The sequence below is a fragment of the Nonomuraea monospora genome, from assembly GCF_039531895.1.
GTDB classification, from domain to species: domain Bacteria; phylum Actinomycetota; class Actinomycetes; order Streptosporangiales; family Streptosporangiaceae; genus Nonomuraea; species Nonomuraea monospora.
In genome coordinates, this window is the sequence record NZ_BAAAQX010000057.1 from 1 (window position 1) to 57287 (window position 57287).

Genomic DNA, 57287 nt, shown 5'->3' on the forward strand with positions numbered 1-57287 from the left:
GCGCAGGGCCGGCCCGAACCCCGCAAATGGTTGGGCCACCCAAGCTCGATCGCAGGCCCGGCTCAGCAGACCGCGATCGAGACGCAACCGGCCAGGATCGACCTCTTAACACCAGCTACCTAGACGGTGGCGCCGGTCGTGTGTGCCGACCATTCCGGTGACCGCGGCGCCTTCAGCGTCGGGCCGAGAAACGCAGCGAGACCGCGAGCAGGTCAGTCCTTCGCGTCGCGGACGTCCTTCCCCTGCTCGGCGAACGCCTTGAAATCCCGCATGTGCTGGAGCGACTGCTTGCGGAAGGAGCCGGGCATCACAAGCCCCACCATCCGCATCAGCAAGCCGCTGAACCGGTATTCGCTCTCGCTCTCCCAGAGCGTCCTCTCCGGACCGGCTTCGGTCAGCCGGTCGCGCACGGCGTTCCACATGCCCTCGCCGACGATCTCGCGGTCGAAGTGAACGACGCCGCCTTCCGGGATCGCGTGCAGGTCCGCCGGTTCCCGGCGGGTGATGAGTTCGGTGCCTTCGAACTTCTGCTGCCCTATCTGCATCACGACCCGCGACTTGGTGCCGAGCTGCCCGTGCAGCCCGCTCAGCGGCTCGTGCAGCACCAGGCCTCGCAGCCATTTCGGCATGTGGGCGGGGTCGGCGAGCAGTTGGGCCGCCTTTTCCCGCGGCAGGGCGATCTCGATGGAGACGGTGTACTTCATGGCGGAGCACTCCGGGTTCCTGGGTGAACGGGCGCAAAGGCCCGACCTCGCTCTACACAACCATGGCGCAGGTGCACGCGATCCTCGCGCCTGCCTTCTGCCTCCTGAATTTCGGTCCTCGTCTCGCAGGTAGAGGATTGTCCGCGACAGGGTGCGACCTTACCTCCACGGGTAGAGATCGCCTCCCAGGAGTGTCAAAGAGTTGCACCGCGATGGGGCGCGTTCCTGGAAGCCTCCTGGGAGGCTGGTACTACTTGCCGCCGACGATCAGCAAGGCGACGACCAGGCAGATCAGCAGCGGTACGGCGATGCTCGCCCCGAAGGAGGCGAGGATCGAGCACAAGCGGGCGGTCCGGGTTCGGCTTGCTAGGGCGTCTCGGACCGTTCGCCCGATCTCTCCGGCTATGTCGCCTGGAGGTGGATCGGGATCGCTATGGGAGGATGACTTGTCCTCCTCGTCGGCATTTGTCATGAGCAGACGGTCCCATACGCATGGCGTGACCTGCCGTAACGCGATGTGCTGAGGCGTAGGTTTTCACTACTGCGGCGGAAAACCGGCACCCCCGGAGGGACCATCCCATGCCTGGAAGGCGGCGACAAGGACTGGGGTTTCAGCCGCTCCGCCCGCGGCGTGGATCCCGCCAGGAACGGCCCGGCGAGATCCCACCAGCAGGCCTGTCAGTCGGGAAGGTCGGGTGAGCCGGGTGTGGGCGGGGTGCTGATGCCCTCCGCCGTCTCCCACTCGTCAAGGTTCATGAGCAGCAACTCGAAGTAGTCCCGCAGCTTCCCCCGATACTCCTGGTTGGCGGTACGCAACCGGGCAGCCTCCCGCTCCCAGTTCTCCGCCCCCGGAGAACCGGGAGAACCGGGAGCGGCCTGCTCCTTGCTGAGCAGCTCCGCCCTGCGGTAGCGCGCGTCGTCCACGAGCTCTCGCGCGTACCGCTGCGCGTCCTGGATGTACTGGTCGGCGGTCTGCTGGGCCTGGGAGAGGAGTTGGGCGGCGTAGACGTGCGCCTCCTGCATCCGGCTGGCCACCGTCTGCGACTCCACGTGCCCCGGCTGCTCCACCCGCGCCAGCCCGGTTTCCCGCCGCGTGGGCGTGGGGGACGAGGGAGGGGCGGCGGAGGCGGCGGGGGTGTCGGGCTGGGGTGCGGGGATGGCCGAGGAGTCGGAGACGTAGCCGCGCAGCAGTTCGACCTCGGCCGAAAGCGCCTTCTTCTCCTGGGCCAGCCGGCTCAGCTCCTCCTCGACCCGGTCGAGGAGGTTGTTGACCTGGTCCTCGTCGAGGCCGCGGCGGCCGAGCGGGGCGCGGCGGAAGACGACGGCCCGTAGCTGGGCGGGGGTGAGCCGTTCGGCGGGGTGGTGGTGGCCGTTGGAGGAGGCCGCGCGGGGCTCGTCCCACTGCGGCTCCTCCCACGGGGCGCCGGTCGTCTCGCCGGGCTCCGACCATCCCGTGTTGCCGTCCTGCTCCTGCGAATATGTGGCGTGAAACTGTTCCACCGGGTCATTCATGAACGAACCTCTGTGACGGGGTGATCTGGCTGGCGAACCTTTCCAGGCGGATCCGGTTGTCGCTGAACCCGTTTCCGCGCAGGATCTCGACCGTGCTGTCGACCATGGCGGGCGGGCCGCAGACATAAGCGTCGTACGCGTCCCACCGGCCGTATCCGGCGATCACTTCGCTGACCGTGCCCGAGGCCGCCAGCTCCGGCTTGTGAATGTCGGAGAGGGCGGCCCTGACGCTGAGCCAGGAGTACTTCTCGGACCAGGTGCGCAGGATGTCGAAATCGTAGAGCCCGTCCGGTTCGCGGGCTCCGACGAACACCGAGACCCAGGGCGGCACCGGCAGCCGGGTCACGTGTTCGAGGATGGCCTTGATGGGGGCGAAGCCGGTGCCGCCGGCGACCAGGAGGAGGTTGCGGCCGGTGGTGGGGTTGAGGGTCAGGGTGCCGACCGGCGCGCCGAGGCGGACGAGGTCGCCCTCCTGGATCTCGCGCACCAGGGTGGCGCTGACCGCGCCGTCGGCCTTGACGTGGATCTCGATGGTGTTGTCCTGCCGGGGCACGTTGGCCATCGAGTAGTAGCGCCACAGGTTCGGCCACCGCGGGACCTCGATCGGCGCCGACTGTCCGGGCACGTAGGGGAAGGGCGTGTCGACGAGCAGGCGCAGCACGGCGGTGTCGACGGCCCTGCGTTCGTGGCTGATGACCTCGGCCGTCCATCGCGCGGGCCGTTTCATGGCGTCCTGCCTGGCGCCGTCCACCAGCACCGCGGTGAGCGCGGTGAGGAACTCGCGCCATTCGCGTTCGAGGTCGTCGTCCCAGAGGTTGCCCGAGAAGCGGTGCATCGTGTTGACGACGCTGGCGCACCAGTTCGCGTAGTGCTCGGCCTGCACGCCCATCTTGCGGTGGCTGCGGGCGAGCTGGTGCAGGTAGGGCGTGATCTCGTGCAGGGCGCCTGCGTGTTCGACCGCGAACGCCAGTGCCTCCATCAGCCGTTCCCGCTGGTTGCGCATGTTGACGGGGAACAGCTCGCGGTAGCCGGGGACGTTCAGGAAGAGGTCGGAGAACAAGTACAGCGGCACGCTGTCGCCGTACTTGGCGACCAGTTCGAAACTGTCTCTGAGTCGGGTGACGTTCAAGCGAATCCCCCAGTTGACGTTGGTCGGTACGCGCGAGTCATTGGGCCGCCAGCGCCACGGTCGGAGGGACCCGGGCGGCGCGGAGCGCGGGGTAGATTCCGGCCAGCGCGCCGATGACGACGGTCATGCCGAGGCCGCCGCCGAACGCCCACATCGGCACCACCGTCGGCAGCGTGTTGAGCTGCGCGTAGCCGAAGGTCGCCAGCGAGCCGAGCAGCACCCCGGCCCCGCCGCCGAACAACGACAGCAGCAGCGCCTCCACCAGGAACTGGTCGCGGATCTGTCCCCGGGTGGCGCCGAACGACCTGCGCAGGCCGATCTCCCTGCGCCGCTCCAGCACGGCGACCACCATCGTGTTGGCCACGCCGACCCCGCCGACGAGCAGGGCGACCGCGCCGAGCCCGAGCATCAGCCCGGTGAACGCGCCCGCGGCGGCGGCCTTGGCCTTCAGCGCGTCCGACGGCCGGCTGACCTTGGCCTCGTTCGGGCTCTCGGGGCTGACGGTGCGGGCCAGCATGGCGCGGACGCCCTCCACCGCCGCGTCGGTCGAGCGTTCGTACACGGTGGTGGGGTGGCCGTCGTGGTCGAGGTACTCCTTGGCGGCGGGGAACCCCATCAGCGCCGACCGCTCGATCTCCTCGGCCAGCGGCATCTTCTCCAGCACCCCGATGACGGTGAACCACCGGTTGCCGATCCACACCTGGCCGCGCGGGATGACCAGGCCGAGCCGTTCGGCGGCCACCGCGCCGAGCACCACCACGGGCTGGCGTTCGGTGGCGGCGTTCAGCCAGGTGCCGTGGCGCACCTTGCCGTCGAGGGTGGCCAGCAGGTCGAGGTCGGCGGCCTGCACGGTGATGCCCAGGGAGATGCCGTCGGGGATCAGGTCGTTGCGGCGCACGGTCGTGCCGGTGTCGGCGGTCTGGCCGGCGTTGGTGACGCCGTCGAGGCGTTTGACCATGGCGGCGGCGTTCTCCGGCAGCTTGACCGAGTCGCCGAAGAGGCTGTCGCCGGGCGAGACCCTGAGCAGGTTGGTGCCGAGCTCGTCGAGCTGGCGCAGGAGTTTCTCCTGGCTGGAGGCGGAGATGCCGACGACCGTGACCATGGTGGCGATGCCGATCGCGATGCCGAGCGCGGCCAGGATCGCCCTGGCGGGCCTGGCGCGCAGACCGGCCGTGCCGATCCTGGCCAGGTCGGTCGGTCGCAGCCGGGCGGGTCGCAGCGTCGTCATGAGACCTCGGATCTGACCAGCCCGTCGCGGACGCGCACGCGACGCGGGCAGGCGAGCGCCACCTCGGAGTCGTGCGTGATGATCGCGATGCTGATCCCCCGTGCGTTCAACGTCCTGAACAGCGACAACACCTCTGCCCCCGCCTCGGAGTCGAGGTTTCCCGTCGGCTCGTCGGCCAGCAGCAGCGGCGGCCGGCCCGCCACCGCGCGGGCGACCGCCACCCGCTGCATCTGCCCGCCGGACAACTGGTACGGCCGGTGCCCCAGCCGGTGGGACAGCCCCACCAGGTCGAGCGCCGCCGCCGCGCGTTCCCTGCGCTGCCGCCTGGACAGGCCGCTGTAGAGCAGCCCGTCGGCGACGTTGTCGAGCGCGCTCAGCCCCGGCGAGAGGTGGAACTGCTGGAAGACGAAGCCGATGTAGCGGGCGCGCAGCGCGGAGAGCTGGCTGTCGGACAGCCGGCTGACGTCGTGCCCCGCCACCCGTACGGTGCCCGCGGACGGTCGGTCGAGGGTGCCGGCGATCTGCAGGAGCGTGGACTTGCCCGAGCCGGACGGGCCGACGATGGACAACATCTCGCCCCTGCGGATGGTCAGGTCCACGTTGCGCAGGGCGTGCACCCGGCCGTAGCTCTTGCTGACCCCGCGGATCTCCAGGATGTTCATCGGCCCGACACCGTGACCTTCATGCCCTCAGCCAGCCCTTCGGCCTCCACCTCGACCCGGCCGTTGCCGAACGCCCCCGTCTTCACGTGCACCCGCCTGGCCGCCCCGTTCGCGTCCACGACCTCGATGCCGTAGCCGCCCTCGGGGACGGCCAGCAGGGCCTCCACCGGCACGGTGAGCACGTCCTCCGCGCGCTGCCTGGTGAGCTCGACGGTCACCGGCGCCTCGTCGAGCGAGCCCGCCGCCTTCGCCGAGACGGAGATCTCCACCTCGACCGTGGCGCCCTTCTCCTGGTTGTCGGAGCGGTCGGCCACCGTGGCCACCTTCGCCACCTTGCGGATCTTGCCGCTGACGTCCTTGCCGCTGGCCATCTTGACGGTGACCTTCTTGCCCTTCTTGGCGATGTCCTGCTTGTCGGCGTCCAGGTTGATCCGGACCAGCCGGTCGGTGGAGGTGACGTCCAGGATGGGCCGTACGGAGCCGACCTGGTCGCCCACCTCCACGGCGATCTTGCCGACGCGGACCGACTCGGGCAGGAACACGACGTCCGCGGGCGTCACCTCGCCGTCGCGTTCCATCCCGTTCTTCTTCTGCCACCGCTTCACGGCGCGTTCCGTCGCGTCGGTGAAGCGGTTGTCCACGGTCACGCCGCGGGCGTGACCGAGCGCCCGCAGGTTCTGTTCGAGCTGCTTGACGTCAGGGCCGCGCTTCACGCCGTCCTTGAGCGTGCGGTACGCGGGGATCTTGCCGTACATGAGGACGCGGGGCCTGCGGTCCACGCCGTAGAGGCTCTTGCCGCGCTTGATCTCCTTGCCCTCGGCGGGCAGGTTGGTGATCGTCCCGGCCGCGGCGGACTTGATCGTACGGCTGTCGGCGTAGGTGAGCTTGCCGTCCACGCTCTCCTGGTCCACCAGGTCGCCCCGGGTGATCGTCTCGGTGGCGGCGGAGACCGGCCGCGCGGTCGGCGTGGGCTCCGGCTTGGCCCGCGGTCCGGTGCCGAACAGCGCCGCCGAGGCGAACACGCCGCCCGCGGTGACCGCGCTGCCGACGACCGCGGTGCCCAGCGCGGCGACGACGCCCTTGAGCCGCCCGTTCATCCGGTGCCTCCCTGGCCGGGCAGCAGCTTGACGCAGATCTGCGCCGCCTTCTGCAGCTTGGGGTCGTTCGGGTCGAGGCTCTGGTTGACCGCCGGCGGGTCGGGCATGTCGATGCCCTGCTCACGCATGCAGCGGGCGTACTTGATGATCGCGTCCCTGGCCTTCGGGTCGTCGAAGGGGTTGGGGATCTGCGAGGTGTACTCCTCGCAGGCCTTCATCGCCCGCTGCAGGGTGGCCTGGTCCCCCTTGTACTGGTACGTCTTGTCCTCGGGCGAGCCGGGGTCGGGCACGTCGATGCCCTGCTCGCGCAGGCACTGGGCGAGCTTCAGCAGCGCGTCGTCGGGATCGACCGAGGCGGCGGGCCGCGCCTGCTTGGCCGGCCCGGCCTGAGTCTGCTTGGCCGCCTGCGCGGGCGGGGTGCCGGCGATGGCGATCGCGATGGGGTGCTGCTCGTCCCGCGCGGCGCATCCGCCGGCCAGCAGAACGAGCGCGACCACGGCCAGGGTGACCGCTCTCATTTCGTACCTTCCCAGTTGAAGACGCGCCTGGTCACCAGGTTGACCACGAGGGCGGTGGCGACCAGCGCGGCGGCGGCCGGCCAGGTCTCCGACAGCCGCCCCACGTACGCGCCGAAGACGAAGTCGTTGAGCTGGGCCAGCGGGTTGACCGTGGTGACCTGGTAGAACCATGGCGCCACGCCCTCCCAGCCCTCGCGCGGCACGCCCAGCCCGCTGCCGGCGAACAGCAGCACGAAGCAGAGCGGCGCGGCGATCCTGGCGCCGGCGCGGGGCATCCGCAGGCCGCCCAGCAGCAGCCCGGCGCTGACCGAGCAGTAGGTGACCGCCAGCAGCGCAGCCACCAGGCTCAGCGGCTGCCAGGTGCGCGGCGGCCCGTAGAAGGCGAACGTGACGGCCATGAACAGCGCCGTGGACGCCGCCACCAGCACGACGGTCACGACCGCCTGCGCCACGATGTACGCCCCGTCCCGCATGGGGCTGCGCCGCAACCGGCCGAGCAGCCCCGTGTCCCGCATCTCCGCCAGGTGCAGGGTCAGCACCAGGATCCCGGCCGAGGCGGCGACCGTGCCGGCCATCTCGGGCAGCAACCGGTCGATGACCCTGACGCCCGGCATCGCGCCGAACTCCAGCGTCGGGAACGAGAAGCCGATGAACAACATCAGCGCGAGCAGCATCGCGAACGGCAGCGCGAGCACGGCCAGCAACGCGAGCGGCGTGCGCGCCAGCAGCGCCAGTTGCGCGCGGACGAGGGTCCAGACTGTGGCTGCCATGCTCAGGCCTCCAAGGCGGCGGGTTCGGGCACGGCCGACAACGTGAGGTAGGCGTCCCTGAGCGTGGGCCGCCGGATCGACCAGACCCGGTCGCCGCTCATCGGCGCCAGCTCCTGGATGGCCGCCTCCAGCGCGGGGCGGGGGCCGTACAGGTAGGTCGCCGCGGCGCAGGGCAGCACGCGCACCTCGGAGAGGCGGTCCACCCGCAGGTGCGGCGGCACGCTCAGCACGTGGACCGAGCCGAGCAGCCCGACCAGCCGCGAAGGGCTGCCCTCGGCCAGTACGCGGCCGTCGCGCAGCAGGACCACCCGGTCGGCCAGCCGCTCGGCCTGGGCCAGGTCGTCGAGCAGCACGCACACCCCGCCGTAGCCGGACCGCAGCTCGTCGATCACGTGCTCGACCCGGTTCTTGCCGCCCTCCTTGAGCCCGCCGGTCGGGTCGTCGAGCAGCACCAGCTCGGGGTTGCCGACCAAGGCCAGGCCGATCATGACCAGCCTGCGCTGGCCGTCGCTGAGCACGCCGAAGCGCCTGGCCATCAGCGGCTCCAGGTCCAGCAGGTCGATCAGGCGGCCGGACAGGCCGCGGGTGCCGTACAGGCGGGAGAAGAGCCGTACGGCGTCGCCGACCCGCATCCGGTCGGGGAGCCGTTCGCCGCGCAGGGCCGCGCCCATGCCGGCGGGCCGCCGGTCTCCCGTGCCGACCGTCGCGCCGAGCATCTCGATCTGGCCCGCGTCCGGCTCGGCCTCGCCTGCCAGGCACGCCATCAGCGCGCCCGCGCCGTCGCCAGGCGGGCCGACCACGCAGACGACCTCGCCGCGCCCGACGGTGAAGGACACCTCCTCCAGCACAGGCGACAGGGACAGGTCGGTGACGTTGAGCAGGGCCGTCATGACGCCGCCCCGGCGTTGAAGCGGTCGGCGATGGTGGCGGCCACCTCCAGGTACATGTCCCTGGTGGACGTGCGCAGCAGGTCGAGGTCCACCTCGGAGCCCTGCTCCAGGTGCGGGTCGAACGGCACGCCGAGCACCGCGCGGCAGCGCTGGGTGAAGTGCTCCTTCAGCTCGGTGACGTTGACGGCGTTCCTGCGCGGGTTCTTCACCGCCGACAGCACCACGACGGCGCTGACGGCCAGGTCGCCGTGCCCATGGGCCTGCAGCCAGTCGAGGGTGGCGGAGGCCGACCTGGCGCCGTCCACGGTGACCGGGCTGACCAGGACGATCTGGTCGGCCATGTCCAGGATCGCGCTCATCGCCGAGTGCAGCATGCCGGTGCCGCAGTCGGTGATGGCGATGGAGTAGAACTGCTCCAGGATCTGCGCGACCGCGCGGTAGTCGTCGGCGTTGAACGCCTCCGAGATGGCCGGGTCCCGGTCCGAGGCCAGCACCTCCAGCCGGGAGGGGGCCTGGGAGGTGTACGAGCGCACGTCGGCGTAGCGCCAGAGGCCGCCCCGGTCGTTGAGCAGGTGCCGTACGGTGGCCGGCGACTCCATCCTGAGCTTCTCCGACAGCGTGCCGCGGTCGGGGTTGGCGTCGACGGCGATCACCCGGTCGCCCCGGTTGTGGGCGAGTGTCGAGCCCAGGCCGATGGTGGTCGTGGTCTTGCCGACCCCGCCCTTGAGGCTCATCACCGCGACCCGGAAATGGCCGGCGGTGACCGGCTGCCTGATGCGTTCGATGAGTTCCTGGCGGCGGCGTTCCGCCTTGGAGTCGCCGAGGTGGATGAGGCCGCCGCTGATCGTGTGGATGGCCTTGCGCCAGCCTCCGGTGGGCGGGCGGCGTCTGGTGCGCAGCAGCCGTTCCGGGCGCAGGCTCTCCGCGGTCGTCCCCGCCACCGGCGTTCCGAGGTCCGCGCCGCTGCGGGGTGGCGGAAGAAGCGGCGCTTCCCGGCTCGGGGGCGGCGCTTCCTGGCTGCTCGGGGGCGGCGCGTCCTGACCGTTCCAGGACGGTGCTTCCTGGCCGCCCTGGTACGGCGTCTCCTGGCCGCCCTGGTACGGCGTCTCCTGGCCGCTCGGGGGCGGCGGGAAGACGGGGGTCCCTGCGCCGTTCTGCAGCGGCGGGAAGACCGGCGTTTCCGGGCTGGAGGGGGGCGGCGGGAAGACCGGCGCCCCGGGGCCGCGCGGCGGCGGGAAAACCGGCACGTCACGCGCGGCAGGCTCCCAGACCGGTTGCCCGAGCGGGTTGGGCGGCGATTGGAAGGCGTTCAGCCCTGGCGGCGGCTGGATCGGCCCCGGCGGCGGGCCCACGCTGGGCCTGCCCGACCGTTCCGGCGGATCGCCCGCCGCGAGCCGCCCCGCCTGCCGATCGTCGCCCGCGTCAGGCTCCCACCACTGGGGCGGTTCGGGGGGCGGGCGATCCACTCCCCTGGCCATCCCCTGAGGGGGCTTCGGCGGCGGGAAGCGGATGGTGCGCGTGGCGTCCGGATCCACGTTGAGTTCTTCCCCGTTGACTTCCACCGTGACCTCGTCGTCCTCGCCGTGCATGATCCACCCGTTCGCGATCGCTACGTTCGGTCGTCGGAATGCGGCACCACCGGCCCCGGCCGTCACCCGGCCGGGGCGGCTTCCCCCGTCCCGTAAGCCTTGAACTTGACCAGCGCGCTCGCGACTGACCAGCGCGCGGTCGCCCCCAGCGCACGGAACTCGGCCGTCCGCACCGGGCCGGCGCCTCCGGGCGGGCGCGGGAAGCCGCGCTCGCCCCCGGGGCCGGAGTCCCGCGAGGCGGCGGGAAGCCGTGAGAGCGGGTCGTCCCCGGTGGCCATGGAGGCGACGGACAGTTCCGTGTCCAGGTACCGGCCGCCTGCGGCGACCTTGCGGATCGCCGCGGCCAGCTCCTCGGCCGGCGCCTCCTTGCCGAGGAAGCCCCGCACGCCCACGGCCATCGCCCTGCGCAGGTAGTCCGGCCGGCCGATGCTGGTCAGGACCACGATCGCGCAGTGGGCGCCGATCCGCGGCGCGGCGGTCAGGCCGTCCACCCCGGTCAGCTCGGCGTCGAGCACCGCGACGTCCGGCCGGTGCCGGCCGACCGCCTCGGCGATCTCGTTTCCATGGCCGGCCTCCGCGACGACGTCGATGCCCTCCTCCATGGCGAGCAGGGTGACGAGCACTCGCCGGATCTGTTCGTCGGCGGCGAGTAAAACGCTGATCGGCGACGCGGTAGGCATACGACGAGTCTGACTCTGCGACATTTGCCCCGGTAGGAGCCTAAGTCATCGAGAGGATGTGACATCTATCATGCGGCTAATGCCGCAAATAGGGATATTTCACGCATTAGGGGATAAGTAACCGGACACCCCTTGCAAAGGCCCCTCAATTTATGGCAAGCCGAAAGTATGTTGCAAGTCGGATAGGTCACACTCGCGATGGCCACGATCAAGACGCCCACTCAAACCATGACGAGCTGTCTGTACGACTGATCGGAAGCGGCAAGGAGGCAGGTGCAGTTGATGCACTTCGGAATCCTGGGGCAACCGGCCATCTGGCGGCATGACAACGAGATCAGGCTGACCACCCGCAGGTCACGGGCGGTGCTGGCGCACCTGCTGCTGAGCCCCGGCCACTCGGCCTCGGCCGAGAACCTCATGCACGCCATCTACGGCGACAACCCCGCCAAGAGCGCGCGGAACCAGGTCCATCGCGGGGTCGGCGAGCTGCGGCGCTGCGGCGTCACCATCGACGTGCAGGACAACGTCTACCGCCTCGACGCCACCCCTGAGACCATCGACGCCTTCGTGTTCATGCGGATGTACGACCAGGCCGGCAGGCAGACGAGTGAGGGCGAGCACGCCAAGGCCGCCGAGACCCTGGGCGCCGCGCTGGAGCTGTGGCGCGGCCCGGCCCTGTCCGGCCTGGACAGTGAGGCGTTCCTGACGGAGGCGGCGCTCTGGAACGAGCGCCGCCTGGCCGCCGTCGAGGCCCGCGTGGACGCCCTCCTCGTGCTGGGACGCCACCGCGAGCTGATCGCCGAACTCCAGCACCTGACGGACCAGCACCCCTTGAAGGAGCGCTTCCACGCGCAGCTCATGATCGCCCTCTACCGCTCGCACCGGGCCAGCGAGGCGCTGCAGGTCTTCACCGACCTGAAGGAACGGCTGCTCGGCGAGCTGGGCACCGACCCCAGCCCCGCGCTGAGCGACCTGCGGCTGCGCATCCTGCGCCAGGACGTGGTGCTGGACTCCGAAGACCTCGACGCCGACGTGCCGCGCCAGCTTCCCGCCCGGCCTGGCGTGCTGCCCGGCCGCGAGGGCGAGGTGCGGGGGCTCGTCGAGGCGCTGACCGAGCAGCCGGCCAGCCCGCTCGTGGTGATCACCGGCGCGCCCGGCGTCGGCAAGACGGCGCTCGCGCTGGAGGCGGCGCACCGGGTGTCCGGCGGCTTCCCCGACGGGCAGTTATACGCCGACGACCTCGGCGACCCCGCGCAGGTGCTGGCCGGCTTCCTGGTCGCGCTGGGCGTGGCGGCCGAGGAGGTGCCGGACGGCGCGGGGGCGCGTGCCGCGCTGCTGCGCAGCGTCCTGGCCGTGCGCCGGGTGCTCATCGTGCTGGACGGCGTGACGGAGGCCGGGCAGGTGCTGCCGTTCCTGCCCGGCCGCTCCGGCTCTGCCGTGCTCGTGACCAGCGGCTTCCCGCTGGCGCTGCCCCGCGACACCGTCACGGTCGACGTCGCCGCGCTGGACGACCGGGCGGCCAGGGCCTTGCTGGCGACGGGGGCCGGACCGCGCAGGATGCGGGCCGAGCCCGCGGCGGCCGACCAGATCGTACGGCTGTGCGCGGGGCTGCCCGCGGCCCTGAACATCCTGGCGGCCAAACTGGCCGCCAGGCCGCAGCTCAGCCTGCAGCGCCTGGCCGACCGCCTCGCCGAGCCGTCGCGGATCATGGGCGAGCTGCGGCACGGCGGCGAGGGCATCATGTCCACGCTGATGCGCGGCTACCACGAGCTGCCCCCGAAGCCGCGCTCGCTGGTGCGCAGGATCGGCTACCACGGCATCTCGGAGATCACCACCACGACGGCCGCCGCCCTCGCCGACGTCTCTCTCGACACCGCCGAGGTCATGCTGGAAGAGCTGTCCGAAACCCATTTCGTCAAGCCACTTGCAAGCGGCTTCCGCTACCGCTGCCACGAGCTGATCCTCGGCTTCGGCCACGCCCGCGCCAGGGCCGAGGACGACCAGCGCGAGCTGGACGCGGCCGTCGAGCGGGCGTTCGGCGCCTGGCTCGCCCTGACCGACGCCGCCCACGAGTCGATGCGCGGCAAGGACGGCTCCATCCCGCGCGGCACGACGCCCCGCTTCCGCCCCACCGGCGCGCCCGCCTGGACGGGGCAGGGCTCGGCCTGGTTCGAAGCGCACATCGACGCCCACGTGGCCCTGGTGCGACGGGCCGTGTCCAGGCCGGAGACCTGCTGGGAGCTGGCCGTGGCGCCGCTGGCGCTCTTCGAGGGCGGCGCCCGGTTCGACACGTGGCTGGAGTCGCACCAGATCGCGCTGGCCGCCGTCGCCAAGGGGGCGAACGTGCGCGGGCAGGCGGTGCTGACGTACTCGCTGGGTTATCGCGCACTGCTGGTCGGCGACCACATCGGCGCGGCGCGGCAGTTGCGGGAGGCGCTCACGCTCTTCCAGCGGCTGGGCGACGAGCAGGGCAGCGGGCTGACCCTCAACCTGATCGGCGACCTCGACCGGATGCACCGCACGCCGGCCACCGCGCGGGAGACCTACCAGGAGGCGGCCGCGGCGCTGCACCGCAGCGGCGACGCGATCGCCGAGGCCGAGTCGCTGGTCGGGCTGGCGACGGTGTTGCAGAGCACCGGTGACGAGGCGGGTTCGCAGAGCTGCCTGGAGCGGGCGCTCAGCCTGTGCAGGGAGGCGGGCAGCCTGCGCAGCGAGGCCAGGATCCGGCGGGCGGTGGCGATGCACGCGACCAAGGCAGGCACGCCGGAGAAGGCCTGCCCTGAGCTGATCGAGGCGCTGGAGATCGCCATCCACATCGGCGACCGGGTGGTGCAGTCGGACATCCTCCTCGACCTGGGGACGACCCGGATCCTGCTGGGCGACCCCTTGGCCGCCTTCGACGACCTGGCGACCGCCGAGGAGATCGCCAGGGCGGCGGGGATGGAGCGTACGGCCCGCCGCGCGAAGCTGGCCCGCGCCTTCATCAACGGCGGCGGCCTGGGCCTCCACCCCGCCCCTCGGACCTGACCGGGGGTCAGTCCTGCTCGGTGTCGGCCGGGAGGTTCGTGGCGGTGGTGGAGACCATGGGCGGGCCGCCCTCCTCGGTGAGGGCGAACAGCGCGATGCCGGCGTCGCGGGCGACCCTGTCGAGCTGGGCCGGGGCCAGGCCGCTGATCAGCAGCCGCTGCCCGTTGATCTCCAGGACCTGGCCGCCTGCGCCGTTCACGGCGGTGGCGAGCTCCTGAGGCTGGTCGGACAGGACGCTGAGGGTGTGGGGCTGGTACCGGTCGACGAAGGCCGCGGCGGAGCCGCTGCCCACGATCTCGCCCTGCGCGATCACGACCAGGTCGTCCACCAGGTCCTCCAGCTCGGCCAGCAGATGGCTGGCGATGAAGACGGTGCGGCCCTGCCTGCGCAGGTCGCGCAGGACGTCCTTGATCCAGGTGACGCCTTCGGGGTCGAGGCCGTTCATGGGCTCGTCCAGGATGACGATCTCCGGCTCGCCCGCCAGGGCGATGGCCAGCGCGAGGCGCCGCAGCATGCCGGGGGACAGTGAGCCGGAGCGGCGGCCGGCCACGTCGGCGAGGCCGACTTTGGCGAGCAGTTCCGCTGCGTCGGCGGTCGTGCCGGCCAGCCGGGCGGCCCAGCGGACGCTGTCGGCGGCCGACCTGGAGGGGTGGGCGCACTCGCCGTCCAGCACCGCGCCGACCTTGCGGGCGGGGACGGGCCATTCGTGCAGGGGTTTGCCGTCGATGAGCGCGGCGCCGGAGGTGGGGCGGACGAGTTCGAGGAAAAGGCGGAGCGTGGTTGTTTTGCCCGCGCCGCTGGGCCCGAGAAAACCGGTGACGGCGCCGGCCCGCACCGAGAAGCTGACATTCTTCACGGCCTCGATCGAGCCGAATCGTTTCGTGAGGTTCTCCGCCTGCAGAATCGCCCTCATGCGCGACGGAACCCCACTTCCTCTGCGACGGAGGCCGGGACGTCAAGACGCCCGTCAAGCGCCGCAATTCCCCGTAACAGTGCGATTACCAAGACAAAGTTGGTTTTGGGCACATATAAACACCAAGGTCAACATGGTGTCAACACCGGGGAACGGCGAAGGGCCGCGCGACCTCGGGTGAGATCGCGCGGCCCCGTCACGATCAGCCGAGGTCACGGCGCTCGTGAAGGTACAGCGCCAGGCCCGCCGCGATCGCCACGTACAGGGTGAACATGCCGAGCCCGGGCAGCGCGCCCAGGCTGAGGTTGGCCGCGGCGGCGCCGACCGTCTTGAACGGCAGGAACGCCACCACCTCCGCCGGGATCGTGTAGACCAGCACCGCCTCGGCGGCCAGCGCCCAGATCAGCAGCGCGGAGATGGCTCCGGCGGTGTTCCTGAGCAGCAGGCCGACCGCCGCGCCGAGCACGGTCGCCAGCGGCACGGCCACCAGGTGGGTGAGGATGAGCATGAGGCCGTCACCGGCCAGCGGGTCGAACCGGCCGCCCGCGGTGATCAGCCCGCCCACCCAGGCCGCGGCCAGCGCGACGATCGTGACGACCAGCGCGATGGCCGCCGCCGCCGTGAACTTGGCGGCCACGACCCGGTTGCGCCAGGGCGCCATGACCGAGGTGATGCGGAAGGTGCCGCTGCGCATGTCGCCGGTCGCGATCAGCACGCCCAGCACCAGCATCGCGTAGATCACCACCTCCATCGGCAGCGTGATGACCTGCACCGAGGTGCCGAGCCCTGGCACGTTGCCCTGCGCGTCGACCGAGCCGCCCACGATGGCGCCGCCGAGCCCGGCCACCAGGATGGCCGCGACCGCGGTGATCAGGTAGCCGCGCAGGGTACGGAACTTGATGATCTCAGCGGACAACAGATCAGCGAAACCCATGGTTCAGCCCACCTCTCCCTTGATCTCGGCCTTCTCGGCCGTGGCCATGCTGAACGCCTTCTGCAGGCTCCGCTCCTCGCGCAGCTCGTAGATCGCGACGCCGGTGGTCTGGGCGAGCCGGCCCACCGCGTCCGGCTCCAGCCCGGTGATCTGCAGCCGCTGCGCGTCGGCCAGGCTGACGAGCCTGCCGCCCGCGCTGGTGATGGCGGCGCCGAGCGCCTGCGGGTTGTCGCACTGCACGCTGACGGTCTGCGTCTGGTAGCGCTGGATGAACGCCTGCGCCGCGCCGGCGCCGACGATCTTGCTCTGCGCGATGACGACCAGGTCGTCGACCAGGTCCTCCATCTCGGCCAGCAGGTGGCTGGAGACGAACACCGTCCTGCCCTGGTCCCTGAACTGCCGCAGCAGCCCCTTCATCCAGGCGATGCCCTCGGGGTCGAGGCCGTTCATCGGCTCGTCCAGCATGACCACCTCGGGGTTGCCCACCAGGGCGATGGCCAGCGCCAGCCGCTGGCGCATGCCCAGCGAGAAGCGCCCGGCCCGCTTGCCGGCCACCGCCGACAGGCCCACCCGATCCAGCAGCACCTCGGCCTGGTCGTCCTTCACCCCGGCGAGCCTGGCCGCCCAGCGCACGCTGTCGATGGCCCGGCGGCTGGGGTGCGCGCACTGCGTGTCGAGCACCGCGCCGATCTTGCGGGCGGGCACCGGCCACTCGTGGATCGGCTTGCCGTCGATGTGGGCCGAGCCGCCGCTCGCCCGGTCAAGGCCGAGGAAGAGCCGCATCGTGGTCGACTTGCCCGCGCCGTTGGGCCCCAGGAAGCCGGTGATCGCGCCGGAGCGCACGGCGAAGCTGACGTTGCTGACCGCGAGCACGGGTCCATACCGCTTGGTGAGGCCCTCTGCCCTCAGCATCGGTTTCATCTGATCTCCTGTTGTGTCGTTGTGCAGGTGTCGTGGCGGGTGGCCGCGGGTTCCAGGAACGGGAGACCGGTGCCGCCGCCCAGGGCGGTGTGCAGGCCGAGGAGCACGCCGGCCGAGCCGGTGGCCAGGTCGGCCGACAGCCGCAGCGCCTGCTCCCCGATGAAGGCGACGCGGCCGTCGCGCGGCACCGCGTGCCAGGCGAGATGCTTCAGGTGGCGGGCGAGCCTGGGCGAGTCCGGCCGCTCGCCCAGCCGGGCCAGCGCCAGCATGACCCCGGCCCGGCCCGCGAACAGCCCGGCGCCGGTGACCACGTGGTCGCCGAGCGCGCGGCGCAGGTCGTCGAGCACCTCCAGCAACTCCGGGTCGGGATAGTGCTCGATCAGCAGCCGCAGCACCATGGCCACGCCCGCGCCGCCCAGCTCCAGGACCGGCTCGCGCCACGGGGCGCCGATCGGCGCGGGAACGCCCGTGCCCGCGCCCATCACCGCCAGGTCCCGGCGCAGCGCCGCCTCGGCGTGCCGCAGCAGCGCGGGATCCCTGCTGTCGGCGTAGAGCCGCAGCAGCAGCAGCGCGGCGCCGCTTGCTCCGTGCATCAGCCCCGGCGGCGGCCCCTCCGACTTCAGCGGCAGGCGCTCGATGAGCAGCTCGGTGACCGCGCCGCAGTCCCGCCCGAAGTGCCGCAGCGTCAGCCCCGCCCCGGCCAGCCCCGAGTACAGCCCGATGCCCGGCACCCGGTCCAGCGGGATCGAGGCCGCGCGTTCGAGGGTCTCCAGCGCCTCCGCGGTGCGGCCGAGCCGGTCCAGGGCGTAGGCGACGCCGCTCAGCCCGTCGTAGAAGCCGGGCCGGGTCACGCTTCCCTCGCGTGAGCGGCGCGCCAGCCAGTCCACCTGCTCCTCCGGCACGTCCACGCCGGCCTCGGCGAGCGACCACAGCACCCCGGCCGCGCCGTGGGCGAAGGCGGCCCCGCCACCCGGCAGGTGGAACTGCGCGATGTCGCCCGGGAAGAGCCGGTCCGTACGCTCCGGCGTGGCGGTGACCGCGATGCCGTCCGCGATCGCCGCCCGCAGCTCCGGCCAGGCCGCGGGCCCTGGCTCCGGCCAGTCCAGCGGCGGCCGGTCGGCGGGCTGGGCGACCAGGTCGTTCCAGTGCGGGGCGGGGCCGAGGTCGTGGCGTACCTGATCGGCGAAGTCCGCCGGGACGGGGAAGTACGTGGTGACGAGGTCCAGCAGTTGCGCCATCTTGTCGGCGCCCCAGGGCAGCAGCGCCGTCATCGGGCAGAACAGGGCGAGCCTGATGCAGCCCAGCCCGAAGCGGTCCACCTGGGCGCCGGTGTAGCCGGGCGGCGCCACGAAGCCGGGCGCGGCCATGACCTGGACCTGGTTCTGGTCGGCCTCGGTCGCGCCCTCCAGGTCGATGAAGGCGATGCTGTCGTCGGCGCGGACCAGGATGTTGGCCGGGTGCAGATCGCCGAAGACGACGCCCCGCTCGTGCATCGCGGTCACGGCCTCCTCGGCCTGCCGCAGGATGTTCAGCGCCCACTCCGTGTAGACGGCGAAGTCCGCGGCGGAGCGGTCGGGCCGCAGCAGCGGGTTGCGGCGGGCGATCTCCCGGCCCAGCGGCTCGCCCTCGACGTGCTCGCGGGCCAGGAAGTAGTGCTCGTGGCCGATCCGGTAGTCGATCACGCGGGGGATCCAGGGCAGGCCGGCGAGCCGGTCCATGGCCCAGTGCTCGCGCTCCAGGCGGGCGACGGCGTCGCGTCCGTCCTGGTCGAGCCCGGCCAGCGGCCTGGCCTCCTTCAGCACCACCACCTCGCCGGAACGGGTGTCGGTGGCGTAGTAGACGCCGCCGCCGTTGGAGAAGTGGAAGGCCTTGGTCGCGCGGAACGGGAAGTCGCGCAGCGTGCCCCGGTTGCGCGCGGCCAGCGCCTCGGTCAGGCAGCCGGGCAGCTCGGCCCACGGGGGCGGGCGGAAGGACGGGCCGCGGACGTCGGGCACCAGATTCCCGTCCGGGTCCTCGACGCAGTAGACGGTCTCGCCGTACTCGTTCTGGATCGTGCGCTCGACGAAGGCGCCGTAGCGGACGTACAGCGGGCCGGAGCGCCAGCGCAGGTCGCTCAGGATGTGCGGGCCCCGCTCCCCGTCCAGCAGGTCGCCGAGCTCGTTGAGGATCTTCTCCAGTTGCTCGTCGTCACCCGGGTACAGCGTGGCGAACTTGCCCGCGCTGCCGCGGTCGGCGTACTTGCCGTTGCGCCGCCGCAGCACCGTCTCCGAGCGGAGGTACTTGAAGCTCACGCGGTGCGCGACGCAGTAGTCCCAGACCGTGGCCAGGACGCGCGCCGCGTTCTCCGTGGTCGCCGAGACGTGGATCTTCCAGCCCTGCCGTTGCACGCGCTCGACGGGCGCGTTGAAGATGATCCAGTCGGCGTTGTCGTCACGTCTCCAGTCGGCGGGCATCGGTGTGGCCGCGCCGTGGGAGAACTCGGCGTCCGCCGTCGGCTCGACGACGTCGTAGAAGGGCTCCCCCGGCGGGCAGTGTCGCAGATACTCGATGAACTCCATCGCTCTTCTCTCTCCCCGTCACCAGCTGAGCGGCAGGTACGTCGCGGCGAGCCACTCGCCGAGTGGCCTGGACCCGGCGTCGACCCGCGCCGCGCCGCTGCGCTCCCCCGGTGTCTCCCGCACGGTCAGCGGGTAGGCGGACACGGTCATCGGCAGGGTGCCTTCCGCGCGGATCGGCAGCAGCGCCGAGACCGGGGCGGTCGTGCTCGACGCCGTGGCGGAGGCGACCACGGCCGACCCCACCTGCTCGCGCAGGACCACGCCGTTGCGCAGCAGCCGGACCTGCGCCCCCCGCGTGATCGCCGCGTCGCCGCCCGGCACCACGAGTTCGAGCTGCCCCTGCCGGTAGTGGTAGCCGCCCGAGATCACGTACGGCACCTGCACCGTCATCAGCACGGCGGTGAGCCCGCAGGCCAGCGCCGCGATCACGCCCCCGATCCGCCACACCGGCGCGCCCGCCGTCCTGGCCTCCTGCACGGTCAGCAGGAAGCCGACGAGCAGCCGGCCGAGCAGCAGCAGCACGACGACCCCGAGGACCACCGTGCCGAGCAGGCCGAGGCCGCGCAGCAGCTCGCCCCAGAGGGACAGCGCCAGCACCCCGACGAGGTAGACGGGAAAGACCAGGCAGGCCAGCCCGTACGGCACCGCCCACCGCAGCCCGGGCAGCTCGGCCGGGTAGGTGCCGCCGAACAGCAGCCTCGTGACCACCCGGCGGGCGTCGGTCATCGCCCGTTTGCGCAGGTCCGAGATGTCGAGGTGGCTCATCAGCGCCAGGTAGCCGTCGAGCTTGACGAACGGCAGCAGGTTGAGCAGCCCGCTGGTGTAGGTGACGACGGAGAAGATCAGCAACGCCGCCTCACCCGTCGGCAGCGCCGCGACGGCCGCCGCGCCCGCCACCACGAACTGGGTGGCCACCCCGGCCAGCGCCACCCGCACCCGCCGCTCCTTGTGCCCCAGCCGCCAGCCGTCGGAGACGTCGCAGAAGAACGCGGGCAGCAGGTAGAGCAGCATGACGCCCATCCGGCTCGGCCGCCCGCCGTAGTGGCTGAGCACCGCGCCGTGGCTCAGCTCGTGCAACACCATGACCAGGTACGAGCCGGCCGCCACCCACGCGTACACGCTCAGCGGCAGCGGCGAGCCGAGCGCCCGCGCCAGCGCGCCGCCGTTCAGCGCCAGGCTCACCGGCCCGGCCAGCGCGATCACCATCGCGGCGACCGCCCAGGAGCGGCCGGCCAGCGCGGCCAGCAGCGGCCGGCACCAGGCCAGCAGCCTGGCCGGGCGCAGCAGGGTGATCTGCAGGGTCAGCGGGGGCACGTACTTCACCCAGGGGGCGGCGGCGCTGCGGCCGCGGCTGCCGTCGTCCAGCAGCTTCATCCGCTGCAGCTCGCCCAGCGCGTAGCCGAGCGCCTGCGGCGTCCACTTCGGCCCCAGGTCGGCCAGCAGCTCGGCGTGATCCCGGTCGCCGTCGAGCGCGCGGCCCAGCCTGGCCATGTCCGCGCCCACCCGGATGTAGCGGCCGGGGCCGCGCTGGATGATCCACGGGGCGTCCTCGTGCTCCGGCGCGTGCACCTGTACGTCGTCGGCCAGCCGGGGACGCGCGGGAATCGCCGGCTCCAGCTCCTCCCGCTCCCTCCTGCCGAGCTTCACCGTCACCGCCCGGCCGCCTTCATGACCAGCAGCGCGAAGAAGACCAGCGCCGCCACACCGAGCACGGTCAGCACGACGAGCTGCGCGATTCCCGCCAGGCTGCTGTTCACGACCAGGGCGAACGCGATGACACAGATGCCGGCCGCGATGATCAACCACACCGTGGACACGTTGCTCATTCCTTTCCTTCACCGAGCGGGAATTTCCTGCGGTGGCGGGCGGTGGCGGCGGGCGACCGCCGCCACCGCCTTCCTCGTGCTATGCCGCTACGTCCGCCTCGGGCTCCTGCATCTCAAGCTCGAGACCGCGTGCCGCATCCGGTGATCAGCGTGCTCAGGTGATGACGCTGATGCTGCTCATCACGGCGGTCACGCCGTACGAGACCGCCGTGCCCACGGCGCTCACCACAGAGACACCGGTGACGACTCCCCAGAAGGTCCCCCAGCCGGGGGCCTCCATGGCTTCGAGTTCCTGCATGCCCAGCTCGAGCGGGGCGTTGGCCAACTCGTTCATGTGCATTCCTCCTCTCGGGAAAACGGGTGTCAGGTCGCCGCCGCAGCGCTGGCGACCGCGCTGGCGAAGGCAAGGGTGCCGAGGGTGATGACGAGCCCCTGCTTGAAGCCGGACCAGAATCCGGGGGCGTCCATCGCCTCGAGCTCCTGCATGCCCAGCTCAAGCGGGGCAATCGCCAGTTCGTTCATGTGCCTCTCCTCTCGATGTCAGGTCGCCGCAGCGCTGGCGATCGCGCTGGCGAAGACGAGTGTCCCGACAGTGAAGACGACCCCTCGCTTGAAGCCGGACCAGAATCCGGGGGCGTCCATCGCCTCGAGCTCCTGCATGCCCAGCTCCAATGCGGGAGTCAGGCTTGAGGTCGCCGCCATGTCCATCGCCACACCTCCTCTCCTAGCTGTCAGCCCGCGGTCCGTCCGCGGGAGTCCTCGCCGGGCAGGGCGGCCACGGCATCCGGTGTGCGGATCACCTCGGCCAGCAGCCGCCGTACCTCGTCCTTGGTCAGGCCGCCGAGCATCGGCAGCCCCGCGCCCCAGGCGCGCACGATGCGCGCGGCGATGGCGTCGAGCGCGTCCTCGCCGGCGCTCAGCCGCCGCTCCACCAGCCACGAGTCGATGAGCGCGGCGATCCCGTCCGCCGGGTCGCCAGGCAGCCCCGCGGGATCGACCTCCCGCAGCACCGACCAGAGCCTGGCCAGCCGCCCGGCGGAGCCGAGCCGCCGCTCCCCGCCGGCGATGGCCCGCCACAGCGGCGGCAGCACGGCGGCGACGGCGCGCATCTTGCGCACACTGAGCGCGCCCGACACCTCGTTGGCGATCAGCCAGCCCTTGTTGGCGAACGCGGCGCGGCCCAGGTGGATCCACTCCTGGTGGGTGAGCCCGCTCAGCTTGGCGATCTCCAGCCGCAGCGCCCCGTCCACCGGCCGCCCGACGCTGCGCGCCCGCCGCACCTGGTGCCCGGCCGTGACCAGCCGGACGGCGACCGCCTCGGCCAGCGCGTCCTCGGTGGGCAGGTCGGCGTGGTCGCCCACGTACAGGCTGACCAGGCGGAACAGCGCCTCCAGCACACCTTCGGAGATCAGCTCGGCCGGCAGGGTGTCGGTGGCGACCGGGTCGAGCACCGCGATGTCGGGACGCAGGCACTCGCCGGAGACCAGCCGCTTGCCCTGCGGGTACTCCAGGCAGGCCACCGTGCTGAGCTCGGCGCCGGTGCCCAGCGTGGTGGGGACCGCGACGAGCCGCACGGCGCGCTCGGTGCCCTGCGGCAGCACGGTCATGCCGCTGCGTTGCGGCACCGAGAGCCTGGCTCGCGCGGCGGGGCGCTCGTACAGCAGGGTGAGCAGCTTGGCCTGGTCGAGCAGGGAGCCGCCGCCGACGCCGACGACCAGCTCGATCCCCCGCAGCCGATCGGCCAGGTCCAGGACGCCGGCCAGGGTGCCGGGGCCGGGCAGGACGGTCAGCTCCGCCTCGCGGCCGGCCTTGGCGATCTGGCGGCGGACGCGGGAGACGATCTCGCCGTCCAGCACGCCGGGATCGACGAGCAGGCTGACCCGCCTGCCGGAGCCCGCGGCCAGCCACGGGGCCAGGCCGTCCGCCCCGAAGAGGGTACGGGTCAGGCACTGCGTGCCCTGCTGCGTCATGCCGGGACCTCCCGGCCGCTGTAGGCCGACAGGCCGGCGCGCAGGCAGCCGAACAGCTCGCTCACGTCGGCGGCCGTGTAGGTGAGCGCGGGCACGAGCTGCACGCCGTTGACGCCCGGGTGCACGACGGCCCCTGCGCGACGGACCGCCGCGACCACGGCGGGCACCTCGGCCTGCGGCAGCTCCGCGCCGTCCGGGGTGCGCAGCCTGATCGCGCGGAAGCAGCCCACACCGGACGTCCCGGCGACCATCGGGTGCCGCAGCGCCGCCAGTTCCTCGTCGAGCCGGACCGAGACCCGCCTGCCCAGCGCCACCGCGTCCAGGCGGCGCATCTCGCCGATCGTGGCCAGGATCGCCGCGCAGGTCACCGGCGTGCCCGCCTGCGTCTCCGCGTGCGCGAGCACCGCGCCGGCCTCGCTGAACGCCGCCGCCACCGGCCGGGACGCCACCACCACGGCGGCGGCGCTCACCCCGTTGGTCAGGCCCTTCGAGGCCAGCAGCAGGTCCGGCTGCTCGGGCCAGCCCTGGGAGGCGAAGAAGCTCCCGGTACGGCCGAAGCCCGTCGCCACCTCGTCGGCCACCAGCAGGAACCCGTGCTCGCGGCGCAGCCGCAGCAGCTCGGCCAGGTACTCGCCGGTCAGCGGGACCGCCCCGCTGCCCAGCACCGGCTCGACGACGACCGCCGCCACCTGGCCGCCCTGGCGCTCCAGCAGCCGGGCCAGCTCGCCGGCGTCGTTCGGCCTGACGTGCCGGACCAGCCGCTGGTCCACGCCGTAGAGCCGCTGCCCGAAGTCCTCGCCGCTCAGCGCGAAGGCGCCGAACGTCATGCCGTGGTAGCCGCCGCTGAGCCCCACCACCAGCTTGCGCCGGTCGTCGCCGCGCAGCGCGTGGTAGTGGCGGGCGAGCTTCATCGCCAGGTCGTTGGCCGCGCCGCCGGAGGTCGAGAACACCACCCTGGCGTAGTGGTCGGCGCCGCACAGCTCGATCAGCGCCGCCGCGGCGCGGCGCGCGTGGTCGTTCTCGTAGCGGAAGACGTTCAGGTAGGACGCCTCCGACAGGGCCTTGGAGACGGCCGCCGCGATCGCGGGGTTGCCGTAGCCGAGGTTGGTGTTCCACAGGCCGCTGGTGCCGCAGAGCAGCTCGCGGCCGTCGGCGAAGCGGATCCGCACGCCCTTGGCGGAGACCGCGCAGAGCTCGTCGCGTCCCTGCTGGTCCGGTGTCAGCAGCGCGGGCCACAGCGGCGCGGTGCCCGGCTCCGTCTGGCGGTCCCCGCTTGTTACGTGGCGGTTTGCGCTCGATCGGGGTGGGTCCGCCGCCTTCGCTTCCATCAGGATGTCGCGGTGCCGGGCGCCGGCGTCGCCCAGCGCGTGCCGGGAGAGCACGGTCAGGCCCGCCTCGGCCAGCTCGGCCTCCAGCCGGTCGGCGGGGACCACGGCGACGGTGCTGGTGGCCACGGTGACCGGGCCGTCCTGCGGCTCGGCCGGGCAGATGGCCACCACGCGCCGGCCCGCCTCCGGGTTCCAGCGCTCGAAGAACCGGTACGACGTGCCGCTGACGCCGACGAAGGGCACCTCGACCTCGTGGCCGTCCACGGCGTCGAGCTCGACCGTGGATAGGACGAACCGGCCGCCGGGCGCCAGGTGCTCGCGGACCGTCTCGTACAGCGCGGCCCGGCCCTCGGCGTCGAGCAGGGAGATCGACGAGGTGCCGAGCACGATCACGGCGAAGCGGTGCGGCGAGGTGAACGTCCGCATGTCGGCCTTGACCAGCGTGCAGCGCTCGCGCAGGCGCGCCGGTGACTCCTCCAGGCGGGCGGCCAGCAGGGCCAGCATGCCTTCCGACAGGTCCACCGCGGTCACCTGCCTGCCCAGCGCGAGCAGCGGCAGCGTCAACCGGCCCGAGCCGGCCGCGAGGTCGAGCACCGGGCCCGGCACGCGGCGGACCAGGCTGATCAGCTCGCGGACCTCGTGGGTGTCGGTGCCGGCGACGTCGTGGTAGACGGCCGAGCCGGTCAGGTCGTACATGTCGCAGACGACCGCGCGCTCGCCCAGCTCCGACACCAGCTCCCTGGCCTGGCGCGGCAGGTCCGTTCTCGGCGTCATGTCAGCCGCACCCCCGCCCCTGCGAAGTAGCCGGTCACGGTACGCAGGCCCGCCGGGTCCGCGTGCTCGGCGGCGGCCTCGATCGAGCCGCACACCAGCAGCGCCTCGGCCAGCTCGCCCGCGCGGTGCTCCACCTCGAACGTCCTGGCGGGCCACGGCTGGTGCACGTAGGCGGCGTCGTCCGTCCACAACAGCAGCGGCACGTCCGGCCTCGTCAGGTCCGCCGCGGCGAGCGGCTCCAGAGCGGTGGCCAGCCTTCCCCCGAACCCGGACACCCGCACGCCCGCGGCGCCGCGCAGGGTCAGGTCGCGGACGGCGGCCAGGGCGGCGAGGTAGCGGCCCAGCCAGGGGCGGGCGGCCAGTTCCGCGGCGCGCCGCTCCTCGGGGACTGCCGCGCCCAGGCAGACGGCGCACGGGTGGTCGGTTTTCGCGTTGAGGCGGTGCCAGGCGGCGGTCAGGGTGGCCAGGTCGTCGCCTACCTTGCCGAGGGGCAGGCCCGTGGGGGAGGTGGACAGCTCGCCGTCGGGGCCCGCGTACAACCGCAGCCGCGGCCCGTCATGCCCAGCGCCCGCAGCCTGGCCCGGGTCAGCGGCCTGGTCGGGACGGGCGGCCTCGCCTCGCCCGCCAGCCCCGTCGCGACCAGCTCCGTCACGACCGCCAGCCTCGCCACGCCCGGCAGCACCGTCACGACCGCCAGCCTCGCCACGCCCGGCAGCACCGTCACGACCGGCAGCACCGTCACGCCCGGCAGGCCCTTCGCGCCTGGCAGCACCGTCGCGTCCGGCGAGCGGGCCCGGGCCGGGGCCGGCGCCGAGGGCTGGGGTGTCGGCGAGGCGGACCGTCGGGTGGATGAGGAACTCGGCGAAGTGCCCCTCGGCGAGGGCCCGGTCGGCGTCGGACACGTACAGCTCGAAGTCGTCCTCGCCGAAGACCCGGATGGCGGTGGGCCCGATCACGGACATGTACTCGCTGGTCGCGTAGTCCTGCGTCTGCAGGAAGAACGATTCCGACAGCGACATCTCCGCCCCGGGTTCGCTCAGCGACCCCTCGTACGGCACCACGACAGGCCCCGAAGCGTCCCCTGGACCGTCAGGAACGAAGATCACGGTGTCGGGCCCGGCCAGGCCGGACTCGACGACCGTCGTCAGATGGTCGGAGTTCTCCAGAACAATCGCGGATACCTCTTCGGGCGGCGCTGCGGTTCCCGCCTGCCCCGTCGCCCACTGCATCAGCAGGCGCTTCGTCCCGGCCAACGTCTTCCCCCGTCCCTTCCGTCGAACGGTCACTCAGTTGAACGTGCCGCCTACCAGCGCCCCGAGCAGGGCCTTCAGCTCGTTCATGGCTTCTTTCTGGCCCTGGAGGTTGAACACCCCCGTGAGGTTGAGGATGATCTCGTCGGCGCCGACCCGCTCGTACTCCTTGAGCGCGGCGACGAGCTCGTCGAGGTCCCCGCTGAGGAACGCGCCGCCGGCCACGGCGGCCTTGGCGTCGGCGGCCGGGTCCTTGCCCGTGACGTCCAGCCCGGCCTTGCGCAGCATGTCCACGTAGTGGGGCGCCTGGAGGTGCAGGGCGTTGCTGGCCATGGCCTGCTCGGTGGGCGTGCGGTCGGGCCTGGTCATGGCCAGCGGCACCATGGCCGCCAGCCGGGGCGCCGGGCGTCCCGCCTTCTCCGCGCCCTCGCGCAGGGCCGGCATGACGGTCCCCGCGAGGTAGTCGACCGGCGTGAGCCAGGTGATGGCGACGTCGGCCACCTCGCCCGCGAGCCTGGCCATGTTCGTCCTGAGGACGCCGAGGCCGATCTCGATGGGCGGCGACACGGCCGGCGGAAGCATCGCCTTGCACTGGACGTACTCCCCGTGCACGTCCACCACGCCGCCGTCCAGCAGCCCGCGGACCGCGGTGACGTACTCGCGGATCGCGCCGAGCTGGCTCCGGTAGCGCTCGCCCAGCAGGCTCTCCTGGAAGGAGATGGGCCCGGGGCCGAAGCCGGCGACCACCGGCTCGCCGGTGGCCAGCGCGAGCGAGCGGACCTGCAGCGCCGCCTCGTACGGGTGGCGCAGCGGCATCAACGTCACCCCGAGCCCGGTCGGCACCCGGAAACCGGCGCCGGCCGCGTACACGAACCCCTGGTGCGGCTCGATGAGGGTGGCTTGCCCCTGCCACAACGCGTGCGCGGCGGTCCACTCGACCAGTGCCGCGTAAGGAAGGATCTGCTCCGGCCGCCGCGGAACAAATGGAATCATCACCGAATACTTGGCCACTTTTGCTCCCCGTCGTTTTTCACGTCGTGACCGCGTTCTTTTCTTACTCCGCGGCCTCTTCCCCGCCGCTTCCCCGGTCGCTTCCCCGGGCCGATTTCCGCTGGTAAAGCCGGGAGTCACGGAGAGACATGACAGATGTCACACGGGACGCGTGACGACGGCGACTATGGCCCGCCCGCCGCGTGAACGAGGCTGACAGCAGCAGACGTCTAACATGTTCGATGTACGGCTGGTGCCCGGCTCCTGCATCGTCCGGCGCCAGCCGTACTTCCCGGGCCGAGGCCCGCAGGGAGGTCAGGAAACCTGATGCCGTCCACAGTCGTCTGGTCATGGGTGCTCGCCGTCGGCCTGATCAGCTATCTCGCCGTCGTCGCGCCGCTGCTCGGCCGCCGTTCCTACGAAAAGCTGGAGAAGGGCCTCACCCCGCTCTCGCGCGGGCTCGCCCTGAGCATCGTGGAGCTGTGGGCGCTGGCCGCCGTCGCCCTCCTGGTGGTGGGGCTGTCGCCGTCCCTGGATCTGGCGGACGTCGGCCTCAGGCCGCCCGACGACCCCAGCCTCACCTACGGCATCGCGGTGGCGCTGCCCGTCGCGATGGTGCCGCTGGTGCTCTTCATGCGCTGGCTGGTCAACAACGGCGGGAAGGTGCCGGGGTCCGACGCCTACTCCGCCCTGCTGCCGCGCACGCCCGGGCAGCGGTGGCTGGCCGGCGGGGTCGCGGTGTCCGCGGGCATCTGTGAGGAGCTGATCTACCGGGGGCTGTTCATCGCCCTGGGGGTGGCGCTCGGCCTCAGCCCGCTGGCCGCGGCGGCCGTGGCGGTGGCGGTGTTCATGCTCGGGCACCTCTACCAGGGCCTGTCGGGAGCGCTGCTGTCGCTGCTGGCCGGGATCGCGTTCACCGGGCTCTACCTGCGTACCGGCAGCCTGATCGCGCCGATCGTGGTGCACGTCCTGGTCGACCTCAGGTCCCTGGTGTTCACGCCGCTGCCCCAGGCGCGGCCCGCGCGGGTGGAGTCGTGAGGTTCACGGTCGTCTGCCCCACCTACAACCGGGGGCCGGCGATCGCGGCCACCATCGAGTCGGTCCTGGCGCAGTCGCTGCGTGACTGGGAGCTGCTGGTCGTCTCCGACGCGAGCGACGACGACACCGACGAGGTCGTCGCCGGGTTCGCCCGCGCGGACGACCGGGTCAGGCTCATCAGGACCCACCGCCACGGACACCCCTCCGGGCCGCGCAACATCGGTCTCGCCGAGGCCCGCGGCGCGTACGTCGCCTACCTCGACCACGACGACCGGTGGGCGCCTGAGCACCTGGCGGTCCTGGCGCGGGCGCTGGAGGGCGAGCAGTTCGCCGCCACCGGGGCGACGCGGGTGAACGCCGCCGGCGACGTGCTGCACGTGACTCCCCCGCTGACCCTCTGCTGGCACCCCGAGCTCCAGGTCATGAACGCGATCTTCCAGCCCTCCCAGGTCGCGCACGTCGCGGGGCTGGCGGAATCGGTGGGCGGCTGGCGCACGAGCGAGAACGGGCTGGAGGACTGGGACCTGTGGCTGCGCCTGACCGACGCGGGCGTACGATGCCGCACCGCCGCCGACCCCACCGTGATCGAGCTGGTCGACCCGTCCACCAGGCAGAGCCGGGTGACCGCCCGGCACGGGTGGGAGGTGGCCAGGTTCCCCGACGGGCGGGCGGCGCGGGCCGCGTACCGGGCGCTCAAGGACACCCGCCGGGTGGCCGACGCGCGCACGGCCCTGGAGACCGACCTGCGGGCCTGGTACGCCGCCCTCGTGGAGAGCGGCCTGCTGGTCGTCCCGTCAGGCTGGCAGGCGGACGCGCGGGAGATCGACCGGGCACTGCGCGAGGCGGTGGCCGCCGCGCCGATCGGCGGCCGTGAGCTCTGGCCGGACCTGGCCATCGTTCCCCGCGAGGATCACGTCGCGCTGGTGCACCTGATCTCGTGCGTCACGCAGGAACACGCGGACCGCATCGGCACGCTGAACCGCCGGATCATGCGCCACCAACTTGAGCTGTACGCCGACGTCCTGACCCACCAGACGCCCTGACCCGCTGCGACCCCCTGACCCGCTTTGACGCCCTGGCTTGCTTTGACGCCCTGGCTTGCTGGACGCCCCGGCCTGCTAGCTGTCGCTCGCCGCGATGATGTTGCCCATCGCCATGCCGGTGCTGACCCGCACCGCCGTCCGGATGGCATGCATGACCTGCACGATGGCCTCACTGACCGCCGGACCGGCCCACTGTCCCTCGGTGATCTCCGCGATCCGCTCACGCCGGGCGTCAGGGAACAACTTCTCGCCCAGCCCGCACGCACCCACCAACGCGACCAGCACGCCCATCCGCTCATCAGGCTCGGCCCCGTCGAGGACGTCACGTACCCGCCGACGAACCTCCCGCTCCACCCCCGGGTCACGTTCCGGATATTTCGTAGTACGGAACAGCCCGAGAACCCTGCCGTGCTCCTCGCTGAGCACCCCGCGCTCGGCCAGCCGCTTCAGCAGGTTCCAGCGTCGCGTCGGATTGGTCAGCCGGTCGAGCCACCACCTGACCTCACGCGGCTTGGACCCCGCGATGTCGCGCAGCACCTTGTCGAACTCGTCGTCACCGGTGGGCGTCAGGTCGAGGACCTCCAGGTGGCCCTCGGCGTAGCGGAAGCGGCCGGCGAGCGTCAGCTCGGCGAGTACGGCGGCTGTCAGGGTCACGTCCACGGCGGCCTCACTGATGTTCGGCCTGCCGGTCTCCTCGTCGTGGGAGAGAAGGAGCAGTTCCTCTGCGATCGTGATGTCCACCCTTGAAACCCTAACCCGCGCGGCCCCGTCTTCCATGAGCCGCGCGCTCCAGAATGGTGCCGCACCCGATGGACTGGCGCGCGCCCGTTCGAGGTAGCGATTGCGATGCAATTCCAGGTGGAGGTCGGCACCCGGTTTATGCACGTGCTGAGGGCAGCCCCAGCCAACGCGTTCCCTTGACATGCATCGGCGGGACCGGCCCACCAGTAGCGGACCGGCCCCGCCGTAACATCAAATCAGACCGGCGTATACGCCGCACTTGATGTCTGTGATGAATATATTCCATTCGTCGGGAGTGAACTCCAGCTCCGGCTGGGCCGAGAGAGTCGAGCGGACCACGACTCTCCCATTGCGCAGACAAACCTCCACGCACGATGAGTTAGAGGTGCATATGGTACTACGCCGCCAGCTCACTTCACTTACTGCCATTTTCTTCGTCCAGATTTCTCAGAGGCCGGATGCCCGACAGGCGCGCACGAGCGCATTTTGACCCTACTTGCCGGAATCAGGAACCTTGTTGCCATCTGCCGCATTATCCCGTCAACGACCTGCACTCAGATGCCGAGCAGGGCGGACGTGTTCACGTCGGATCACCGATGCGGAGTTGTCGTACAGGGCCATCAAGCTGCTATGTGAGGAGCCAACCCAATGTTGAGCTCAGGCTACGACACAACCCTCACTCGCCCATACGATCTCTCAGAAGTTCTCCCCACCATCCACAAGAGGCAAACCAAACCCCATCGTCATCACAACTAGGCTAAGACCGTCCGATGTGACACTGTGTGAGCGTGCAACGTCCAAGACGACCGGCACGAGGCCGCCGGCTCTCACGCACGTTTCTCCTGCTCACCCTGGTGGCAGTGACGGCCGGAGGGAGCGTGCTCACTCTCCTGTCTCCCGTCCTGCTGACACGACTCGACCTCGCCAGAGACGCAGACTGGAACAAACTAAGCCAAATTGGACAAACTTACGGAGCGACTTCCGCCATACTTTCCGCATTTGCGCTTATAGGTGTCACAACCTCGCTCATCCTTCAGAGCAGGGAGGCTCGCGCCGCCCGCCAGGAAGCCGCCCGGGGCTATCATGCGCAACTCATGGAAATGGCCATGGACGACCCGACCTATCTGGCTTGCTGGGGAGCTCTGGACCGCACGCGCTCACAGGACGAGCTGCGACAGCACCTCTACCTCAACCTGCTGGTCTCGTTCTGGGAGATGCGCTACGAAATCGACGACCTGCCTGATCACATTCTGTACGCGCTCGCGAGCACAGAACTATTCACCACCGTTCCCGGAAGGCAGTTCTGGATCGAGGCTCGAACGCACCGCCTGGGGGCGGCGAAGAGCCGGAAGGAGCGCCGATTCAACGAGATCCTGCAGAAGGCCTATCATTCTACGCCGGACATTCCCTCACCAATCCCAGATAGACCTCGCAGAGAAAATACCGAGGTGACGAAGATGGCTTCCGGTGTCATCCTGGGATTCGTCGCCGGATGGCTGGCGAAGAGAATAGCCTCGAACTTTTACCACTACACAGGCTGAATCAGAAGATCGCACTCCACGACCGAGTCGTGCCCGCCCTTGCCCACGCCGCAGATCGGGACCCCCATCACGCCAGGTCGAGCCCGGCGAGCTGAGCCCTGCTCGTCACATTGAGCTTGGGAAAGGCCCGGTAGAGGTGGTAGCTGACGGTCTTGGGGCTGAGGAAGAGCTGAGCCCCGATCTCCTTGTTCGTCCGCCCCGCCGCCGCCAGCCGCACGATCTGCAACTCCTGCGGTGACAGCGCCGGCAGGGCGCCGGTGTCGGTAGAGGCGAGGCTGGTGTCGCCGGCGGCGCGCAGTTCGCCGCGGGCGCGTTCGGCCCACGGCCGGGCGCCGAGCCGCTCGAAGGTCTCGAGTGCCGCGCGGAGCTGCACGCGGGCGGCCTGCTTGCTGCGCTCCCTGCGCAGCCGCTCGCCGTAGACCAGCGCGGTGCGCGCCGACTCCCAGGGACGGCCGCCGCCCGCGTGCAGGCGTACGGCGGCGCGGAACAGCTCGTCAGCCCGCTCGCTGTCGGGTTCGAGCTGGGCGCGGCAACGGTGCAGGACGGCTCGCGCCCACGACAGGCCGGAGGCCTGCGCCCAGGCCTCGTAGCGGCGCAGCGGCTCGTCGGCGGGCAGGCCGAGGCGGGACGCGGCTTCGATCTGGTCGGGGGCGAAGTGCACGGCCTGGAACTGGTGGCGCACGGGCCCGGCCATGGCGGCGTCGAGCCGGTCCAGGGCCTCGGCGAACCGGCCCTGCCCCACGTCGAGCAGGGCCTGGGCCCACCGCGTCCAGGCCAGGCCGTTGACGATGCCGTTGGCGTCGTAGCGCTCCAGCGAGGCGGCGGCCAGCTCGGCGCATCGCGCCGAGTCGCCCCGTGCGGCGGCGATCCAGGCGAGCATGCCCTGCATGCAGCCGGCCCGGTTCGGACGCCCCGTCCCGGCGGTCAGCCGCAGCCCCTCGCTCGCGGTGGCGGTGGCGTCCGTGAACCTGCCGAGGAAGATCTCGCTGGTGGCCAGCGTGATGTGCAGCACGGCGAGCTTGCTGATCTCGCCCGCGGTGCGGCATTCGGCGGCGGCGGCGCGGGCGATCTCCCACGCGGTCGGGAAGTCGCCGGTCTGGAGCGCGAAGTAGGCGGCGTTGATGCGGCGCGCGTGCATGTCCGGGGTGATCCGGCTGCCGCCCGCCACCAGCTCCCGCATGACCGGCAGCGCGGCGGCGGGGCCGTCGGTCAGCAGCAGCGCCGTGCTGAGGGCGGCCTGTCTGGCGAGGTCCAGGTCGTCGTGCGGGCGCAGGTCCAGCTCGCGGAGGCGGGTGGCCGCCGCCACGATGGCGTCGGCGTCGCCGAGTCGTTGCGCGTTGCGTGCCGCCTCGACCAGCATCAGCCCCGCGGCGGCCCGGTCGTCGGCGGCCACGTCGGCGGCGCCTTCGAGGAGCAGGTCGTGTGCCAGGCGGGGCGCGCCCTGGCCGAAGGCGATCCTGGCGCGCAGCGTGGGGAGCGTGGCGCGGGCCGGCGCGTCCGGGACGAGGCCGGTGGCGGCGTCGAGGAGTCGCTGCGCCCGGCGCAGCTGGCCCTCCTCGGTGGCGTCCACCGCGGCGGCCAGCAGCCGCCGTCCCTTCAGCTCGGGGTCCTCGCTCAGCTCGGCCGCCCGCTCGAACGCGGCGCAGGCGCTGACGTTCGCGCAGCGCTCCCTGGCCCGGCGGGCCGTCTCCTCCAGCGCTCGCGCGGCGGTCTCGTCAGGGCCGGTCGCGGCTGAGGCCAGGTGCCAGGCCCGCCGGTCCGGGTCGCCGGCCAGCAGACCGGCCAGGACCGCGTGCGCTTCCAGGCGCAGATCGTACGTGCTGAGCTGGAAGGCCGCGGCGCGCATGAGGGGATGGGCGAACGCCGCGTGCCGTCCGGCGATCCTGATCAGGCCGGCCAGTTCCGCCGCGCCGAGAGCCGCGGGCTCGATGCCGAGCCGGGCGCAGGCGTTCGTGATGACGTCGAGGTCGCCGTCGTCCACCAGGGCGGTGACCAGCAGCGCGGTCCTGGCGGGCGGCGGCAGCGCGCCGATGCGGTCGGCGTAGGCCAGGCGCAGCCGTTCGGGCAGCGGCAACGGGCTGTGGTCGTCGGCGGGCAGCGCGGACGTGCGCGGCAGCTCCCGCAGGGCGAGCGGGTTGCCCGCGCTCTCCCGGAGGATCCTCCTGCGCGCCGGTCCGCTGAGTTCGGGCGCGACGTCGTCCAGGACCTGGGCGGCGCTCCGGTCGTCCAGGCCGGTCAGCCGCCGCTCCGGCAGGCCCGCCGGGTCGAAGCCGTCGCGCGCGCCGAACACGACCGCGACCCCCTCCGCGTGCAGGCGGTGCGCGGCGAAGCGCAACGCGCGCGCCGAAGCCTGGTCGAGCCAGTGGGCGTCGTCGACCAGGCACAGCAGCGGCCGGTCCTCGGCCAGCTCCGCCAGCAGCGACAGGACGGCCACGCCGACGTGGAACCGGTCGTCCGTCCTGGCGGGCGACAGGCCCAGCGCGCTCGCCAGCGCCACCGCCTGGGGTTCTGGCAGCGCGTCCAGGCGGTCGAGCCGGCCGCGCAGGAGCAGGTGCAGGGACGCGTACGGGAGGTCGGCCTCGGTCTCGATGCCCAGGCCGCGCAGCACCGTCATGTCGGGCGCGCGTTCCGCGGCGTAGGACAGGAGCGCGGTCTTGCCGATCCCCGGCTCGCCCCTGAGCACCAGGACGCCGGAACGCCCGGCCCGCGCCTGGTCGAGCAGCACGTCAACGGCCTGCTGATCAGACTCCCGCCCCCGAAGCACGGGACGAATCCTAGTCGCTTGTCCGGTACCGCCCGGTCATCGGCGTCCCTAGCGTCGTCGTCCATGAATCCCACGCGAGCGGTCGACCTGACCTCGGTCACCAAGCACTACGCCCACGGCGTGACGGCGCTCGACGACGTGTCGATCGGTTTCGGCGCCGGCACGTTCACAGCTGTGATGGGCCCCTCGGGGTCGGGCAAGTCCACGCTGCTGCAGTGCGCCGCCGGGCTCGACCGGCCGAGCACCGGCCGGGTGGTCGTGGACGGGCGGGACCTGGCCACGCTCGGCGACAGGAAGCTGACGCTGCTGCGGCGCGACCGGATCGGCTTCGTCTTCCAGTCCTTTAACCTGCTGCCGTCGCTCACCGCCGCCCAGAACGTCGCCCTGCCGCTGCGGCTGGCCGGCCGCCGTCCCGACACCCAGCAGGTACGCCGGAGCCTGGCCTCCGTGGGCCTCGCCGAACGCATGAACCACCGGCCCGCCGAGATGTCCGGCGGACAGCAGCAGCGCGTCGCCATCGCCCGCGCCCTGATCACCCGGCCGGCCGTGCTGTTCGCCGACGAGCCCACCGGCGCCCTGGACACCGGCACCAGCCGCGACGTGCTGCGCCTGCTGCGGGACCTCGTCGACCGGCAGGCCCAGACAATCATCATGGTCACCCACGACCCCGTGGCCGCCTCCTACGCCGACCGCGTGGTGTTCCTCGCCGACGGCCGGGTGTACGGGGAGCTGCACGACCCGAGCGCCGGGCAGGTCGCGACGAGGATGCTGCAGCTGGAGGCGTCGTGCTGAGGATCGCCTGGTCCACCCTGCGGACGCGGTCGTTGTCGTTCGCCGGCACGTTCGTCGCCCTGATGCTGGGCGCGGCCCTCATGGCCGCGCTCGGACAGGTGCTGGCCTCCAGCGTCTCCTCGCCCGACCGGGCGCCGCAACGGTACGCCGCCGCGCCCGTCGTGGTGGCGCCCGATGAGCGGCTGACCGTCCGGAGTCCGTACGGCGCGGTCAGTGACGCGCCGCTGGCCGAGCCGCGAGGGCTGGCTCCTTCGCTGGTGGAGCTTCTGCCTGGAGCCGTCGTGGACCGGATCTTTCCCGCGCGGCTCGACGGGGGGCCTGCCGCCGTCGGGCGTCCCTGGTCGGCTGCCCGTACGGCGCCGCAGCGGCTGTCGGAGGGCCGGGCGCCTGCCCGGGATGACGAGATCGTCGTCACCGGCGGGGCGCGGGTGGGGCAGCGGGTTCGGGTGGTGACCGCGGCGGGGGTTCAGGTGTACCGGGTGGTGGGGGTGGCCGCTTCGGTGCCCGCCCAATCCACGGTGTTCTTCAGCGATGAGCGGGCCGCGCGGTTGTCGCCGCGGATCGACGCGCTCGCCGTCTGGCGTCCTGTCGCGGAGGTACGCGCCGCGCTCGGCGCGGCGGCCACATCTGGTACGGCCGCCTCGCCCAGTACGGCGGTCGCGTCCGGTACGGCGGCCACACCCAACACCGCCGCCACACCCGGTACGGCCGCCTCGCCCGATTTGGCTCAGCCGGGGATGCCTGCGGTGTCCAGCCAGGTCTTGGTCCTGACCGGCCAGGACCGGGCGCTCCTCGACCCGACCCGCGAATCAGACGACCAGGCACGCAACAACACCAACACGATCGTCGGCATCGCCGCCGGTTTCGCCGGATTTATCGCCATATTCGTGGTGTCGTCCACATTCGCCTTCGCAGTCGGCCAACGGCAGCGCGAGTTCGCCCTGCTCCGCACCATCGGCGCGACCACCGGCCAGGTCAGCCGCATGGTCTACGGCGAGGCACTCCTGATCGCCCTCGCCGCCTCCGCACTGGGCGCGCTGCTCGGCCCCCTCGGCGCCCAGCCGATCATGACCTGGCTGACCTCACTCGGCATGGCCCCCACCTGGCTCACACCCTCCACCTCAAGCATCCCGTCCTACGTGGCCTTCGCCACCGGCGTACTGGTCGCCGTACTCGGCGTGGCCGTCGCCGCCTGGCGCGCCGCCCGGGTACGTCCGGCGGAGGCACTGCGCGCGGCGGCGGTCGAACCGAAGGCCATGACGACCGGACGCTGGATCGCCGGAGGCGGCCTGCTGGCCACCGCGCTCATCAGCATGACCGTCAACGCCGTCAGCGACCCGGACGGCGCCACCAACAACAAGACGTTCATGCCCATCGTCATGCTGCTCATCGCCGCCGTCGGACTGCTGGCCCCGGTCTTCGTCCGTCCGGTCACGGCGCTGCTGGCCGCCCCGCTCGGCCGCCTGCGCGGTGCGGGCGCGCTCGTGGTCGCGGGCTGGGCGGGCGCGTCGGCACGGCGCACCGCCGCCGTCGCCGCCCCGGTCCTGGTCACCGTGGCTCTGGCCGCCACCCTGCTCGGCGCCATGGCGATGACGGACGCCACGAAGTCGGCGATGCAAACCGCTCCGGTCCGCGCCGACTACCTGGTGCTGCCCACGGGCGCGTCCGGCCTCGACCGGCAACTCGTCGAACGCCTCCGTACCGTCCCCGGCGCCGACGTCACCACCGCCACCTCCACCAGCCTCTACACCCTCGAAGGCGAAGGCTCGCAACTCATCGAACGACCCGCAGAAGCCGTCAACCCGGCCGCACTCACCACCGCCCTGTCCGTACCCGTCACCGCCGGCTCACTCGCCGACCTGCGAGACGACACGATCGCCGTCTCCCCCACCTGGGAGCTGTCCCTGGGACAACGCGTGACGTTGTGGCGAGCCGACGGCAGCCCAGCCACCCTGACGGTCATCGCACTGCTCGCCCCCCGCTCAACCACGGACTCCTACATCACCCCGGCACACGCCCTGTCCACCCCACCGTCAATCGCATACGTCAAACTGCACCCCGGCACCTCCACCACCGACGTCCAGCAGGCACTGCAACGAGCCACCGACGGCCACAACGCCCACACCATCACCAAAGCCGCCTGGACCGCCACCACCCTCGACCGCCGCACCTCCGCCAGCCGCCTCGGCCTGCTGGTGGTGCTCGGCATCATGCTGAGCTACACCGTGATCGCCCTGATCAACACGCTGCTGATGGCGGCCCCCGACCGTGCGGGCGAACACGCCGCCCTGCGCATGCTCGGCGCGGCCAAGCCCCAGGTCCTGAGGTACGTCATGGCCGAAGCGTTGCTGGTGGTGGCGGTGGGCGTGATCCTGGCCGCCGTCGCCACCGGCCTCGGCCTGCTCGGACTGTACGCCGCCTTGGCGCAACTGTCCGGGCCCGTGGCGGTGGACGTGCCGTGGCAACCGGTGGCGGGGGTGATCGGGCTGTGCGGTGTTCTCGCGGTGGTGACGGCCGTACTGCCCGCCAGCCGGATCAAGGGGGTGGCGATGCCACGGACCTGAGCCGCTTCGGCACGGACGGGTGTGGCGGGCTCGCTTCCGCGGGCCGCGCCGTCCACGTACGTGCCGACTTCGATCAAGCAGGTGCTACCGGGAGATTCGCGCCCGAGGCGATGAGACGCCCGGTGCACGAAGAAGCGGTTCTGCACCTGCTCCTTGAGGATTTACGCTGATCGGGCTGATCCAAGGGTCCAGGCTCGTCAGGTGGAGCTGGGCGGATCCGGCCACAAGGCGCTGGTCGCAGCGGCATCGAGAACGTCCCCGAGCCGCAGCCAGGCGGTTGCTCCCGTGTAGGAGGCCGGGCTGGTGGCGAAGCGGTTCCAGGCTTCGTCGTCGTTGCCCAGCGTTGTCAGCACGACGGAGACGACAGTCTCGGGGCCGCCGACAGTGAGGGCGGTCCAAGCGGGAAGAGCGCGGACGAGGTGCGGTGGGCAGTCCGGCAGCGCGAGCACGAGACGAGTCCACGCTTCCCTGAGAGCGGGACCGCCGCCAAGACGTTTACGGAGGTCCGTTGTCATCCGGATCAACGCCGTCTCTGGGGCGGAGTGAAACGCCAAGACCTCTGGAAAGGCGAACGCAGGCCGGTGGCTGTGTGAGGCGAAGGACAGCAGGGTCTTCTCAACGAGATCGTCGTCCCCGGCATGCCGGGCCAGATAGTCACGCAGGGCTTCATCGGAGGCGCCGGCCAACTCCCGTACGGTCACGTGCGCGGGGTCTCCGAGCGCCGAGCTCCGAGTCGCGGCGGCGGGATCGTCCAGCATTCGCTCGATGGAGGCGCAGAGCTCGGCCAATTGCCGGTGGTCTTCCTGCGCCTTGTACCCGCCACGCGCCCATGGGGGAAGGGCCGCTTCTCGAAAATGCTGAACCACCGCGCGCGCCTTGTCCTTCACCTCATCTGTCACGTCCGGAAGATGCAGCAGCAGGGCGTGAATCCAGCGCACGTCCTGCGGACTTGGGCTCAGGTGGTCCGGGTCCGGGTCGGGCTCCCAAAGGTCCAGAGCGTTGGCTGCTGCGACCGCGAAGCGTTGGCCGAGTACGACAAGGAGCTCTTGTGGCGCCCGCCAGGCGTGCGACTCGCCATAGCGCGTCTTGCCGTCGGCAGGGTTGAGAATGTGTCGCCAGGAGCCGTCCACCGTGGCCTCCATCCAGTACACGGCCGCGCGAAGGCCGCGCTCACGGGCACTGCGGGAGTCGCCGAAGAATCGTTCGACGTACCGGCGGCCGTCGGGGTCCAGCGCGTCGAGTTCGTCCGCGAGGAGAGAGCGCGCTTCTAGCTCGGACAAGCCATCCCGCAGCATCCGGCACAGGCGTGTGATCAGTCGCCTGGCCTCGAACTCGGCCAGGTCTCTTGCGGCGATCTCTTCCAGCAAGGACGGTTCGACATCCCACGGAACGGCGCCGAGAAGGTGATCACGGATGACGCCGAAGGCGCGGCTGCCTTGCGCCCATTCGACCAGCTGCCGATGACGATCAGTGTGCAGTTCCACCACGCGCCCCCACATGGTCTCCCAAGCTTCCCAAGCCGCCATGTGCTGCTGGTGCCGCTTCAAGAAGTCCTCGGTCGTCTCTGACTCGGTGCGGCGTGGCCCGGGTGGGAACTGTGGAAGGAGGTCGAGGGCGGCGGAGAAGACGGTGTCGTGCAGGTCTGGCTCACGCAGGATCACCTGTGAGGCGCTGGGCTCCTCCAGGAGCTCCGGCGTCATCGGCCGACCGTGCGGTTCGCGCCGCCTCAGCTCCGTCCCCATGGCCTGAGCCAGCAGCTCGCCGCAGCGTTTCCGACCGAGGACCGCGAGTTGCGGCGATGAGCAGAGCCGCAATGCCTCCTCGCGCAACGCGTCGGAGCAGGAGGGGTTCGAGAGCGCCGCGGTGGCCAGACGCATCGAAGGGCTCTCGTGCGCCTGGCCTTCCGTCCGGATATCGCTCTCAATCGCGGCCTTGAGCATCCACTCCGGGGCCGAGGACTTATGTGCCCCGAGGAGCAGTATCAGCAGGAGGGCGTCGCGGGCTCGCCCTTCCGGCAACGCCCGCGTCCGCTCCGTCGCCATGCGAATCGGCGGGGAACCCGGACTCGCCTCAGCGGCGATCGCGCAGAGGAATTCGACGGGGAGCCCGGATCGTGGCTGTTCACTGGTCATGGCGTCTCCGGCCGTAGGGGGGCGTGAGTGCGCCGACCATGATGGCTCATACCACCGACGTTTCGAGCGATATCAAGCATGGCGGTCTGGAACCGGTGCGCCCCCTTCTCAACGACGGCCGCAGTTCAGTGCCTGGTCCGCGTTTCCGGGGTCTGACCGGCCAATCAGGGTCCGATCGCGAAATGTCTGCCTGATCCAGTATTCGCGGGTCGTCAACAACGACCCGCGCCGGCGCGAGGAGAGGAATTATGCCGTGTCTCCCAGCAAAAGCGCTGATCAGGGACCCAGCAACAACGTCAAAAAGCCTTCACGTGCCCGGCCGATCCAGCATCCTGGGCATGTCCAGAACCTGCCCCGAGCAGAGCCCTCACTCTCTGGCCCCCCTTTCTCGAAGAGGTCTCCGTGACTCGGTATGCCATCGACCGTGCCCACAACACGCTCACCGCCCAGTGGAGCACCGGCATCGGCGACACCACCACCGTCGTTGCCCGGCTTACCCACGACCAGCTCCCCCACGACACCCGCAGGCTCGCGGCCGAGCTGGCCCACCTGTCCCACCTCTGCTGGCGCTCCTACACCCACCCCGCCGGCACCGCCGACCGGCATGGCCCCCACAGCGCGGGCCTGCACCGGCAGCAAGAGCGTGACGCCTTCGACAAGATCCTGCCCGCCCTGGTCGCCACCGCGCGACGCGCCGACCAGGCCGCCCCCACCAAGGTCGAGCGAGCCGCCCACGCCATCGCCCGTACGCTGCGCCAGTTCGGCGCCGCGCGGCTCACCACGCGCGTCACCACCGAGGTCGCCGCCGAGCTGGCCGCCATCGAGCAGGCCGAGCGCGGCGATCTGTCCGAACGCGCCCAGCAAGCCGTCATCCTCAGCCGCGAGGACGCCTCACCTCTGCAGATCTCCCAGGCCGACCGCCTGCTGCACGACGACCCCTTCGGCAGCCGGGCGCTGTTCACCGAGGTGGACCCCACCGCGGCCGCCATCGCCGCCGCCCACTGGTTCCACGCCGCCGTCACCGTCACCGCCCGGCACACCGGCCTGCACCCGAGCCAGGTCGTCGGCGGCGCCGAGCAGCCCGACAAGCCTCTCGCCGTCGAAAGTCTCACCGACGTGATCATCGCCATCGCGGCGGGGGCGCGCGCCCGGTACGTGGTCATGCCCCTGATCCGTAACGCGCTGCATGTCGCCGACGGGTATCTGCGGGGCATCCTTGAGGTTCAGCATCGCATCACCGCTGCTCAGGAGCTCATTCACATTGCCCATCCCGACCTTGATCTCGGTCCTGACAGCATCCATCTGCCGCTCACCTCGCTGAACCCCGCCAGGCCCGCGCCGGATCTGCTCGACAACCTGCTGTATGGCGTCCAGACCTGCTGGCGTCTTTACCAGCACCACAGCGACCTCGGACATCCCCAGCCCGAAGCTGCGCGGCAGGATGAGGTCCGTCAGGCGTTTCTCGGGGCGGTTCGGGAGGAAGCGGCCAGTTGGAGTGAACGGCTGCTGTAGGTGCCGGTCGAGGGTTGGGTCGCACCAGCCGACGAGGGCGATCCGAGTGCCGCTGAACGATCGATGCGATACGTATCGTTCGGATGTCGAGACTACTGCACCACCGTGAACCCGCAGGGGGTCAGGCGGTGAACAGGGTGGTGGTGGCGCGTCGCACCAGGTCTTCCGGCTCGACCAGCTCCAGCCTGGACGGCCCGTCCACGCCCTGGAGGCGCTCGAACAGCAGCCGCATCGCCAGCCGCGACACCGCGCGGGGCCTGGGCGACACGTTCGTGATCGGCCGCGCGTACGACAGCGCCGTCTCGTCGGTGCAGACGCCGACGAGCGACACGTCCTGCCCGGCGACGAGGTCGCGCTCGCGCAGCAGCCTGGCCAGCCAGTCGGTGACCTTGGGGGTGCGCCCGATCAGGCCGAGCCGGTCGTCCCGGCGGGCCAGCAGCCGGTCGGCGCAGGCCATGACGCCGTCCCAGGTGTTGGAGCGGCGCGGGACGACGCTCAGCTCGACCCCGTGCGCCGCCGCGCGCTCGTGCGCGCCGGTGTAGAAGTCCTGCACGAACTGGAAGGGCTCGGGGTCCTCGGAAGGCTCCCCGAGGACGGCGATATGCCGGTGGCCGGTGGCGGCCAGCTCGTCCACCAGCAGTTCGGCCGAGCGCCCGGTGTCGAAGTCGGCCACGTCGAGTCCGCGCGGGTCGGCGGGGCGGCCGACGAGGACGACGGGCAGGCCCAGCTCGGCCGCGGCCGGGATGCGGTCGTCGTGCGTCTGCACGTCCATGACGACGAAGGCGTCGCAGATCGAGCGCCCGGCCAGGCGGGTGAGCCCGGCCGGCCCCTCGCGCCTGGTGCTCAGCACCACGTCGTAGTCGAGCCGCCGCGCCTCCTCGATGATCGTGTCGATGTACGGCATCGTCTCCGAGGCGTCGATCTGCGGCCCGAGGTACACGATCAGCGCGATCACGTTCGTCCTGGCGGTGCGCAGCGTGCGGGCGCCGGCGTTCGGCTGGTAGCGCAGGGCGCGCATGGCCTCCTCGACGCGGCGGCGCGTCTCGGCGGAGACGGCGCGGTTGCCGCTCATCACCGCCGACACGGTGCTCTGCGCGACACCGGCGAGCGCGGCCACGTCCCTGCTGGTGGGGGCCGTGCGACCGCCGCTCTTTCCTCGTGCCATGGGCCCTTACAGTAGCCGACCGGGCGGCACGGACGGTTGCCACCCGGCGGGGGCGTCGGCTAGCGTCGGTACGTAACGAACGATACGTATCGCGAGCGGTGTCTCGTCGATTCACCCCGCTGAAGAGGTACCGATGACGATCTCCCGCCCCGGGTCCGCTCCGCTGCTGGAACGGTCCGGGGACGAGCTGGAGCTGGCCCTGGAGGCCGGCGAGCGGTGGTGGGGCGGCGCCGTCGAGGACGGCCTGGCCATGCCGTTCGGCGAGCGGCCGTTCGCCCGCGACCTCGGCTCGCCGCGCACGAACGGCTCCGACCAGGCCGCGCCGTCCAACCAGAGCAGCCCGGTGCTGCTGTCCACCCGCGGCCGGGTGGTCTGGTCGGAGCGGCCCTTCGCGTTCGCCTTCGAGGACGGCCTGCTGCGGCTGTCGGGCCGCGACATCCTCGTCAGCCGTGCGGGCGGCTCGCTGCGGGAGGCGTTCCTGTCGGCCTCGCGCCGGTTCTTCCCGCCGTCCGGACGCGCTCCGGCCGCCGAGCTGTTCTCCGGGCCGCAGTACAACACCTGGATCGAGCACCCCTACCTGCCCACCCAGGAGAAGGTGCTGCGCTTCGCCCGCGACCTGCTGGACGCCGGGATGCCGCCGGGCGTCGTGTTCATCGACGACCTGTGGGCGCGCGACTACGGCACCTGGCGCTTCGACCTCGCCCGCTTCCCCGACCCCGCCGCGATGATCAGGCAACTGCACGCGTGGGGCTGCTCGGTCATGTTGTGGGTGGTCCCGTTCGTCAGCCCGGACTCCGCCGCGTTCCGCGAGCTCGAACGCCGCGGCCTGCTCCTGCGCGACCGCTCGGGGCGGACCGCGATCCGGCGGTGGTGGAACGGGCTCAGCGCCACCCTGGACCTCACCGCCCCTGACGCCGTCCGCTGGATGACCGGCCGGCTCGACGCGCTCATGGCGGAGACCGGCGTGGACGGCTTCAAGTTCGACGCGGGCGACATCCGCGACTACCGCGCCGACGACCGCACGGCCGGGCCCGCCGAGCCGGTCGATCTGTGCGAGGCGTGGGCGCGGATCGGGCTGCGGTATCCGTTCAACGAGTACCGCGCGTGCTGGCGGATGGGCGGCCAGCCGCTCGGCCAGCGCCTCCAGGACAAGCCTCCGCTCTGGGGGCCAGGCGGGATCGGGTCGCTCGTACCCGAGATGCTGGCCCAGGGCATGATCGGGCATCCCTTCGTCTGCCCCGACATGGTCGGCGGCGGCGAGATCGGCTCGGTGAGCGGGCAGCCGGCCACGGATCAGGAGTTCTTCGTCCGGTACGCGCAGACGGCGGCGCTCAGCCCGATGATGCAGTTCTCCGTGTTGCCCTCGCGGGTGCTGGACGAGGCGCATCTGGCCGCGGTGCGTGCGGCGCTGGCGGTCCGGGACTCGGTGCTGCCGCTGATTCTCGGGCTCGTGGAGCAGGCCGCGCGGACCGGCGAGCCGATCGTGCGGCCGATGTCGTATCACGCCGAGGGGATGGACGACGTCACCGACCAGTTCTTTCTCGGGCCCGATCTGGTCGTGGCGCCCGTGACGGTGCAGGGGGCCGCCGAGCGGGTCGTCGTCCTGCCGCCGGGGCGGTGGCGTGGTGATGACGGCACGCTGGTCGAGGGGCCTGTTCGGGTCACGGTGGCGTGCGGGCTGGACCGTATCCCGCGATTCGAGCGGCTGTCATGACCCGGGTTCGCGTCTCGTCCGTCACCTTCGAGCATCATCGGGAGGCGTTCGGCATCGGTGAGCCCGCGCCTCGCCTGTCGTGGACGGTCGTGACCGACATTTCGGGCTGGCGGCAGGCGGGGTACGAGATCGAGCTGAGCGACGGGGCCACGACCGACCGCGGGAACGCGGCAAGCAGCGGCACCGCCACCGGCCGTGTCGAGTCCGCCGAGTCGGTGCTCGTGCCGTGGCCGGGCGCGCCGCTGGGGTCGCGCGAGCGGCGCGGCGTGCGGGTGCGCGTCCACGGGACGGACGGTTCGGCCAGCGACTGGAGCCCCTGGTCCTGGGCGGAAACCGGCCTCCTGCACCCGTCCGACTGGCAGGCGAGTGCCACCGCGCCGCCGTCAACACTCCTGGGCACCCCCGACGGCCCCGCCCTGCTCCTGCGCCGCGACTTCACCCTGCACGGCCCCATCGCGCGGGCCCGCCTGTACATCACCGCCCACGGCCTCTATGAGGCCGAGCTGAACGGCCGGACGATCGGCGACGACGTCCTCGCCCCCGGCTGGACCAGCTACCACCACCGCCTCCCGTACCGCACCCACGACGTCACCGCCCTGCTCCGCGAAGGCCCCAACACCCTCGCCGCCACCCTCGCGGACGGCTGGTATCGAGGCCGCACCTTCGACCGCACGAACCTCTACGGCGCCCGCACCGCCCTCATCGCCCAGCTGGAGATCACCCACCCCGACGGCACGACCACCGTGGTGACCACCGACGGCGAGTGGCGCTGCGCCACCGGCCCGATCACCGCGACCGGCCTGTACGACGGCGAGAAGCACGACGCCCGCCTCCACCCGCAGGGCTGGTCGGAGCCCGGCTTCGACGACCGGGAATGGCTGCCCGCCGACACGCTCCCCCACGACCCGGCCCTGCTCGTCGCCCCCACCGGCCCGCCCGTCCGCCGCACCGAGACCCTGGCCCCGAAGGAGGTGCTGACCAGCCCGTCCGGCAAGACGATTCTCGACTTCGGCCAGAACCTCGCAGGCCGCCTGCGCATCCGCGTCCAGGGCCCGGCCGGTCACACCGTCAGCCTCAGGCACGCCGAGGTCCTGGAACAAGGAGAACTGGCCCTGCGCCCGCTGCGCGGCGCCGCCGCGCTGGACGAGTACACGCTGCGCGGCGACCCGGGGCCGGAGACGTGGGAGCCCCGCTTCACCACGCACGGCTTCCGCTACGCCCAGCTCGGCAACTGGCCGGGCGAGCTGCGACCGGGCGACGTCGTGGCGGTGGTCTGCCACACCGACCTGCGGGCCACCGGCACGTTCGAGTGCTCCGACCCGCTGCTCAACAGGCTGCACGACAACGTCCGGTGGAGCATGCGCGGCAACTACGTCGGCCTGCCCACCGACTGCCCGCAGCGCGACGAGCGGGTGGGCTGGACGGGCGACCTCCAGGTGTTCGCCCCGGCCGCCGCCTTCCTCTACGACTGCGCGGGACCGCTGTCGTCGTGGCTCGCCGATCTGGCCGCCGACCAGGGCGCGCACGGCACCGTCCCGCCGTTCGTGCCGTGGCCGCCGCGTTACGCCGCCGAGCACGCCGACCCTGCCTGGGCGGGCCCCGCCGCCGCGTGGGGCGACGCCGCCGTCCTCGTCCCGTGGACGCTCTACCAGCGCACCGGTGACCTCGGCCTGCTGGAGAGCCAGTACGCGAGCATGCAGGCGTGGGTGGAGCAGATCGCCACGCTCACGCGCGGCCACCTGTGGGACGAGGGCTTCCAGTACGGCGACTGGCTCGACCCGGCCGCTCCCCCGGACCAGCCCGGCAGGGCCCGCACCGACCCTGCGCTCGTCGCCACGGCCTACCACGCCCGCAGCGCCACGGTCCTGGCCGAGACGGCGGCGCTGCTCGGCCGTCCCGGCGACGCCGCCCGTTACGCGGAACTGGCCGAGAACGTGCGGGCGGCCTTCCGCCGCGAGTTCGTCACCCCGTCGGGACGGCTGGCCTGCGACACCCAGACGGCCTACGCCCTCGCCCTCTCCTTCGACCTCGTCGAGCAGCGCGAACGGGCCGGCCGCCGTCTGGTCGAGCTGGTCGAGGCCGACGGCCACCGCATCGGCACGGGCTTCGTCGGCACCCCGCTGATCTGCGACGCCCTGTGCTCGGCCGGCGCGTACGACACCGCGTACGAGCTGCTCACGCAGCGCGAATGCCCGTCGTGGCTGTACCCGGTCACCATGGGCGCCACCACCGTCTGGGAACGCTGGGACAGCCTGCTCCCCGACGGCACGGTCAACCCCGGCGAGATGACGTCCTTCAACCACTACGCCCTGGGCGCCGTCGCCGACTTCCTGCACCGCACCGTCGCCGGGCTCGCCCCGGCCGCCCCCGGCTACCGCCGCCTGCTGGTACGCCCGCGTCCCGGCGGCGGCCTGACCCACGCCCGCGCCCGCCACGACACGCCGTACGGGCCCGCCGCCGTCTCCTGGAGCAGCGACGGCGAGACCCTCACCGTCACCGCCATCGTGCCGCCGGGCACGACCGCCCTGGTGGACCTGCCGAACCTGGCGGAGCGGGAGGTGGCGGCGGGCACGCACACGTTCAGCGCGCCTCTGTAGCCGTCCGCGCCAGTAGTCCCGAAGGAACCAGCTTATCCCATATATCCTACAGGTATAGTGGGTTTATGGTCCTACCATCGATCACCATCGTCGGAGGCGGCGCGAGCGGCACCCTGACCGCGATCCACCTGCTGCGACTCGCCCGCGCCACCGGAACTCCCGTGGCGGTCACCCTGCTCGACCAAGGCGGCCGGCACGCGCTCGGCCAGGCCTACTCCACCACCGACCCGCACCACCTGCTCAACACCCGCGTCGAGCGGATGAGCGCGCTCGACGACGACCCCGATCACCTGCGGGCCTGGGCGCGCACCGAGGGCGTGCACGCCTACGACTACCTGCCGCGCGCCGTCTACGGCCGCTACCTGCGCGAGGTGCTGGCCGCCGCCGAGGACCCGCCCGCGCGCCCGCTCCACCGCGTCACCGCCACCGCCGTCGCCCTGGACGCCGACCACACGGTACGGCTGTCCGACGGCGGGCGGATCGGCGGCGACGCGGTCGTCCTGGCCCTCGGCAACCGCAGCCCCGCCCCGCTGCCGGGCGTGCCCGCGCACCCCCGCTACATCGCCGACCCGTGGGCGCCGGGCGCGCTGGCCGCCATCGACGACGGCGCTCCCGTGCTGGTCCTCGGCACCGGACTGACGATGGTGGACGTGGCGCTCACCGTGACCAGGGCCCATCCCGACACGGTGGTGCACGCGCTGTCCCGGCACGCCCTCCTCCCCCGACCGCACCTGCCGCGCCCTGCCCTGCCCATCCCCGTCGCCATCCCCGACGGCCCGCTGCGGGTCGCGGACCTGCTGAGCGCCACCCGCCGGGCCGTGCGGGCGAGCGGCGACTGGCAGGGAGTGATGGAGGGGCTGCGCCCGCACGTCCAGGAGCTGTGGCAGCGGCTCGGCGCGGACGAGCGGCGGCTGTTCCTGCGCAGGGTGGCGCGCTACTGGGAGATCCACCGGCACCGCATCCCGCCGTCCTCCGCGTCCGCCATCGAGGACCTGCGCGCGGCCGGACGGCTGCGGCTGCTGCGCGGCAGCCTGCTCTCGGCCGAGCCCGCCGCGAACGGCCTGCGCGTCCACACCCACCTGGACGACGCCGCGAACGGCCCGCGCGTTCACTCCGGCTCGGGCGGTGCCACGACCGGTCTCGATGTCGGATGGCTGGTCAACGCCACCGGGCCGGGCGGCGACGTCACCTCCGACCCCTTCCTCGCCACCCTCATCGCCTCCGGCGCCGCCCGTCCCGACCCGCTGGGGCTCGGCCTCGACGCCGATCCGGACGGCGCGCTGCGGGGCTCTCGTGAACGCCTCTTCGCCGTGGGCCCGCTGCTGCGCGGAAGCCTGTACGAGACGACCGCCGTGCCGGAGATCCGCACCCAGGCGGCGGCCCTCGCCCCGCGCCTGCTGGAGATCGCCGCGTCCCACGCGGCACCCTCACAGTCGGTGGCCTGAGACAGCGGCCCCCGGGATGGACGCGGCGGCCAGCCGCGCGGCATCCTGTGGCGTGCTGTTACGCCAGTTGGAGTACCTCGTCGCCCTGGCCCGTGAGCGCCACTTCGCCCGTGCCGCCGAAGCCTGCCACGTCTCGCAGCCGTCGCTGTCGGCCGCCATCCGCAAGCTGGAGCGGGAGCTGGACGTGCCGCTCGTCCGGCGCGGGCAGCGCTTCTCCGGGCTGACCCCCGAGGGCGAGCGGGTGCTGCTGTGGGCGCACCGCATGCTGGCCGACGCCGAGGCGCTGCGCCAGGACCTGTCCCGGATGCGCGGCGGCCTGTCGGGCACGCTGCGGATGGGCGCCATCCCGACCGCGCTGACCGCCGCCTCGCTGCTGACCACGCCGTTCTGCGAGCAGAATCCGCACGTACGGGTGATGCTCACGTCCCTGTCGTCACGGGAGATCGCCCGTCAGCTCGCCGAGTTCGAGATCGACATGGCGATGACGTACCTCGACGACGAGGACCTCGGCGAGACCCGCGCCACCGCGCTGTACGAGGAGCGCTACCTGCTGCTGACCCCCGCCGACGGCGCGCTGGCCGAGCGGCGGATGGCGCGCTGGGCGGAGGTCGCGGCGCTGCCGCTGTGCCTGCTGGCCCCCGAGATGCGCAACCGCCGCATCCTGGACGCCAACTTCCGGCAGGCCGGGGCGGTGGCCGTCCCGGCGATCGAGACCGACACCGTCTCCGCCCTGTTCGCGCACGTGGCGACGCACCGCTGGTCCAGCGTGATCGCGCACGCGTGGCTGCACATGTTCGGCGTCCCGGAGGGCATGCGGGTGGTCCGGCTGGAGCGGCCGGCCCGCGAGCCGCGGATCGGGCTGGCGCTGGCCGGTGCGGGCCCCGGGCCGGTGATGGCCAGGGCCGTCCTGGACATCGCCCGCGACCTCGACCTGCGCGAGGTGTTCGACCGGCTCACCCGTGAGCACCTGTCGTCATAGGCCGCTTCTATCGAACGATAGAAACAAACGCTTTGACCTGCGGAAACCCATCGGCGGAAGCTGTGATCATCCCCCGATGACAAGGAGCAGAGGCCATGGCCAAGGTGCTGTGCGTGCTGTACGACGACCCGATCGGCGGATACCCCGCCTCCTACGCCCGCGACGGCCTGCCCGAGCTGTCCGGCTATCCGGGCGGGCAGCCGCTGCCCAGCCCCAAGGGCATCGACTTCACCCCCGGCCACCTGCTCGGCAGCGTCTCCGGCGAGCTGGGGCTGCGCCGCTTCCTGGAGGAGCGCGGCCACACGCTGGTGGTCACCTCCGACAAGGACGGCGAGGGCTCGGCGTTCGACAGGGAGCTGTCCGACGCCGACGTGGTGATCTCCCAGCCGTTCTGGCCCGCGTACCTGACGGCCGAGCGCATCGCCCGCGCCCCCAGGCTCAAGCTGGCCGTCACCGCCGGGATCGGCTCCGACCACGTGGACCTGGACGCCGCCATCGCCCGCGGCATCACCGTCGCCGAGGTCACCTACTGCAACAGCATCAGCGTCGCCGAGCACGTGGTGATGATGATCCTGTCGCTGGTCCGCAACTACCTGCCGTCCCATCGGACCGTGCTGGACGGCGGCTGGAACATCGCCGACTGCGTCGCCCGCTCCTACGACGTCGAGGGCATGCACGTCGGCACCGTCGCCGCCGGCCGCATCGGCCTGGCCGTGCTGCGCCGGCTCAAGCCGTTCGACGTGCGCCTGCACTACACCGACCGGCACCGGCTGCCCGCCGAGGTCGAGGAGGAGCTGGGGCTCACCTTCCACCCGGACGCCGCCGCGATGGTCCCGCACTGCGACGTGGTGACCGTCAACGCGCCGCTGCACCCGGAGACCGAGGGGCTGTTCGGCGACGAGCTGATCGCGTCGATGAAGCGCGGCGCGTACCTGATCAACACCGCCCGCGCCAGGATCGCCGACCGGGACGCGGTCGTGCGCGCGCTGAACAGCGGGCGGCTCGCCGGGTACGCCGGCGACGTCTGGTACCCGCAGCCCGCCCCGTCAGACCACCCCTGGCGGACGATGCCGCACCACGGCATGACCCCGCACATCTCCGGATCCTCCCTGTCCGCCCAGGCCCGCTACGCCGCCGGGACCCGCGAGATCCTGGAGGCGTGGCTGGACGGCGTCCCGATCCGGGAGGAGTACCTGATCGTGGAGGGCGGCGCGCTGGCCGGCACCGGCGCCCACTCCTACTCCACCCGTTGAGCACCTCGCCTGGCCAGGGGACCGGTCGTGGATGCCAAGCCGGAGCGGTAGATCATGCCGCTGTTGCGGAGGATTCCGGGTATTCACCCTCGAAAGTGCGGGCGGTAGGGTGAGGGCTTGTGACGACGCGCGCGGGCGGTCGCCGTGATCAAGTCCACCGACGTCGTCGTCGAGATCGGTGGTCGCGAGCGCGTGGCCACTTACCGGTGAGGAGCCCCCTTGGTGTTCAGGCGTATGTCCCGATGGGTGATCGCCCTGCCCGTCGCGCTGGCGCTCGCGGGCCTGTCCGGCTGCGGCTCCGAACAGCCGTCCACGGCCTCCGGGTCCGGGTCCGCCGCGGCGAAGGAGCTGACGGTGTTCGCCGCGGCGTCCCTGACCGGGACCTTCACCGAGCTGGGCAAGGCCTTCGAGGCGGCCCATCCGGGCACCACGGTGAAGTTCAACTTCGGCTCCAGCGCCACCCTGGCCCAGCAGATCACCCAGGGCGCACCTGCCGACGTGTTCGCCGCCGCGAGCCCGGCCACCATGAGGACCGTCACGGACGCGTCGCTGGCGGCCTCGCCGGCCACGTTCGTCAGGAACAAGCTGCAGATCGCCGTGCCCGCCGACAACCCGGCCAAGGTGGACGAGCTGAAGGACCTCACCGACCCCAAGGTGAAGGTGGCGCTCTGCGCGGAGCAGGTGCCGTGCGGCGCGGCGGCGGTCAAGGCCTTGGACGCGGCCGGGCTGGAGGTCAGGCCCGTCACCCTGGAGCAGGACGTCAAGGCCACGCTGACCAAGGTCGAGCTGGGTGAGGTGGACGCGGCGCTGGTCTACAAGACCGACGTCATCGCCTCCGGCGGCAAGGTGCTTGGCATCGAGTTCCCCGAGGCCGACCAGGCGATCAACGACTACCCGATCGCCGCCCTGGCCAAGGCCCCGGCCGGTGACACGGCCCAGCAGTTCGTGGATCTGGTGCTGTCGCAGCAGGGCAGGGACGTGCTGACCAAGGCCGGCTTCGAGGCTCCCTGATCTCGGATGGGAGCATCTGTGCCGCGACCTGACGACCGCCCGCCGGGCTCGGGTGAAGAGGGCGAGCCCGCCCGGCGAAACGACCGCCCGCCGAGCTCGCGTGAGGGGCGCGGGCCTGCCCGGCGAAACGACCGCCCAGCGGGCTCGCGTGAAGGGCGCGGGCCCGCTCGGTGGAACGGCCGCCCGGCGGGCTCGCGTGGAGGGCGCGAGCCCGCCGGGCGGACGCCGTGGATCCTCGTCGTGCCCGCGCTGGTGGGGCTGGCGTTCCTGGTGCTGCCGCTGGCCGGGCTGCTGATCCGGGCGCCGTGGCCGACGCTGCTGGAACGGCTGGCCGAGCCGCACGTGCTGGAGGCGCTGCGCCTGTCGCTGGTGACGGCGACCATCGCCACCGCGCTGTGCCTGCTGCTCGGGGTGCCGCTGGCCTGGCTGCTGGCCCGGGTCTCCTTCCCCGGGCGGCGGGTGGTCCGCGCGCTGGTCACCGTGCCGCTGGTGCTGCCGCCGGTGGTCGGCGGCGTCGCGCTGCTGCTCGTGCTGGGGCGGCGCGGGCTGGCCGGGCAGTGGCTGGAGTCCTCGTTCGGGATCACGCTGCCGTTCACCACGGCGGGGGTGGTGGTGGCCGAGGCGTTCGTCGCGATGCCGTTCCTGGTGATCAGTGTGGAGGGCGCGCTGCGCGGCGCCGACCAGCGCTTCGAGGAGGCCGCCGCCACGCTGGGCGCCTCCCGCTGGACAGTGTTCCGGCGGGTGACGCTGCCGCTGGTGATGCCCGGCGTGGTGGCCGGGGCGGTGCTGTGCTGGGCGCGGGCGCTCGGCGAGTTCGGCGCCACGATCACGTTCGCCGGCAACTTCCCCGGCACCACCCGCACCATGCCGCTGGCCGTCTACCTGGCGCTGGAGACCGAGCCCGAGGCGGCCATCGTGCTCAGCCTGGTGCTGCTCGCCGTCTCGGTGATCATCCTGGCCAGCCTGCGCGATCGATGGGTGAGCGCCCCATGACCCTGGACGCCCGGCTGGTGGTCACCCGGCCCGCCTTCACCCTAGACCTCGCCCTCGACGTCCAGCCTGGCGAGGTCGTGGCACTGCTCGGCCCGAACGGCGCGGGCAAGACCACCGCGCTGCGCGCCCTGGCCGGGCTGACCGGGCTGTCCGGCGGGCACATCACCCTGTCCGGCAGGCCGCTGCACACGATGCCCGCCGAGAGCCGCCCGATCGGCATGGTGTTCCAGGACTACCTGCTCTTCCCGCACCTGAGCGTGCTGGACAACGTCGCCTTCGGGCCGCGCTGCCAGGGGATGTCCAAGGCCGAGTCGCGCGGCCTGGCAACCGAATGGCTCGACCGGGTCGGCCTGGCCGACCGCGCCGCCGCCCGGCCCCGGCAACTGTCCGGCGGCCAGGCCCAGCGGGTCGCGCTCGCCCGCGCCCTGGCCGTCCAGCCGGAGTTGCTGCTGCTGGACGAGCCGCTGGCCGCGCTGGACGCGCACACCCGGTTGCAGATCCGCTCCCAGCTCCGCCGCCACCTGACCGCCTTCGGCGGCGCCACCGTCCTGGTCACCCACGACCCGCTCGACGCCATGGTGCTGGCCGACCGGCTGATCGTCATCGAGCACGGCGCCCTCGTCCAGCAGGGCCCGCCCGCCGAGGTCGCCCGCCGCCCGCGCACCGACTACGTCGCCCGCCTGGTCGGCCTCAACCTGTATCGGGGGGTGGCCGACGGCACCCGGGTCAAGGTGGGCGAGCTGCCGCTGCACACCACCGAGCCGCTGGACGGGGCCGCCTTCGTGGCCTTCCCGCCCGCCGCCGTCGCCCTCTACCGCACCCGCCCGGACGGCAGCCCGCGCAACCTGTGGCAGGCCCGCGTCGAGGGCGTCGAACGGCACGGCGACAACGTCCGCGTGCACCTCGACGGGCCCGTCACCGCCTTCGCCGACATCACCCCAGCCGCCGTCGCCGACCTCGACCTGACTCCCGGCCGGCAGGTGTGGGTGTCGGTCAAGGCGACCGAGACGCACGCGTACCCGGCGTGAGCGGCCGACGGGCAGCTCCTCCCCTTCGTGACGTCTGCCATCCAGGCCGCTTCTGAGGCGGCGCCTACCCTTCCGGCCCTTCCGGCCCTTCCGGCCCTTCCGGCCCTTCCGGCTCCTGCGGGCGGGGATGCGTGACCGGCAGCCGCACGGGCAGCCCGCGCAGCAGGACGTCGAGGAAGAGGTCGAAGCGGGCCGGGGTCGCGCCGGTCTCCACGCCGGCCTGACGGGCGCCGAGCCACTGCACGACGCCGAGGCCGAAGACGTACCAGCTCTGCTCGGCCAGCTCCGGGCTCGCCCCGGCCGTACGGAAGGCCGCGACGACGCGGTCGCGCAGCCGCGCGAAGGAGTGCGGGTTGTGGGTGTGGGGCAGGGCGACGTGCACGGCGTAGCCGGGGACGGCGAGGAACTCGTCGTGCATCGACCAGGCCAGCTCGGCCAGCCACGCCTGCCAGGTGCCGGGGGTGGGGTCGGTCGTGGGCAGGATGCGGTCGACCACGACGTCGCTGATCATGTGGAACAGGTCCTCGCGGTTGCGCACCCAGCGGTACAGCGCCGAGTGTGACACTCCGAGCCGGTCGGCCAGCTCGCGCATGGTGAGCGAGCCCAGGTCCGTGGTCAGCGCCGTGGCCACGATCAGGTCGCGGCTCAGCCGTGGCGGCCTGCCCTGTTTCCTGCCGGCCTGCGGCATTCTTCGCATCACCTCGCCCTTGTCATGCTCATTCCAGCATTAGTGACCATCGGTCTCTAAATGTGTTAGGTTCCCCTTACCAGCGTCTGGACCCCGCCGATGTTGATCCTCGCCGCCTGCACCGCAGCCGTCATGTTCCTCGTCCGTGCCGTCAGGAACCGCCCCGGACACCACCCGCAAGGAGACCCCGTGCGCATGTCCCACCCGACCACCGCGACCCCGGCCGCGGGAGAAGCCCGCGCCTCGATCATCGTCACCGCGCTGCTGCTCGCCTCGCTGGGCGTCGCGATCGCGCAGACGATCGTGGTCACGGCGCTGCCCGTCTTCGGACGGCAACTCGGCGTCCCCGCCGGCTCGGCGGCCTGGCTGCTGACGGCGTTCATGCTGTCCTCCGGCCTCGCCACCCCCATCGCCGGACGGGTCGGCGACCTCTTCGGCCACCGCACCGTCATGATCGCGGGCCTCGTCGCGCTGACGGCCGGCAGCGTCGTCGCGGGCGTGAGCGACCTGGCCGGCTCCTACCCGGGGCTGCTCGTCGGCCGCGTGCTCCAGGGCCTGTCAGGCGGCGTCTTCCCCGTCGCCTTCGGCCTGGCCCGCATGTCCGTGCCGCCGGGCCGGCTGCCCGGGGTGGTCGCCGCGCTGAGCGCGATGTTCGGCGTCGGCGGCGCGCTCGGCATGGTCCTCGCCGGGCCGATCACCGGAGCGCTCGGCACCTCCTGGCTGTTCTGGACCACCGCCGCCATCGCCGCCGCCGCCCTGTTCGGCACCGCCTTCCTCCCCGGCCACGAACCCCACCAGGGAGCACGACTCGACCTGCTCGGCGCGCTGCTGCTGTCCGGCACCCTGGTGTGCCTGCTGCTGGCCATCAGCCAGGGCAGCGCCTGGGGATGGGCCTCCGCCGCCGTGTGGACGCTGTTCGCCGCCGCCGTGGCACTCGCCGCGCTGTTCGTCGCCGCCGAACGCCGCGCCGCCGCGCCGCTCATCGACCTGCGGCTGGTGTACGCGCCGCAACTGCTCCCCACGCACCTCGCCACGCTGGTCATCGGCATCGGCATGTTCGCCGCGATCACCCTCATCCCGCAGTTCACCCAGGCGCCCACCAGCACCGGGTACGGGTTCGGCGACAGCCCCAGCCAGACCGGGCTGCTGATGGTGCCCGTCGCCCTGTTCATGGTCGTCGCGGCTCCGCTCGGCACCCGGATCGCTCGGCTGACCAGCAGCCGCACCGTGTTCCAGATCGGCGCGGTGCTCGCCGGAGTGGCCCTGGCCGGGCTCGCCTTCGTGCACGGGGAGCGGTGGGCCTTCTACGTCTGCGGGGCCACGCTGGGGCTGGCTTACGGTCTGGCGTTCGCGTCCCTGGGTGCTCTGGTCGTGGGGGTGGTGGAACACCATCAGACGGGGGCCGCCACCGGGCTGAACACCATTCTGCGCACGATCGGCGGGGCGGTCGGGGCTCAGCTCGCCGCCGCCGTCATCACCGGCTCCGCCCCTGCCGGAGGGTTGCCCACGGAGGCCGGTTACACGGCGGCGTTTCTCACCGCCGCGTGCGTCGCCGCGGCGGCAGCGGTCGCGGCGGCGGGGATCTCGCTCAAGCGCGCGGGCGAAGGGTAGGCGCTTCGGCCCGGCCCCGTGTGCTCGGTGAGCGGGGGCCGGGCTGGTGGCGGGTCCTACGCGCCGGTGATCGCCTTGTCGGTGCGCAGGGTCTGGGTGCGGGTCTGGAGGAAGGTGCGCAGGGTCTTCGCCTCCTGTTCGATCTTGGCGGGGTCGGACTTCTCGTTCAGGCCGTACGCCGCGATGAGGTCGTCGACCAGGCCGGTGGCGGTGCCGCTGCTCAGGAGCTTGGTGTAGAGGGCGCGGTACTGCTCCTCGTAGAGCTTCTTGAAGGTGGCGTTCGCGAGGAACTTCTCCTTCAAGGGGTGGCCCATGCGCATCATCCCGCCGCCGCCACCGCCGCCGCCGCCGGGTGGAGCTTGAGCCTGCTGGCCTTGCTGCTGGTTCTGTTGTGGGCGGCCTCGGCCGAAGCCCATGCTGATCGTGTCGTTCACGCCGCTCTCGGCGTTGCCGCTGAACGCGAGGTTCAGGTCCCAGGTGACGACCTTGAACTTCTTCGTGTCCAGGTCGTACCAGAGGTAGTAGTTCTTACCGGGGCCGGCCATGTCGTCGAAGTTGACCATCATGTTCTGCAGGACCAGGTAGCGGGCGAACGACTCCACGTCCAGGCGGTCGGCCAGGCCCTTGGCGAACTCGGCGTCAGAAGCCTCGTTCACCCACTTGACCAGCTCGATGACCGGCTGCATGTCCTTGCCGCCGACCTTGTTGATCTGCTTGAAGTCGGTGGTGTACTCGGTCTGGTCCTCGCCCTTGTAGGTGAAGGAGCCCGAGGCCAGCGACTTGTACAGGACGCCGTTGCCGAGGGCCTCGGCGTAGCCCTCGTCCAGGTACTCCACCAGGAGGCGCGGGGTCGAGGAGCGGCCGTTGACCGTGAAGGAGCTGTAGGTGGAGCGCTGGGTCGGCTCGCCGGACGCGCCTACCAGGGCGATGCCCAGCGCCTCGTTCAGCATGGCTGTGGAACCCGTCGTGGCCGGGCGGACGGCCACCTGGCTGTGGCCCTGGTAGCGGCGGCCCTCCACGAACTCGTCGAAGCTGATCAGCCACGGGAGGTTCTCCGGTTCCTCGCCCTTGAGCTGGGCGCCGAAGCCCCCGGGCCCGCGACCGCCACCGCCCGGTTGCCACCCGGCTTGGGGCTGGCCGGTCTGGGGCTGGCCCGTCTGGGGCTGATCGGTCTGGGCTTGGCCGGTTTGCGGCCGGCCCGTCTGCGGCTGCCCCGTCTGGGGCTGGCCCGTCTGCGGCTGGCCCGTTTGCGGCTGGCCCGTCTGCGGCTGGCCCGTCTGCGGCTGGCCCGCTTGGGGTTGATCGGCCTGAGGCTGGTCGGCCTGGGGCTGGTCGGCCGGTTGTTGCTGGCCGTTGCCGGGCGGCTGGAAGCCGTCCGGAGATTGGAAGCCATCGGGTGGCTGAAA

General features: G+C 72.0%; 47 protein-coding genes (1 of these 47 running past the window's edge). 16 read left to right on the forward strand and 31 right to left on the reverse strand.

Annotated elements, in window-relative coordinates:
- Positions 1 to 212 precede the first annotated feature (212 nt).
- The 11 genes from ABD331_RS56285 to ABD331_RS56335 all read right to left on the reverse strand — a co-directional run bounded on the left by ABD331_RS56285 (position 213) and on the right by ABD331_RS56335 (position 10779).
- Positions 213 to 704, reverse strand: a complete 492-nt coding sequence (locus tag ABD331_RS56285; protein ID WP_344495035.1) for an SRPBCC family protein — start codon at positions 702 to 704, stop codon at positions 213 to 215.
- A gap of 678 nt (positions 705 to 1382) precedes the next feature.
- A complete protein-coding gene (locus ABD331_RS56290) occupies positions 1383 to 2216 on the reverse strand; it encodes a DivIVA domain-containing protein (RefSeq protein ID WP_344495037.1) in 834 nt (277 codons plus the stop codon).
- On the reverse strand, positions 2209 to 3345 hold the full coding sequence (locus ABD331_RS56295; RefSeq protein ID WP_344495039.1) for a globin domain-containing protein: 1137 nt from the start codon (positions 3343 to 3345) through the stop codon (positions 2209 to 2211). Before ABD331_RS56295 ends, ABD331_RS56290 begins: the two co-directional genes overlap by 8 nt.
- A 37-nt stretch (positions 3346 to 3382) precedes the next feature.
- Positions 3383 to 4573 carry an ABC transporter permease gene (locus ABD331_RS56300; RefSeq protein ID WP_344495041.1) on the reverse strand — a complete coding sequence of 397 codons (1191 nt, stop codon included), beginning with the start codon at positions 4571 to 4573 and terminating at the stop codon, positions 3383 to 3385.
- Positions 4570 to 5235: an ABC transporter ATP-binding protein gene (locus ABD331_RS56305; RefSeq protein WP_344495043.1), complete on the reverse strand. Its 666-nt coding sequence runs from the start codon at positions 5233 to 5235 to the stop codon at positions 4570 to 4572. The genes ABD331_RS56300 and ABD331_RS56305 overlap by 4 nt, the downstream gene beginning before the upstream one ends.
- Complete coding sequence (locus ABD331_RS56310; protein WP_344495045.1) at positions 5232 to 6332, reverse strand: efflux RND transporter periplasmic adaptor subunit; 1101 nt, start codon at positions 6330 to 6332, stop codon at positions 5232 to 5234. Before ABD331_RS56310 ends, ABD331_RS56305 begins: the two co-directional genes overlap by 4 nt.
- The gene (locus ABD331_RS56315) at positions 6329 to 6850 is read right to left on the reverse strand and encodes a hypothetical protein (protein ID WP_344495047.1); all 522 of its coding nucleotides are present in this window, start codon (positions 6848 to 6850) and stop codon (positions 6329 to 6331) included. The genes ABD331_RS56310 and ABD331_RS56315 overlap by 4 nt, the downstream gene beginning before the upstream one ends.
- Positions 6847 to 7620 (reverse strand): ABC transporter permease, encoded by a 774-nt coding sequence (locus ABD331_RS56320; protein WP_344495049.1) that lies wholly within the window; start codon positions 7618 to 7620, stop codon positions 6847 to 6849. Before ABD331_RS56320 ends, ABD331_RS56315 begins: the two co-directional genes overlap by 4 nt.
- Positions 7621 to 7622: 2 nt before the next feature.
- Positions 7623 to 8510 (reverse strand): ATP-binding cassette domain-containing protein, encoded by an 888-nt coding sequence (locus ABD331_RS56325; RefSeq protein WP_344495051.1) that lies wholly within the window; start codon positions 8508 to 8510, stop codon positions 7623 to 7625.
- Positions 8507 to 10099, reverse strand: a complete 1593-nt coding sequence (locus ABD331_RS56330; protein ID WP_344495053.1) for a nucleotide-binding protein — start codon at positions 10097 to 10099, stop codon at positions 8507 to 8509. The genes ABD331_RS56325 and ABD331_RS56330 overlap by 4 nt, the downstream gene beginning before the upstream one ends.
- A 62-nt stretch (positions 10100 to 10161) precedes the next feature.
- Positions 10162 to 10779 carry a response regulator gene (locus ABD331_RS56335; RefSeq protein WP_344495055.1) on the reverse strand — a complete coding sequence of 206 codons (618 nt, stop codon included), beginning with the start codon at positions 10777 to 10779 and terminating at the stop codon, positions 10162 to 10164.
- A gap of 282 nt (positions 10780 to 11061) precedes the next feature.
- Between ABD331_RS56335 and ABD331_RS56340 the strand changes: the two genes are divergently transcribed.
- Positions 11062 to 13806 (forward strand): AfsR/SARP family transcriptional regulator, encoded by a 2745-nt coding sequence (locus ABD331_RS56340; protein WP_344495057.1) that lies wholly within the window; start codon positions 11062 to 11064, stop codon positions 13804 to 13806.
- 7 nt (positions 13807 to 13813) lie between these two features.
- Here the strand turns inward: ABD331_RS56340 and ABD331_RS56345 are convergent, their stop codons facing one another.
- The 13 genes from ABD331_RS56345 to ABD331_RS56405 form a co-directional block, all read right to left on the reverse strand.
- Positions 13814 to 14719, reverse strand: a complete 906-nt coding sequence (locus tag ABD331_RS56345) for an ABC transporter ATP-binding protein (protein WP_344495059.1) — start codon at positions 14717 to 14719, stop codon at positions 13814 to 13816.
- A 202-nt stretch (positions 14720 to 14921) separates the two neighbouring features.
- Complete coding sequence (locus ABD331_RS56350; RefSeq protein WP_344495061.1) at positions 14922 to 15653, reverse strand: hypothetical protein; 732 nt, start codon at positions 15651 to 15653, stop codon at positions 14922 to 14924.
- Positions 15654 to 15656: 3 nt separating this feature from the next.
- Positions 15657 to 16574, reverse strand: coding sequence for an ABC transporter ATP-binding protein (locus ABD331_RS56355; protein WP_344495063.1), 918 nt, complete (start codon positions 16572 to 16574; stop codon positions 15657 to 15659).
- Positions 16571 to 19132 (reverse strand): class III lanthionine synthetase LanKC, encoded by a 2562-nt coding sequence (gene lanKC / locus ABD331_RS56360; RefSeq protein WP_344495065.1) that lies wholly within the window; start codon positions 19130 to 19132, stop codon positions 16571 to 16573. Before lanKC ends, ABD331_RS56355 begins: the two co-directional genes overlap by 4 nt.
- Before the next feature lie 18 nt (positions 19133 to 19150).
- Positions 19151 to 20785, reverse strand: a complete 1635-nt coding sequence (gene mpaP, locus ABD331_RS56365; protein ID WP_344495067.1) for a daptide biosynthesis intramembrane metalloprotease — start codon at positions 20783 to 20785, stop codon at positions 19151 to 19153.
- Complete coding sequence (locus ABD331_RS56370; RefSeq protein WP_344495069.1) at positions 20782 to 20958, reverse strand: hypothetical protein; 177 nt, start codon at positions 20956 to 20958, stop codon at positions 20782 to 20784. Before ABD331_RS56370 ends, mpaP begins: the two co-directional genes overlap by 4 nt.
- Positions 20959 to 21112: 154 nt before the next feature.
- On the reverse strand, positions 21113 to 21292 hold the full coding sequence (locus ABD331_RS56375) for a daptide-type RiPP (protein WP_222871678.1): 180 nt from the start codon (positions 21290 to 21292) through the stop codon (positions 21113 to 21115).
- Positions 21293 to 21321: 29 nt separating this feature from the next.
- Positions 21322 to 21480, reverse strand: coding sequence for a daptide-type RiPP (locus tag ABD331_RS56380; RefSeq protein ID WP_187414847.1), 159 nt, complete (start codon positions 21478 to 21480; stop codon positions 21322 to 21324).
- A gap of 18 nt (positions 21481 to 21498) precedes the next feature.
- Positions 21499 to 21666, reverse strand: coding sequence for a daptide-type RiPP (locus ABD331_RS56385; protein ID WP_344495122.1), 168 nt, complete (start codon positions 21664 to 21666; stop codon positions 21499 to 21501).
- A gap of 23 nt (positions 21667 to 21689) precedes the next feature.
- Positions 21690 to 22928, reverse strand: coding sequence for a daptide-type RiPP biosynthesis dehydogenase (gene mpaC, locus ABD331_RS56390; protein ID WP_344495073.1), 1239 nt, complete (start codon positions 22926 to 22928; stop codon positions 21690 to 21692).
- Complete coding sequence (gene mpaD / locus ABD331_RS56395) at positions 22925 to 25030, reverse strand: daptide-type RiPP biosynthesis aminotransferase (RefSeq protein ID WP_344495075.1); 2106 nt, start codon at positions 25028 to 25030, stop codon at positions 22925 to 22927. The genes mpaC and mpaD overlap by 4 nt, the downstream gene beginning before the upstream one ends.
- Positions 25027 to 26316, reverse strand: coding sequence for a daptide biosynthesis RiPP recognition protein (mpaB, locus tag ABD331_RS56400; RefSeq protein WP_344495077.1), 1290 nt, complete (start codon positions 26314 to 26316; stop codon positions 25027 to 25029). Before mpaB ends, mpaD begins: the two co-directional genes overlap by 4 nt.
- Complete coding sequence (locus ABD331_RS56405) at positions 26317 to 27273, reverse strand: LLM class flavin-dependent oxidoreductase (RefSeq protein WP_344495079.1); 957 nt, start codon at positions 27271 to 27273, stop codon at positions 26317 to 26319.
- A 324-nt stretch (positions 27274 to 27597) separates the two neighbouring features.
- Here ABD331_RS56405 and ABD331_RS56410 point away from each other — a divergent pair, with 324 nt between their 5' ends.
- Entirely contained in the window at positions 27598 to 28308 is a 711-nt protein-coding gene (locus tag ABD331_RS56410) for a CPBP family intramembrane glutamic endopeptidase (protein WP_344495081.1), read from the forward strand.
- Positions 28305 to 29351, forward strand: coding sequence for a glycosyltransferase family 2 protein (locus tag ABD331_RS56415; protein WP_344495083.1), 1047 nt, complete (start codon positions 28305 to 28307; stop codon positions 29349 to 29351). Before ABD331_RS56410 ends, ABD331_RS56415 begins: the two co-directional genes overlap by 4 nt.
- A gap of 75 nt (positions 29352 to 29426) precedes the next feature.
- Here the strand turns inward: ABD331_RS56415 and ABD331_RS56420 are convergent, their stop codons facing one another.
- Entirely contained in the window at positions 29427 to 30092 is a 666-nt protein-coding gene (locus tag ABD331_RS56420) for a GOLPH3/VPS74 family protein (protein WP_344495085.1), read from the reverse strand.
- A gap of 231 nt (positions 30093 to 30323) precedes the next feature.
- Entirely contained in the window at positions 30324 to 30521 is a 198-nt protein-coding gene (locus ABD331_RS61220; protein ID WP_425566280.1) for a DUF397 domain-containing protein, read from the reverse strand.
- Positions 30522 to 30970: 449 nt separating this feature from the next.
- Between ABD331_RS61220 and ABD331_RS56425 the strand changes: the two genes are divergently transcribed.
- Complete coding sequence (locus tag ABD331_RS56425; protein ID WP_344495087.1) at positions 30971 to 31633, forward strand: DUF6082 family protein; 663 nt, start codon at positions 30971 to 30973, stop codon at positions 31631 to 31633.
- A 67-nt stretch (positions 31634 to 31700) separates the two neighbouring features.
- Here ABD331_RS56425 and ABD331_RS56430 read toward each other — a convergent pair whose 3' ends face one another.
- Positions 31701 to 34397, reverse strand: coding sequence for a helix-turn-helix transcriptional regulator (locus tag ABD331_RS56430; RefSeq protein ID WP_344495089.1), 2697 nt, complete (start codon positions 34395 to 34397; stop codon positions 31701 to 31703).
- Positions 34398 to 34460: 63 nt separating this feature from the next.
- Between ABD331_RS56430 and ABD331_RS56435 the strand changes: the two genes are divergently transcribed.
- Positions 34461 to 35189, forward strand: a complete 729-nt coding sequence (locus ABD331_RS56435; RefSeq protein WP_344495091.1) for an ABC transporter ATP-binding protein — start codon at positions 34461 to 34463, stop codon at positions 35187 to 35189.
- Positions 35183 to 37753, forward strand: coding sequence for an ABC transporter permease (locus tag ABD331_RS56440; protein ID WP_344495093.1), 2571 nt, complete (start codon positions 35183 to 35185; stop codon positions 37751 to 37753). The genes ABD331_RS56435 and ABD331_RS56440 overlap by 7 nt, the downstream gene beginning before the upstream one ends.
- 197 nt (positions 37754 to 37950) lie before the next feature.
- Here the strand turns inward: ABD331_RS56440 and ABD331_RS56445 are convergent, their stop codons facing one another.
- Positions 37951 to 39885 (reverse strand): hypothetical protein, encoded by a 1935-nt coding sequence (locus ABD331_RS56445; RefSeq protein WP_344495095.1) that lies wholly within the window; start codon positions 39883 to 39885, stop codon positions 37951 to 37953.
- 402 nt (positions 39886 to 40287) lie between these two features.
- Here ABD331_RS56445 and ABD331_RS56450 point away from each other — a divergent pair, with 402 nt between their 5' ends.
- A complete protein-coding gene (locus ABD331_RS56450; RefSeq protein WP_344495097.1) occupies positions 40288 to 41397 on the forward strand; it encodes a hypothetical protein in 1110 nt (369 codons plus the stop codon).
- Between the two features lie 121 nt (positions 41398 to 41518).
- On the opposite strand, the gene ABD331_RS56455 is transcribed toward ABD331_RS56450, so the two are convergent.
- On the reverse strand, positions 41519 to 42562 hold the full coding sequence (locus ABD331_RS56455) for a LacI family DNA-binding transcriptional regulator (RefSeq protein ID WP_344495099.1): 1044 nt from the start codon (positions 42560 to 42562) through the stop codon (positions 41519 to 41521).
- Positions 42563 to 42695: 133 nt separating this feature from the next.
- Between ABD331_RS56455 and ABD331_RS56460 the strand changes: the two genes are divergently transcribed.
- The 8 genes from ABD331_RS56460 (at position 42696) to ABD331_RS56495 (ending at position 53582) form a co-directional block, all read left to right on the forward strand.
- Entirely contained in the window at positions 42696 to 44276 is a 1581-nt protein-coding gene (locus ABD331_RS56460; protein WP_344495102.1) for a glycoside hydrolase family 31 protein, read from the forward strand.
- The gene (locus tag ABD331_RS56465) at positions 44273 to 46873 is read left to right on the forward strand and encodes a family 78 glycoside hydrolase catalytic domain (RefSeq protein ID WP_344495104.1); all 2601 of its coding nucleotides are present in this window, start codon (positions 44273 to 44275) and stop codon (positions 46871 to 46873) included. Before ABD331_RS56460 ends, ABD331_RS56465 begins: the two co-directional genes overlap by 4 nt.
- A 65-nt stretch (positions 46874 to 46938) precedes the next feature.
- A complete protein-coding gene (locus ABD331_RS56470) occupies positions 46939 to 48318 on the forward strand; it encodes an FAD/NAD(P)-binding protein (RefSeq protein WP_344495106.1) in 1380 nt (459 codons plus the stop codon).
- A 52-nt stretch (positions 48319 to 48370) separates the two neighbouring features.
- Entirely contained in the window at positions 48371 to 49297 is a 927-nt protein-coding gene (locus tag ABD331_RS56475) for a LysR family transcriptional regulator (protein WP_344495108.1), read from the forward strand.
- A 95-nt stretch (positions 49298 to 49392) separates the two neighbouring features.
- Complete coding sequence (locus ABD331_RS56480) at positions 49393 to 50550, forward strand: NAD-dependent formate dehydrogenase (protein WP_344495110.1); 1158 nt, start codon at positions 49393 to 49395, stop codon at positions 50548 to 50550.
- A gap of 234 nt (positions 50551 to 50784) precedes the next feature.
- On the forward strand, positions 50785 to 51561 hold the full coding sequence (gene modA / locus ABD331_RS56485) for a molybdate ABC transporter substrate-binding protein (protein WP_425566281.1): 777 nt from the start codon (positions 50785 to 50787) through the stop codon (positions 51559 to 51561).
- A 231-nt stretch (positions 51562 to 51792) separates the two neighbouring features.
- Positions 51793 to 52554, forward strand: coding sequence for an ABC transporter permease (locus ABD331_RS56490; RefSeq protein ID WP_344495124.1), 762 nt, complete (start codon positions 51793 to 51795; stop codon positions 52552 to 52554).
- On the forward strand, positions 52551 to 53582 hold the full coding sequence (locus tag ABD331_RS56495; RefSeq protein WP_344495114.1) for an ABC transporter ATP-binding protein: 1032 nt from the start codon (positions 52551 to 52553) through the stop codon (positions 53580 to 53582). Before ABD331_RS56490 ends, ABD331_RS56495 begins: the two co-directional genes overlap by 4 nt.
- Before the next feature lie 64 nt (positions 53583 to 53646).
- Here ABD331_RS56495 and ABD331_RS56500 read toward each other — a convergent pair whose 3' ends face one another.
- A complete protein-coding gene (locus ABD331_RS56500) occupies positions 53647 to 54279 on the reverse strand; it encodes a TetR/AcrR family transcriptional regulator (protein ID WP_344495116.1) in 633 nt (210 codons plus the stop codon).
- Positions 54280 to 54465: 186 nt separating this feature from the next.
- Between ABD331_RS56500 and ABD331_RS56505 the strand changes: the two genes are divergently transcribed.
- On the forward strand, positions 54466 to 55881 hold the full coding sequence (locus ABD331_RS56505; RefSeq protein ID WP_344495126.1) for an MFS transporter: 1416 nt from the start codon (positions 54466 to 54468) through the stop codon (positions 55879 to 55881).
- 56 nt (positions 55882 to 55937) lie between these two features.
- On the opposite strand, the gene ABD331_RS56510 is transcribed toward ABD331_RS56505, so the two are convergent.
- On the reverse strand, positions 55938 to 57287 hold the 3' portion of the coding sequence (locus ABD331_RS56510; RefSeq protein WP_344495118.1) for a CotH kinase family protein. Its footprint extends 447 nt past the window's final position; 1350 of the gene's 1797 nt are visible here — the last part of the coding sequence; its start codon lies beyond the right edge, outside the window — the gene reads right to left on this strand; its stop codon occupies positions 55938 to 55940.

What these genes read in the sequence shown, in the direction of transcription:
- ABD331_RS56410 (WP_344495081.1), top strand. Translation starts at nt 27,598, where the DNA reads ATGCCGTCCACAGTCGTCTGGTCATGGGTGCTCGCCGTCGGCCTGATC.
- ABD331_RS56375 (WP_222871678.1), bottom strand. Translation starts at nt 21,292, where the DNA reads ATGAACGAGTTGGCCAACGCCCCGCTCGAGCTGGGCATGCAGGAACTC.
- ABD331_RS56310 (WP_344495045.1), bottom strand. Translation starts at nt 6,332, where the DNA reads ATGAACGGGCGGCTCAAGGGCGTCGTCGCCGCGCTGGGCACCGCGGTC.
- ABD331_RS56350 (WP_344495061.1), bottom strand. Translation starts at nt 15,653, where the DNA reads ATGGGTTTCGCTGATCTGTTGTCCGCTGAGATCATCAAGTTCCGTACC.
- ABD331_RS56340 (WP_344495057.1), top strand. Translation starts at nt 11,062, where the DNA reads ATGCACTTCGGAATCCTGGGGCAACCGGCCATCTGGCGGCATGACAAC.
- ABD331_RS56330 (WP_344495053.1), bottom strand. Translation starts at nt 10,099, where the DNA reads ATGCACGGCGAGGACGACGAGGTCACGGTGGAAGTCAACGGGGAAGAA.
- ABD331_RS56380 (WP_187414847.1), bottom strand. Translation starts at nt 21,480, where the DNA reads ATGAACGAACTGGCGATTGCCCCGCTTGAGCTGGGCATGCAGGAGCTC.
- ABD331_RS56300 (WP_344495041.1), bottom strand. Translation starts at nt 4,573, where the DNA reads ATGACGACGCTGCGACCCGCCCGGCTGCGACCGACCGACCTGGCCAGG.
- ABD331_RS56405 (WP_344495079.1), bottom strand. Translation starts at nt 27,273, where the DNA reads ATGATTCCATTTGTTCCGCGGCGGCCGGAGCAGATCCTTCCTTACGCG.
- ABD331_RS56465 (WP_344495104.1), top strand. Translation starts at nt 44,273, where the DNA reads ATGACCCGGGTTCGCGTCTCGTCCGTCACCTTCGAGCATCATCGGGAG.
- ABD331_RS56435 (WP_344495091.1), top strand. Translation starts at nt 34,461, where the DNA reads ATGAATCCCACGCGAGCGGTCGACCTGACCTCGGTCACCAAGCACTAC.
- ABD331_RS56500 (WP_344495116.1), bottom strand. Translation starts at nt 54,279, where the DNA reads ATGCGAAGAATGCCGCAGGCCGGCAGGAAACAGGGCAGGCCGCCACGG.
- ABD331_RS61220 (WP_425566280.1), bottom strand. Translation starts at nt 30,521, where the DNA reads ATGGCAGTAAGTGAAGTGAGCTGGCGGCGTAGTACCATATGCACCTCT.
- lanKC (WP_344495065.1), bottom strand. Translation starts at nt 19,132, where the DNA reads ATGGAGTTCATCGAGTATCTGCGACACTGCCCGCCGGGGGAGCCCTTC.
- ABD331_RS56290 (WP_344495037.1), bottom strand. Translation starts at nt 2,216, where the DNA reads ATGAATGACCCGGTGGAACAGTTTCACGCCACATATTCGCAGGAGCAG.
- ABD331_RS56470 (WP_344495106.1), top strand. Translation starts at nt 46,939, where the DNA reads ATGGTCCTACCATCGATCACCATCGTCGGAGGCGGCGCGAGCGGCACC.
- ABD331_RS56355 (WP_344495063.1), bottom strand. Translation starts at nt 16,574, where the DNA reads ATGAAACCGATGCTGAGGGCAGAGGGCCTCACCAAGCGGTATGGACCC.
- ABD331_RS56370 (WP_344495069.1), bottom strand. Translation starts at nt 20,958, where the DNA reads ATGAGCAACGTGTCCACGGTGTGGTTGATCATCGCGGCCGGCATCTGT.
- ABD331_RS56305 (WP_344495043.1), bottom strand. Translation starts at nt 5,235, where the DNA reads ATGAACATCCTGGAGATCCGCGGGGTCAGCAAGAGCTACGGCCGGGTG.
- ABD331_RS56315 (WP_344495047.1), bottom strand. Translation starts at nt 6,850, where the DNA reads ATGAGAGCGGTCACCCTGGCCGTGGTCGCGCTCGTTCTGCTGGCCGGC.
- ABD331_RS56345 (WP_344495059.1), bottom strand. Translation starts at nt 14,719, where the DNA reads ATGAGGGCGATTCTGCAGGCGGAGAACCTCACGAAACGATTCGGCTCG.
- ABD331_RS56335 (WP_344495055.1), bottom strand. Translation starts at nt 10,779, where the DNA reads ATGCCTACCGCGTCGCCGATCAGCGTTTTACTCGCCGCCGACGAACAG.
- ABD331_RS56480 (WP_344495110.1), top strand. Translation starts at nt 49,393, where the DNA reads ATGGCCAAGGTGCTGTGCGTGCTGTACGACGACCCGATCGGCGGATAC.
- ABD331_RS56385 (WP_344495122.1), bottom strand. Translation starts at nt 21,666, where the DNA reads ATGGACATGGCGGCGACCTCAAGCCTGACTCCCGCATTGGAGCTGGGC.
- ABD331_RS56460 (WP_344495102.1), top strand. Translation starts at nt 42,696, where the DNA reads ATGACGATCTCCCGCCCCGGGTCCGCTCCGCTGCTGGAACGGTCCGGG.
- mpaC (WP_344495073.1), bottom strand. Translation starts at nt 22,928, where the DNA reads ATGACGCAGCAGGGCACGCAGTGCCTGACCCGTACCCTCTTCGGGGCG.
- modA (WP_425566281.1), top strand. Translation starts at nt 50,785, where the DNA reads ATGTCCCGATGGGTGATCGCCCTGCCCGTCGCGCTGGCGCTCGCGGGC.
- ABD331_RS56445 (WP_344495095.1), bottom strand. Translation starts at nt 39,885, where the DNA reads ATGACCAGTGAACAGCCACGATCCGGGCTCCCCGTCGAATTCCTCTGC.
- ABD331_RS56320 (WP_344495049.1), bottom strand. Translation starts at nt 7,620, where the DNA reads ATGGCAGCCACAGTCTGGACCCTCGTCCGCGCGCAACTGGCGCTGCTG.
- mpaD (WP_344495075.1), bottom strand. Translation starts at nt 25,030, where the DNA reads ATGACGCCGAGAACGGACCTGCCGCGCCAGGCCAGGGAGCTGGTGTCG.
- ABD331_RS56285 (WP_344495035.1), bottom strand. Translation starts at nt 704, where the DNA reads ATGAAGTACACCGTCTCCATCGAGATCGCCCTGCCGCGGGAAAAGGCG.
- ABD331_RS56495 (WP_344495114.1), top strand. Translation starts at nt 52,551, where the DNA reads ATGACCCTGGACGCCCGGCTGGTGGTCACCCGGCCCGCCTTCACCCTA.
- ABD331_RS56455 (WP_344495099.1), bottom strand. Translation starts at nt 42,562, where the DNA reads ATGGCACGAGGAAAGAGCGGCGGTCGCACGGCCCCCACCAGCAGGGAC.
- ABD331_RS56505 (WP_344495126.1), top strand. Translation starts at nt 54,466, where the DNA reads ATGTCCCACCCGACCACCGCGACCCCGGCCGCGGGAGAAGCCCGCGCC.
- ABD331_RS56325 (WP_344495051.1), bottom strand. Translation starts at nt 8,510, where the DNA reads ATGACGGCCCTGCTCAACGTCACCGACCTGTCCCTGTCGCCTGTGCTG.